Genomic DNA, 56,864 nt, shown 5'->3' with positions numbered 1-56,864 from the left:
AACCGCTTGCCGACGGTGAGGTACTTGGGGCAGTCCACGACATCGCCGGGTGCGACCGCGTCCTTGAGCAGCAGCGCGCTGGTGGTGACGATCTTCCAGGTGGAGCCCGGCGCGTAGGTGCCCGAGACGGCGCGATTGAACCCGGAGGAAGGGGAGTTGGCCACGGCCAGGACCTCCCCGTCGTCGATCCGCAGGGCGACGAGCGCGGCGTCCTTGCCGTCGGTCTCGGCGGCCAGGGCCTTCTCCGCGGCGGCCTGCCAGGTGGCGTCGAGGGTGGTGGCCACGGGCCGGTCGGCGGGACGGTCGGACTTCTTGCCGAACGAGGCTTCCGTGGCCTTGACCTTGCCTGTGGCCCGGTCGACGAGCCGCACCGCGCCACGCGGTCCGCCCCCCGCGCCCCTGGCCATCTGGGGGAGGAGCGGGCCGAGGGAGGGGTATTTCTCGCTCGACAACGCGTTCCCGTCGCGGTCGTTGATCTCGGGCCCGGCGGTGTCCTCCCGCTCAAGACGGAACTTCTCCGTGGCGCTCAGCTTCGGGTGCACGAGGGACAGCGCCCACTCCACCTTCCAGGTGCCGTCGTCCTGCTTGCGCAGGGGCACGGCGGAGGAATAGGTCCAGGTGCCCAGCTCGGTGACGGGCATCTTGGCGGTGAACGCCACGGTCACGGCGCCGTCCTCACCGGCGGTGACCGCCCCCGGAGTCAGCTTCGGCCCGCTGATGTCGAGCCCGGCGGTGAAGCTGTTCAGGACGCGCTCCGCCTGCTCGGGCCGTGAGGTCAGCGCAGCCGCCCGCGACATGTGGCCCGCCTCCCAGTCGGCGAGGAAAGCGCGTGCCTGCTTCGTCGCCTCGGGGTCGGGTATCGCGGGCCCCGGGTCGAAGGGGCCGAGCTCCGCGGCGTACCCGATGCCCGCGGCGAGCGCGAGCGCAAGGCCCGCCGCGACCACGACGCGGGGCGCCTTCCTCGTGGGCCCGCGGCCGGGGCCGACGGGTCTCTGGCCGGGGCCGGTGAGCGGTGCGACATCCGTCATCGGGGGCTCCTTGTCATGGGTTCCCGCTGCGGACAGCGGAACGTCGGGGAGGGGCGGTGCGCACGCGGCGGTCCCGTGCGGTGCGCACCGCATGCTTCCTTCAAGGACGGCGAGGCGTTCTTTTCGCTACGACAGCGAGTCGACGGCCACGGAGGCCGCTTCCGCGATCAGCTTGTCGGAGGGCTCGGCGTCCTTCTTGCCACGGTTCGACAGGATCGCCATGACGATGGGGGCGCCGTCGGGCGGCCACACCACGGCGATGTCGTTGCGGGCGCCGTAGTAGCTGCCGGTTCCGGTCTTGTCGCCCACCACCCAGTTCTCGGGCACACCGGCCTTGATGGTGTTGTCCCCGGTGGTGTTGGTCCGCAGCCACTTGGTGAGCTGCGCGCGTTCCCCCTTGCGCAGAGCGTCCCCGAGGACGAACGCGCGCAGGTCCTTGGCCAGCGCCCGCGGTGTGCTCGTGTCCCGTTCCTCGCCCGGGACCCAGGTGCTCAGGTCGGGCTCGATGCGGTCCATCCGCGTGACGTCGTCGCCCATCTTCTTGAGTACGGCGTTCAGGCCCTTGGGGCCGCCGAGCCGGTCGAAGAGCAGGTTGGCGGCGGTGTTGTCGCTGTAGCGGACGGCGGCGTCGCACAGTTCGCCCAGCGTCATCCCGGTGTCGACGTGCTTCTCGGCCACCGGCGAGTTGGCGACGAGATCGTCCTTGGAGTACGTGATCTTCCGGTCGAGGCCGCTCAGGGAGTACTTGCGCAGCACGGCTCCGGCGGCCAGGGCCTTGAACGTGGAGTTGTAGGCGAAGCGCTCCCCGGCGTTGTAGGCCACCTCGCGCCCGGTGCCGGTGTCGAGGGCGTAGACACCCAGGCGCGCGTCGAACTTGCGCTCAAGTGCCTTGAATTCGCGGCCGGACGCCTTCGTCGCCCCCGCGGGCTTCGTGTTCGCCGCGGGCTTCGTGGTCACGGTGGACGGTGACGACGAAGCCGATGAGTCGCCGTCCGCGCAGGCCATGAGCGGGACGATGCAGAACGTGGCGAGCGCACCGAGAACGGCGCGACGGGCACGAGTCTGCCGCAGACGGGCACGGGTGAGCTGCATGGGCAAAACCTCCGGGGCGCCCTGGGGGCAGGGCGCATAGGGGACGGGGCGGCACGGCTCCGTCCCGGTGCGTGGTCGTGAGTGCCAGAGCCACCCTCGCCCTGGGGTGCGTATGCGGTCCAATACGCTCATGCGCGGTTCCATGCTGATCTGGCATAGGATCCGGGGCGTGGATCTGGTGGGAGCGTGTCGCGCGTTCGTGAGCGTGAGTGAGTACGGCAGCTTCACCGACGGAGCGGCTGCGGCGCGGATGTCCCAGTCGGTGGCCAGTCGTCGCGTCGCCGCGCTGGAGGAACGCTTCGGCGAGCCGCTGTTCGAGCGCACCTCCCGGCGCGCCGTCCTCACCCCCTTCGGGCGCGACATGCTGCCCACCGCCCGGCAGCTCGTGCAGGCGGCGGACGTGCTCCTCGACGAGGCGGAGGCCGTCAAGCGCAAGCCGTGGCGGCTGGCGGTGCCCGGCATCTGCTCCACGGTCGGTCTCGCCCGCCTCGTCGCCGAGGCGCGCGGTCACGGGGTCACGCTCGACCTGCGGGTGGCGGCGCCGACCCAGCGCACGGAGCTCCTCCGCGCCCAGCAGGTGCGCGCGGCGCTGCTCGCGGTGCCCGCGGACGAGGCGACGTGGTCCGTGCCGCTCGGGCTCGCCGGTGCGCAGGACCCCGGCGTGCGGCGCGTCTTCCTGGAGACGCTGCGGGTCGGCCGCGCCTCGCCCGGTCCGGCCCGGCGCGTCTGGATCCAGCCGGAGGACGACGTACCGCACATCCGCGATCCCCTGACGCGCTTGCGCGACGCGCTGGGCCTGCGGCCCGCACAGCTCGTCGCCGCGGCCGACCTGACCACTGCCGCGGCCGAAGTCCTGTGCTCCGGCGACCTGTTGCTGTGTTCCCTGGCGCAGGCCGAGGAACTCGCCCTGACCTGGCGGCCCATGGGCGAGGTCACCCTCGGCAGGGGGTACGCCCTGGCCGCCGCGGCGGACGGCAACCCACAGCACATCGAGGCACGCCTGGGCGCCGCCATCGCCCGTTGCCTGGGCGCGGGGGCACCGGCGGGGACCTCGATCGGGACCCAGGTCGGCACCCAGGCAGAGCTCATGGGAGGGGCGGCACGATGATCCGGAGTGTGGGCGGCCGCATGAATGCCGGCCCGCGGGATGGCGCGGAGGCCGCCACCGGGGATGGCGCGCGGATACTGGCACGGGGGACGGCGCAGCAACTGACATCGGCGGTGTCATGAACGCCGGCACGGATGGCGGCACGGACACCGGTACGGGGGACGGCATGGACGGATACACGCGAGGCGGCGCACGCACCGAGACCCTGCTGCGCGAACTGCGCACGCAGTTGCGCGACGGCGGTCTGCACGGATGTCTGCTCGTGCGGGACCTGCACACCGGCGACGAGTTGGGGATCGAGGCGGACACCCACCTGCCCTCCGCCTCCCTGGTCAAGGTCCCGCTCGCGCTCGCGACGCTCGAGCGGATCCGGCGGGGCGAACTCGACGGAGCGATGACGCTGGAGGTGCAGCCGGGCCGGGTCACCACGCCCGGCCCCACCGGGCTGAGCCGGTTCCGTCACCCCGCCCGGATCGCGATCGACGACCTGCTCTACCTGAGCACCTGCCTGAGCGACGGCATGGCCGCCGACGCACTGTTCGAGCTGACCCCGCCCGCCCAGGTCACCGGCATCCTCCACGAGTTCGACATCCGCGGCATCGCCGTCCGGCACGGCGTCGGCGAGCTGTCCGACACCCCCGTGGAACGCTTCGACGCCGACCAGGTCCATCTCGCCCACGCCCTCGCCATCGACGCGGGCACCAGCGGCCGTGGCCACCGGGTGCCGCAGCTCGACACCACCCGGGCCAACACGGGCAGCGCCCGCACCTATGTCGACCTGCTGCAAGCCCTGTGGACGCCGTCGAAGATCCACCCGGACGTGGCCCAGCGGCTGCGCGACCTCATGGCCCACAACGTCCTGCGGCACCGGCTCACCCCGGACTTCCACTCCGACGCCAGCACCTGGTCCTCCAAGACCGGCAGCCTCCTCAACCTGCGTCACGAGATCGGAGTCGTGGAGCACTCCGACGGCCAGTCCTTCGCGGTCGCCGCCTTGACCGAGTCGCTCGTGCCGGCCGGTACGCAGCCCGGCGCCGACGCCCTCATGGCACACGTCGCGCGCAGCCTGCGCGACCACCTCCGGCAGCTTTAGCCGCAGGTGTCCCGCAGCCCCGGCCATGGCCCGACCACTGCCCCCGAGAACTCCCTCACCAGGCAGAACAGTTGACCTTTCGACCTGTAGGCTCGGAAGATCCTCGCAGGCTGGGTCGGGGGCACGGCGCCCACCGCACAGTGAAACCGGTCGGACACGTAGTGGAGCCATGGATGACTGCAGACGACGCCAACGTCCACATCGACACCAGCAAGCCGCATCCGGCGCGTGTCTACGACTGGCTGCTGGGTGGCAAGGACAACTACCTGGTCGATCAGGAGCTGGGCGAGAAGCTGCCGCCCGAGGCGCGCGCGAACGCGGCGCGGAACCGGGCGTTCATGCAGCGCGCCGCCGCCTGGCTGGCTGACAACGGTGTCAGGCAGTTCCTCGACATCGGCACGGGCATCCCCACCGCGCCGAACCTCCACCAGATCGTCCAGGCGATCGCTCCCAGCTCCCGCGTCGTGTACGCGGACAACGACCCCATCGTGCTGCGGCACGCCGAGGCGTTGCTGGTCAGCAGTCCGGAAGGCGCCACGGACTATGTCCAGGCGGATGTGCGCCAACCCGAGGCGATCATCGAGCACGCTCGCGAACTCCTGGACTTCAAGCAGCCCATCGCGCTCTCCCTCATCGCCCTGATGCACTTCATCACCGACGATGAGGGCCCCTACGCCCTCACGCGCACCCTGGTGGACGCGCTGCCTTCCGGGAGCTATCTGGTGCTGTCCCACGGCACCACCGACGAACATCCGGAGCTCGCGGATTCCGTCACCGATACCTACAAGAAGGGCCAGGTGCCGCTGAGGATGCGGCGCCGCGCGGAGGTGGAGCGCTTCTTCGAGGGACTGGAACTGGTCGAGCCCGGCCTCGTGACGGCGACGCACTGGTACAAGGAAACGCCCGCCCCGCAGGCCGAGTTGAGCGGCTTCTACGTCGCGGTGGCCCGCATTCCCTGAGGTGGGAAGCGGGCCTTGTCGGCGCGGGGTCAGGAGAACATGACCGACCGCATCTTCAGCCGCTCGCTCGCGCCGCCGGTGTGGGGGCGCAACGTGAACTCGTCGCCGGTGCAGTCGGCGTTCGTGAAGACGATCGCGTAGGCGTCGGTGCGGTTCCTGGGGGAGTGGGCGGGCGGCTGGTCGTACTCACGGGCCGCCTCGGCGAGCATGATGCACTCGCCGCTGTTCGGGTCGTGCAGGGTGGCCTGCTCCTCCTCGCCCGTGCTGTCGACGTACGTGTAGCTGAAGTCGCCCTCGGCCGCGCAGGCGGAGCCGGGCACGGTCAGAGTCAGCACGGCGGCACCGGCCGCGGCGGCCAGTGAGTGACGAAGACGCATGGATCTGCTTCCTTTGCTGGGAACGGCGAAAGGCAGGTGGACGCATCCCGCATTCCTGCCCTGACCAGCAGTGATACCTGAACGCACAGAGCTCCACGGCAAAACCGACCCACCCTCACCCGTTCGGTCCCGGCTGGGTTCCATGGCGGCGCTCCGGAACGGATTCAGCAAGCACGCAAACAGAACGCAAGAATTGCACTATTCTTGCGTGCATGACACGACGACTTGCTCAGGTGGCGCGGAAGGTCGGGGTCAGTGAGGCCACGGTCAGCCGGGTGCTCAACAACAAGCCGGGGGTCTCCGACGCGACCCGGCAGTCCGTGCTCTCGGCCCTGGACGTTCTGGGGTACGAGCGGCCCACCCAGCTGCGCGGCGAGCGGGCCCGGCTCGTGGGGCTCGTGCTGCCCGAGCTGCAGAATCCGATCTTCCCGGCGTTCGCGGAAGTGATCGGCGGGGCGCTCGCCCAGCAGGGGCTGACCCCCGTTCTGTGCACCCAGACCAAGGGTGGGGTCTCCGAGGCTGACTACGTCGAGTTGCTGCTGCAACAGCAGGTGTCCGGCGTCGTGTTCGCCGGTGGGCTGTACGCGCAGGCGGACGCCCCGCACGACCACTACAAGCGGCTCGCGGCGCGCAAGATCCCGGTGGTCCTCGTCAACGCGGCCATCGAGCGGCTCGGTTTTCCCGCGGTGTCCTGCGACGACGCGGTCGCGGTCGAGCAGGCCTGGCGGCATCTGTCCACCCTCGGCCACCGCCGCATCGGCCTGGTGCTCGGGCCCGCCGACCACATGCCCTCGCAGCGCAAGCTCGCCGCCGCCCGCGCACTCGCCGAACAGGCGGGCGGCGAGCTGCCCGACCAGCACGTCTCACGGGGGATGTTCTCGATCGAGGGCGGCCAGGCCGCCGCCGCACGTCTCCTGGACGCCGGGGTCACCGGCATCGTCTGCGCGAGCGACCCCCTCGCGCTCGGCGCGGTACGCGCCGCCCGCCGCCGGGGATGTAGCGTCCCGCAGGACGTCTCGGTGGTCGGCTACGACGACTCGGCGTTCATGACCTGCACCGATCCCCCGCTGACCACGGTGCGCCAGCCGATCGAGGCCATGGGGCGCGCCGCCGTCGAACTGCTCGCGCTGCAGATCGCGGGAAGCGCGGTGCCCACCGAGGAACTGCTCTTCGAGCCGGAGCTCGTGGTGCGCGGCTCGACGGGGCAGCCGCCGCAGGAATAGCCGCAGGAAGGGCCGGGCCGACCGCCGGACGAGCAGCGCCTCGCGCCGTCCCCTCGTACTGTCAATTTCTTTCAATCATCGCGCGAGATATTGCGTTGATCTGTCGACGGTGCTTGAGTGAGCGCCGCCACACAGTCCGCGCAGCTGTGGGCTTCCTGCTCCTGCCATGCCGTCCCTGCCCGCACGGGCAGGCGGCGCTGTCCAAAGGGGTCCACCGATGAGCAGCTACCGGATGCCACTTCGCCGTATCCGCCGCCGCACCACCCTCCGCACGGCCGGCGCCCACCGCCGCCGTACGGCCACGATCGCCGTCGCCTCCGCCCTCGCCCTCACCGCCCTGGCCGCCTGCGGCACGAGCAGCAGCAGCGACGGTGACTCCGACGGGGACAACAGCGCCAACGCGGCCAACGCCGCGGCCCCGCTGGACCCGAAGGCCAAGGTGACGCTCACCATCGACTGCATGCCGCCGGCCACCGAGAAGGCCGAGCTCAAGCAGTGGAAGGAGGACGTCAAGGCGTTCAACAAGAAGTACCCGAACGTCACGCTCAAGGGGAAGCAGACCGACCCCTGCCTGGAGCCTCCCCGCTTCACGGCGATGCTGAAGGCGAAGTCCCAACCGGACGTCTTCTACACCTACTTCACCGACCTGCAGCAGGTCCTGGACAACGACGGCGCCCAGGACATCAGCGCGTACGTCAACGACAAGTCCATACCGGCGCTGAAGGACATGGACCCGCACGTCCTGGACGTCCTGAAGAAGGACGGCAAGACCTACGGCCTGCCCTACAGCAACTACACGATGGGCCTGCTGATCAACCGCAAGCTCTTCAAGAAGGCCGGGCTCGACCCCAACTCGCCGCCGACCACCTGGGCGGAGGTCCGCACGGCCGCCAAGAAGATCGCAGCCCTCGGTGACGGCGTCTCGGGCTTCGGCGAGTACAGCGCCGGCAACAACGGCGGCTGGCACTTCACCGCCACCACGTACGGACTCGGCGGCGACATCGTGTCCGACGACGGCACCAAGGCCGCCTTCAACAACGACACCGGCAAACGAATCGTCGACAACCTCAAGGCGATGCGCTGGGACGACGACAGCATGGGCAAGACCCAGCTCCTGAAGTGGGGCGACCTGCAGAAGCAGATGGCCTCCGACAAGCTCGGCATGTTCCTTGCCGCGCCCGACGACATCACGTACATGGTGCAGAACCTCGGCGCGAAGTACGACGACTTCGGGATGGGCCCGATCCCCGGCCAGAAGGCCACCCTCTTCGGCGGCAACGACTACATGATCAAGAAGGGCAGTTCGCCCGACCAGATCAAGGCCGCGATCGCCTGGATCAACTTCAAGTTCCTCAGCGTCGGCAAGGGCCAGTTCGACTGGGCCCGCACCAAGGCGGACGGCCTGCCCGTCGGTCTTCCGCAGCCGAACTTCTGGACCGGTGACAGCAAGGCCAAGGACGACAAGGCCCGCACGGCCAGTTCGACCATGCCCGTCGAGAACTTCCAGGCGTTCACCGACAAGCCCGTCACGGGCAAGGCCGAGCCGCCGAAGGCCCAAGAGGTCTACAAGGTCCTTGACACGCTGATGTCGGCCGTCCTCACGAACAAGGACGCCGACGCGGACAAGCTCCTCAAGACCGCCGAGCAGCAGGTCAACCAGGTCCTGGCCAACCAGTGATGTCCGCTCCCACCCTCTCCAAGCGCAAGGCCCGGCCGCCCGCACCGACGGACAGCCGGGCCGCCCGCCCCGAACCCGGCGCGTTCCGCCAGGCGTTGAAGCGCAACCTGACCGCCCACGCCTTCCTGATCGGCGCTCTCCTGTGCTTCTCGCTCTTCTCCTGGTATCCGATGGTCAGGGAATTCATCCTGGCCTTCCAGAAGACCGAGAACGGCGAGACGGTCTGGGCCGGCTGGTCCAACCTCACCTACATCTTCAACGACCCGGCGTTCTGGCAGGCGTGGCGCAACACCCTCCTGTTCACCGGACTCGCGCTGGTCCTCGGCTTCGCCGTGCCCTTCGCCATCGCCCTGATCCTCAATGAATTCCGGCACGGACGCGGCTACTTGAGGCTGCTCGTCTACCTCCCGGTGATGCTGCCGCCGGTCGCCTCGGTGCTGCTCTTCAAGTACTTCTACGATCCCGGATACGGCCTGTTCAACCGCATCCTGGAAGCCGTGGGCCTGCCCGGACAGGCCTGGCTGCAGGACACCGACACCGCGATGCTCTCCGTGGTCGTCGCCGCGACCTGGATGAACATGGGCGGCGCCACGCTGATCTACCTGGCCGCGCTGCAGTCGATCCCGGGCGAGCTGTACGAGGCGGCCGAGCTGGACGGCGCGGGCGTCTTCCGCCGGATCTGGCACGTCACCATCCCGCAGACCCGGCTGATCCTCTCGCTGATGCTGCTCCTGCAGATCATCGCCACCATGCAGGTGTTCGTGGAGCCGTTCCTGCTCACCGGCGGCGCGGGCCCCGAGGGCGCGACCCTGACCGTCGTCCACCTCATCTACCAGTACGCGTTCACCTTCAACAACTACGGCAGCGCGGCGGCGCTCGGCCTGGTCCTGCTCGTACTGCTCGCCGGATTCTCGGCGGCGTACGCGCGACTGAGCCGCGCAGGCAGCGAAGACTAGCCGGGGGAGACGACCGACATGAGCACACGCACCCTGATCTCCCCGGCCCAACTGGCCAGGCCGCGCGGCAAGTTCCTGTACTGGACCGCCTTCACCGTGGTGACCGTCCTCTTCACCCTGGTCTTCATCGGCCCGCTGTACTGGATGGTCACCAGCGGACTCAAGTCCCCGCAGGAATTCGCCCAGACGCCGCCCACCCTGATCCCCGACGCCGTCCATCCGAAGAACTACGCGGACGCCTGGGGCGTGATGGACCTGGCCAAGCTCCTGTTCAACACCCTGTACTACGCGTTCGGCGCGCTCGCCTTCCAGCTGGTCTTCGACGTGGCCGCCGCCTACTCGCTGTCCAAGCTGCGGCCCGTGTTCGGCAAGGCGATCCTCGGCATGATGCTGCTCACCCTGATGATCCCGGCCACCGTCCTGGTCGTACCGCAGTACCTCACCGTCCTGGACGTGCCCGTCGTGGAGCGCAACCTCATCAACTCGCCCTGGGCGATATGGCTCCCGTCGGTCACCAACGCCTTCAACATCTTCCTGCTCAAGCGGTTCTTCGACTCGATCCCGCGCGAGCTCCTGGACGCCGCCGCCATCGACGGCGCCTCCTCCCTGCGCACCCTGCGCTCCGTGGTCCTGCCGCTGTCCCGGCCGATCCTCGGTGTCGTGTCGATCTTCGCGGTGGTGGCGGTCTGGAAGGACTTCCTCTGGCCGATGCTCACCCTGCCCGACCCCGGCAAGCAGACCGTCAACGTCGGCATCTACTCCCTGGCCGCCAGCGTCTCCGAGAACTGGCTCCTGGCCGCCCTCGCCATCGCCTCGCTGCCGACCCTGATCATCTTCCTGATCTTCCAGCGCAACATCATGAGCGGCCTGACCGCCGGCAGCCTCAAGGGCTGACCCCCGGGCCCACCCCCGCACCCCGCACGCCGCCACCGCAACGAGCCACGGCGGCGGGGTCCCACCTGCCCGAAAGGAACCTCACGTGGCAGTCACCTCCCCGACCGATGCCTCCTGGTGGCGCTCGGCCGCCATCTATCAGGTGTACGTACGCAGCTTCGCGGACGGTGACGGCGACGGCACCGGAGACCTCGCGGGCGTCCGGGCCAAGCTGCCCTATCTCGCCGAACTCGGCGTCGACGCCCTGTGGTTCAGCCCCTGGTACCTCTCGCCGATGGTCGACGGCGGTTACGACGTCGCCGACTACCGCGTCATCGACCCGGCCTTCGGCACGGTCGCCGAGGCCGAGAAGCTGATCGCCGAGGCCCGCGCGCTCGGCATCCGCACCATCGTCGACATCGTCCCCAACCACGTCTCCGACCAGCACGTCTGGTTCAAGGCGGCCCTGGCAGCAGGCCCCGGAGCCCCCGAACGCGAGCTCTTCCACTTCCGCCCCGGCCGCGGCGAGCACGGCGAACTGCCGCCCAACGACTGGCCGTCCCAGTTCTCCGCGACCGCGTCGACCTGGACCCGCGTCGAGGACGGCGAGTGGTACCTCCACCTCTTCGCCCCCGAACAGCCCGACCTCAACTGGGCCCATCCGGCGGTGCGCCAGGAGCACGAGGACGTCCTGCGGTTCTGGTTCGAGAGGGGCGTGGCAGGCGTACGGATCGACTCCGCGGCCCTGCCCGCCAAGGACCCCGCCCTGCCCGACTTCACCGAGGGAGTCGATCCGCACCCCTTCATCGACCGCGACGAACTGCACGACATCTACCGCTCCTGGCGAGCCGTCGCCGACGAGTACGCGGGCGTCTTCGTCGGAGAGGTCTGGCTCCCCGACGCCGAGCGCTTCGCCCGCTATCTGCGCCCCGACGAAATGCACACCGCCTTCAACTTCTCCTTCCTGTCCTGCCCCTGGGAGCCGGCACAGCTGCGGACGTCCATCGAGGCCACGCTCGCCGAGCACGCCCCGGTCGGCGCCCCCGCGACCTGGGTGCTCTGCAACCACGACGTGACCCGCACGGTGACCCGCTACGGCCGCGACGACACCGGATTCGACTTCGCCACCAAGGTGTTCGGCACCCCCACCGACCTGACGCTCGGCGCCCGCCGCGCCCGCGCCGCGGCCCTCCTGGCCTTCGCACTCCCCGGCGCGGTCTACATCTACCAGGGCGACGAACTCGGCCTGCCCGAGGCCGACATCCCCCGGGACCGCATCCAGGACCCCATGCACTTCCGCTCCGGCGGCACCGACCCCGGCCGCGACGGCTGCCGGGTACCCCTGCCCTGGACGGCCGCCGAACCGCACGCCGGCTTCGGGTCGATGACCGCCCCCTGGCTGCCCCAGCCCGATGGCTGGCCCTCGTACGCCGCCGACCTCCAGGCGGCGGACCCCCGCTCCATGCTCATGCTCTACCGCTCCGCCCTGCGCCTGCGCCGCATCGAACCCGGCTTCGGCGACGGCCCGTTGACGTGGCTGCCGGCCGCCGATGGCGTGCTGGCCTTCGTACGGGAGCCGGGCCTGGCCTGTGTCGTCAACCTCACCCCCGAGCCCTGCGAACTCCCCGCGCACACCCGCCTGCTGCTGGCCAGCGGCCCCCTGGACGAGTCGGGCCGCCTCCCGCAGGACACGGCGGTCTGGCTGCGCATCTGACGCGACCGCTCGCCCCCAAGTCCGAGCACTGACCTCCCCACCCACAAGGAAGGTGCACCACCCCATGATCAGACCTGACAGGAGCACTCCAAGAACGGTCCGCAAGTGGTACGCCGCCGTGGCCACCGCGGGCCTCGTCGGCACCCTCGTCACCGGCCTCCAGGCCACCGGCGCGCAGGCCGCCGAGTCCGCCGCGGGCGCCACCCTGCCCTTCACCTCCGTCGAGGCGGACAGCGCGACCACCAACGGCACCAAGATCGGCCCCGACTACACCCAGGGCACGGTCGCCTCCGAGGCGTCGGGCCGGCAGGCGGTACGCCTCGCGGCGGGCCAGAGCGTGGAGTTCACCCTCCCCAAGGCGGCCAACGCACTGAACGTCGCCTACAACGTCCCCGACGGCCAGTCGGGCACCATGGCCGTGTACGTCAACGGGCAGAAGACATCCAAGACGCTGGCCGTCACATCCAAGTACAGCTACGTCGACACCTCCTGGATCGCGGGCTCCAAGACCCACCACCTCTTCGACAACGCGCGGCTGCAACTCGGCCAGAACCTGCAGTCCGGTGACAAGGTGAAACTGGAGGCGACCTCCACCCAGGTCACCGTCGACGTGGCCGACTTCGAGCAGGTCGCGGCGGCCGCGTCGAAGCCTTCCGGCGCGCTCTCGGTCACCGACAAGGGTGCCGACCCCAGCGGTCAGGGTGACTCCACCCAGGCCTTCCGCGAGACCATCGCGGCGGCCAAGGGCGGCACGGTTTGGATCCCGCCGGGCGAGTACAAGCTGACCCAGTCGCTCAACAACGTGGACAACGTCACGATCCGCGGCGCGGGCAACTGGCATTCGGTGGTGCGCAGTTCACGTTTCATCGATCAGTCGAACGCGCCCACCGGCAAGGTGGGCCTGCACGACTTCGCGGTGCTCGGCGAGGTCACCGAGCGGGTCGACAGCAGCCCGGACAACTTCGTGAATGGATCACTCGGCCCGAACTCCACCGTCGCGGGCATGTGGCTGCAGCACCTCAAGGTCGGCTTCTGGCTGACGGGCAACAACGACAACCTCGTCGTGGAGAAGAACCGGATCCTCGACATGACCGCCGACGGGCTCAACCTCAACGGCACCGCGAAGGGCGTCAGCGTACGCAACAACTTCCTGCGCAACACCGGCGACGACGCCCTGGCGATGTGGGCCCTCAACACCACCAACAGCGACTCGACCTTCGCCGGGAACACCATCTCGCAGCCCAACCTCGCCAACGGCATCGCTATTTACGGCGGCCGCGACATCACCGTCAAGGACAACCTGATCCTCGACACCAACGCCCTGGGCAGCGGCATCGCCATCTCCAACCAGAAGTTCCTCGACCCGTTCTTTCCGCTGGCCGGCACCATCACCGTTTCCGGCAACACCCTCGTGCGCACCGGGGCCATGAACCCCAACTGGCAGCACCCGATGGGCGCGTTGCGTGTGGATGCCTACGACAGTGCCATCGAGGCCACGGTGAACATCACCGACACCACCCTCACCGACAGCCCCTGGAGCGCCTATGAGTTCGTGTCGGGCGGCGGCACCGGCAAGGCGGTGAAGAACGTCAGCGTCGACCGCTCGACCGTCGACAAGGTGGGTACGGTCGTCGTCCAGGCCGAGACACCCGGCGCGGTGAAGATGGCGAACGTCAAGGCCACCGGCGTGGGCGCGGCCGGCACGTACAACTGCCCCTACCCGACCGGATCCGGCACCTTCACCCTCACCGACGGCGGGGGTAACTCCGGCTGGGACAGTACCTGGGACGACTGTTCGACCTGGCCGAAGCCCGGCGCGGGCAACCCCGACCCGGACCCGGGCCGCAATCTCGCCAAGGGCCGCCCGGCCACGGCCACCGGCTCGGCCGACGTCTACACACCCGCCAAGGCCGTCGACGGTGATGCGTCGACGTACTGGGAGTCCACCAACAACGCCTTCCCTCAATCGATCACCGTGGACCTCGGCAAGGCCGAACCCGTGCGCAGGCTCGTCCTGAAGCTGCCGCCGCCCGCCGTCTGGGGAGCCAGGACCCAGACCCTGTCCGTCCAGGGCAGCACCGACGGCACCACCTTCAGCACGCTGGCCGAATCGAAGGGCTACCGCTTCGACCCGGCCGACGGGAACAAGGTGACCATCACCCTGCCCGCGTCCGCTCCCGATGTCCGTCACCTGCGGCTGCGCGTCACGGCCAACACGGGCTGGCCCGCTGCCCAGTTCAGTGAAGTGGAGGCCTACTTGTCCTGACCTCCCGCCTCCTGACTTCCTGCCTCTCCCGCGCCCCGCACCTCCCGCGTATACACGCCCCGCTCGCTCACGGCTGTGGCCTGAGCGAGCGGGGCGCGCGGTCTCTCGGCCAGGGGTGGCCAGAACCCAGTGGGTTGTTCGGATAAACCCCCCGCCAAGCAAGATCACCGCTTCGAGTGCTGCCGAGGGGCTTATCGGGCGAGCAGGGCGCAACGGCCGTTAAATGGTTCCTGGATCTGGACGAAATCCTCGTGATTCGCCTCTAGTTCCGCTATCTCCGGTTGGTGTGCCTATGCCGGTCAAGCCCCCTGCGAAGGAGAGCCCGCCCGATGACCGTTGAGACCGGCCCGGAAGCACAGCTGGAGCCATCCAGGCAGTCCAGCCTGAGCACCGCGGCTGCCCGCAACCTCGCCCACACGACCAAATCCGCCCCGCAGATGCAGGAGATCACCTCCCGCTGGCTGCTGAAGATGCTCCCCTGGGTGGAGACCAAGGGCGGCGCCTACCGGGTGAACCGCCGGCTCAGCTACACCGTCGGAGACGGGCGCATCGAGTTCGTCCAGGACGGCGGCGACATCCGCGTGATCCCCCGGGAACTCGGCGAACTGGCCCTGCTGCGCGGCTTCGACGACGTGGAGGTGCTGACCGCGATCGCCGGCCGGTGCGTCCAGCGCGACTTCCGCGCAGGAGAGGTGCTCGTCGAGCGTGGCACCCCCGCCGACGAGCTCCACCTGATCGCCCACGGCAGGGTCAACCAGAAATCCGTGGGCCAGTACGGAGACGAGGTCGGCGTCGCCGTACTCGCCGACGGCGACCGGTTCGGGGAGAACGCCCTGCTGGACACCGATGCCAGATGGGACTCCACCGCGACCGCCGAGACCGCCGGCACCCTGCTCACCCTGTCCCGCGCCGACTTCGCCGCCGTGCTGTCCACGGCGCCGAACCTCCGGTCCCACCTCGACGAGTTCAGCCGCATCCCTAGGCAACGCCAGAACAAGCACGGCGAGGCCGAGATCGCGATGTCGGCCGGCCACACGGGCGAGGTCGCACTGCCCGGCGCCTTCGTCGACTACGAACTCAAGCCGCGCGAGTACGAGCTCTCCGCCGCCCAGACGATTCTGCGGGTCCACACACGGGTCACCGACCTCTACAACGGGCCGATGAACCAGCTGGAGGAGCAGCTCAGGCTCACCATCGAGGCGCTGCGCGAGCGCCAGGAGCACGAGCTGATCAACAACCGGGAATTCGGCCTGCTCCACAACGCCGACTTCAAGCAGCGGATCCAGCCCCACTCGGGACCGCCGACCCCGGACGACCTCGACGAGCTGCTCTGCCGCCGCCGCGGCACCAAGCTCTTCCTCGCCCACCCCCGGACGATCGCCGCCATCGGGCGCGAGCTCAACGCTCGCGGGATCTACCCCGATCACGTCGACCTCGGCGGGCAGCAGGCACCGGCGTGGCGCGGCGTCCCGATCCTGCCCTGCAACAAGATCCCCATCACCAAGGAACAGACCAGCTCGATCCTCGCCATGCGCATCGGCGAGGACAACCAGGGCGTCGTCGGTCTGCATCAGACCGGCCTGCCGGACGAGTACGAGCCGGGCCTCTCGGTGCGCTTCATGGGCATCAACGAGCAGGCGATCACCTCGTACCTGGTCAGCACCTACTACTCCGCCGCCATCCTGGTGCCCAACGCGCTCGGTGTGCTGGAGAACGTGCAGATCGCCCGCAGGCCCGCCTAGAGGATCCGCCGTAAGGCCATGACAGCCCGGATCGCCCCCGGGCCGGGCCTCCATGCCCGGATCCGGGACAGCACACCCCTCTCACCAAGGAGCCGCGGATGCCCGAACCCGGGTCTTCCCCTCTGCAGCCGAGCCCCGCACTGGAACGCATCCTTCGCGGCCCCAGCGGTCTGGGCACGGCGGGCCTGCACCTGGGCCGACGCGTGGAGCTGCCGGAGCCGCGGGAACCGCAGGCGCCTCCGGCCGCCGAGGCACCCGCGGCTCCCGCGGAGGCCCTCCAGATCCCGGGCCTCTACTACCACCCCGTCCCGGAGCCCGACCCCGCGCGGGTGGAGGAGGTCAGCCGCAGGATCAAGGACTGGGCGGTGGACGAGGTCGAGCTGTTCCCCGACGAATGGGAGGGCCAGTTCGACGGCTTCTCCGTCGGGCGCTACATGGTCGCCTGCCACCCGGACGCCCCGACCATCGACCACCTGATGGTCGCCACCCGTCTCATGGTCGCCGAGAACGCGGTCGACGACTGCTACTGCGAGGACCACGGCGGCTCACCCGTCGGCCTCGGGGGACGCCTCCTCCTCGCGCACACCGCCCTCGACCCCCTGCACGTCACGAAGGAATACCAGCCGCAATGGGCGGAGTCGCTGCATGCGGACGCCCCGCGCCGCGCCTACCGCTCCGCGATGGAGTACTTCGTCCAGCAGGTCACCCCCTCCCAGGCCGACCGCTTCCGGCACGACATGGCGCGGCTGCACCTGGGGTATCTCGCGGAGGCAGCCTGGGCCCAGACGGACCACACCCCTGAGGTGTGGGAGTACCTGGCGATGCGGCAGTTCAACAACTTCCGGCCGTGCCCCGCCATCACCGACAGCATCGGCGGCTACGAACTGCCGACGGACCTGCATGCCCGGCCCGACATGCAGCGGGTGCTCGCGCTCGCCGGGAACGCCAGCACCATCGTCAACGACCTGTACTCGTACACCAAGGAACTCGCCAGTCCCGGGCGGCACTTGAACCTGCCCGTGGTGATCGCCGATCGCGAGAAGGTCTCCGACCGCGAGGGCTATCTGAAGGCGGTCGAGGTCCACAACGACCTCATGCGGGACTTCGAGGCCGAAGCGACGGCCCTGGCCACCGCCTGCCCCGTCCCCAGCGTGCTGCGCTTCCTCAAGGGCGTCGCCGTATGGGTCGACGGCAACCACTACTGGCACCAGACCAACACCTACCGCTACAGCCTGCCCGATTTCTGGTAAGGACGGAATCCACTGTGACCAGCACTGAAATCACCACCGTCAGCGGTGCCTCCGCGTTCGTCCCCGCCCCGGCGACGCCCTACCAGGGCGACATCGCGCGCTACTGGAACAACGAGGCGAGGCCCGTGAACCTGCGCCTCGGCGACGTCGACGGGCTCTATCACCACCATTACGGCATCGGGGACGTCGACCACGCCGCCCTGGGGGATGTCGACGACAGCGAGCACGAGAAGAAGCTGATCACCGAGCTCCACCGCCTGGAGTCGGCGCAGGCCGAAGTGCTCCTGGACAACCTCGGCTCCATCGGGCGCGACGACACGCTCGTGGACGCGGGCTGCGGCCGGGGCGGCTCGATGGTGATGGCCCACCAGCGGTTCGGCTGCACGGTCGAGGGCCTCACCCTGTCGGCCAAGCAGGCCGAATTCGCCAACCAGCGAGCGCAGGAACTCCGCATCCAGGACCAGGTGCGCGCCCGGGTGTGCAACATGCTCGACATGCCCTTCGAGACCGGACAGGCCGCCGGCTCGTGGAACAACGAGTCGAGCATGTACGTCGACCTGCACGACCTCTTCGGAGAGCACTCGCGGATCCTGGAGGTCGGCGGCCGCTATGTGACCATCACCGGCTGCTGGAACCCGCGGTACGGCCAGCCGTCGAAGTGGGTCTCGCAGATCAACGCGCACTTCGAGTGCAACATCCACTCCCGCCGCGAATATCTGCGGGCCATGGCCGACAACCGTCTCGTGCCGCAGGCCGTCATCGACCTGACGCCCGCGACCCTGCCGTACTGGGAGCTGCGGGCCACGTCCTCGCTGGTCACCGGCATCGAGGAGGCCTTCATCAACTCGTACAAGGACGGCTCGTTCCAGTACGTCCTGATCGCGGCCGACCGCGTCTGACCGCGTCTGACCTCGTCCGACGGGAGGGCCGGGCCCGCCATCCGGCGGCCCGGCCCCTTCGGCGCGCCAAGTGCATTGCTGAGGCGCCCTGTTGCGTGCCGCTCCCGCTCCCCTACAGTGCGTGACGCCCGTCCCGTCCATGTCGACGTCCAGCCGCCGATCAGGAGCAACCCCGTGGCCACCCACGCCGTACCCGAGTTGGACCCTGCCCTCGTCGGGCAGTGGCAGGCCGGGGGAGGGGACATCATCGATCTCCTCACCCAGGCGCGCGAACAGCTCGGCGGCGTCGCCGCCTTCCGGCTCGGCCCGCGTCCGACCGTCCTGGTCACCGATCCCGTGGCCGTGCAGCACGTGCTCGCGCTCCATCCCGGCCGGTACGTGAAGCGTTCGCACCGCGCCAGGCTGCTGATCGGCGACGGGGTCCTGGCCGCGACGGGCGAGGCCTGGCAGCGTCAACGGCGGCTGCTGCAGTCCCAGTTCACCGGCCGGGGCATGCGCCGTTACGAGCAGCGGATCACCTTCGCCGCCCGGACGTCGGCGGCACGCTGGGCCGAGTACGCCCGCACCGGGCAGGTCTTCGACGTCGGCGAGGAGATGCGCCGCTTCGCCCTGGACACCATCTGGCGTTCCCTGACGGGGCATCCGCTCGACCCGGCGACGGAGCGTGAACTGGCCGCCGTGCCCGCCGTGGTGGCCGCCCTGCCCAGCCTGCCCGCCGACAGCACCGCACCCCAGGGGACGGTCGCCGCCGACCTGGCCGTCATCGACGCGCTGGCCGGCCACGCCATCGCCGCCGCGCGGGACAAGGAGGCCGGGCCCGACGGCCCCGGCCTGCTGCACGTCCTGCTCGACGCGGCCGAGACACGCCCCGAGTACACCGACGGGCTGATCCGGGACGAGCTCGTCACCCTGCTCGTCGCCGGGCACGAGACCACGGCCACGACCCTGACCTGGCTCTATCTGCTGCTGGACCGCAACCCGGAGGCGCGGGAACAGGCCCTCGCCGCGGGCGCCGACGGATCGCCCGAGCGACGGCTCGCCATTCAGGCGCTGGTCCATGAGGCGCTGCGGTTCTACCCGTCCGCCTGGATCCTGCCGCGCAGCGCGGCGGAGGACGACATCCTCGCCGGGTACGAGATCGAGGCGGGCACCGACGTACTGGTCTGCCCCTACCTCACCCACCGGGACCCCCAGCTCTGGGACGACCCGGGCCGTTTCGACCTGACGCGCTTCACGGTTTCAGGGCGACGCCCCGTCCACCCGGGGAGCTACTTCCCGTTCGGCATCGGACCCCGGGCCTGCCTGGGCCTGCAGTTCGCCCTCCGGGAGTCGACGGTCCTCCTCGAACACCTGCTGCCTGCCCACACCCCGCGCTTCCGCTCCATCCCGGAGGGGGCCGCCTACAGCATCACCGTCCGGCCCGACGGCCCGACGCCCGCGGTACTGGGCGATCAGGCGGCCGATGCGGCCCGCCGGTAGTAGTCGAACTGGGTCACCCCGTGGTAGCCGTAGCTCTCGGGATGCAGCTCGTGCAGCGCGACCCCGCACCGGGCGAGCGGCCCGAGGACGTCCGTCAGCAGCTGATCGGCCGCGGCGATGAAGGCCGCCTTCTCCGCGGCACTGTTGGTGCCCAGAGTGATGCTGACCTCGACATGCGCGTCGATCCCGCCGGTCAGTGACCTCCCGTCGACGAAGTACCGGTCGGCCGGCACCAGGTCGATGTGGACGATGGTGCGCGCGCGGGACTTGCCAAGGGCCGAGACCGCGAGGCCGGTGAGGCCCTCGGCCAGGGCGCGCTGCGTGGCGGTGGGAAGGTCGGCATCGGTCACGGTGACGCGGATGTGCGGCATGGCTCTCCTCGGTACAGGCTGCTACGCGCTCGGTGGGTGCCGACCGGGGTCGGTGGCACACGGCAAGCCTCGCCGACCTGCGACGATGGATCCAACGCACCCACGTCATAGCTCTATGAGGCCGCCGCATGACCGTGAATCTTCCCCAGCTGAGGGCGTTCCTCGCCGTGGTCGAGGCGGGCGGCTTCAGTGCTGCCGCCGACGAGCTGGCCATGAGCCAGTCCGCGGTGTCGCACGCCGTCGCCTCCCTCGAACGCGAGCTGACGGCTCCGCTGCTGATCCGCGCCACGCCGGTACGGACCACGGCGCTGGGGGAGCGGATCCTGCCGCACGCCCGCACCGCCCTGTCGGCGGCCCGGTCCGTGGAAGAGATCGCGGCCGAAGCCGCCGGGGCGCTGACCGGCACCGTACGGCTGGCCTGCACGCCGACGGTCTGCCGGGGGCTGCTCCCGGACCTGCTCCGGCACTGGGCCGAGTACCAACCGCGGCTGACGGTAAGGGCGTTCGAGGGTGACAGCACGGACATGTCCGCCTGGCTGGCGGACGGCGTCGCCGACGCGGCCATCCTGATCGACCCGCCGCCCGGGCCCGGCATCCACCTGGCCGAGGACCGCTACCGTGCCGTGCTGCCCAAGGATCACCCCCTGGCGGACGAACCACACGTGGACATCGGGGAGTTGTCGGACGACCAGTTCCTGATCTCGCCCGACAACTGCGAGGCCCGCATCCGTACGATCCACACGCGGGCCGGGCTGCCCTTCACTCCCGCACGCCGCGTGCGCGACCTGGCGACGCTGGTCAGCATGGTGCAGGCGGGCATCGGCGTGACCGTCCTGTCCGAGGTCTCCCGCTCCCAGCTCCCACCCGATCTGGTCCTGCTGCCGCTGAAGCCCGAGGTGTCCCGCCGCCTCGTGCTGACAGGACCTCAGGCCCGCCGCTGGCACCCGGCGGTGCGCACGTTGGCGGAGTCGGCCGCCGCTCACCTGGCGCGGTCACAGTAGGGTCGTCAGTCGCAGGGCGGCATAAAAAAGCCCCGGTCCCTCACGAGGGACCGGGGCTTCGCTTTGAGCGCTGGGCAGGCCTTGCACCTACATTTCCCCGCAGGAAGCGGGGCGTCTTTCCTTGGACGACCAACGCATGGCCCGCTGCCAGGAGTTCCTGGCCACAAGCGCATGATCGACTCTAGCGCATGGGGCGGGCCCACCGCACATCCGCGCCCGCGCCCGGTCGCCCGCGGTCGGGTCGGTCACCGCACTCCGTGCGGCCGGAACTGGATGCTGATGCGTCCACCGGCGGCCCGGGTCGACTTGGGGATGGCGTGTTCCCAGGTGCGCTGACAGGAGCCGCCCATCACGATCAAATCGCCGTGGCCGAGCGGGCGCCGGACGACGTCGCCACCGTGGCGCCGACGCAGCAGCAGGTCGCGCGGTGCTCCCACCGAGAGGATGGCGACCATCGTGTCCTCGCGGGCGCCACGGCCGATGCGGTCGCCGTGCCAGGCCACGCTGTCGCGCCCGTCGCGGTAGTGGCACAGGCCGGCCGTCGTGAAGGCCTCGCCGAGCTCGGAGGCGTAGTGCGTCGAGAGGGCGTGCCGGGCCTCGTCGAGCACGGCGTGGGGGAGGGGCTCGCCGGCGCGGTAGAAGGCGAGCAGGCGCGGGACGTCCACGACCCGTTCGTACATCTGCCTGCGTTCGGCCTTCCACGGGACGTCCGTGGCCAGCCGCTCGAACAGGACGTCGGCGCCGCTGAGCCAGCCCGGCAGGAGGTCGATCCAGGCACCGTCACCGAGAACGGTCCGGCGGATTCCCTCCAGCGGGCCCAGGCGCACGTCATCGCTCTGGTCGAAGAGTGATCCCTGCAGCTGGTGCGTTGCCATGAGGCCAGCGTACCGAAAGATTCGAACGTACGAGCTAATGCCTAGCGGGATCGCTCCCCGGTGAGCAGGCGGTAGATGATCAGGACGATCACGGAGCCGATGATGGCGGCGATCCAGGTCGACAGGTGGAAGAACCCGTTGATCGAGTGGACGCCGAAGATCACCTTGCCGAGCCAGCCGCCGAGCAGCCCGCCCACGATGCCGATCAGCATCGTCACCAGGCAGCCTCCCGGGTCCTTGCCGGGGGTGAGGGCCTTGGCGATGGCTCCCGCGATGAGACCGATCAGGATCCAGGCGATGATGCCCACGAGAATGTTCCTTTCCCTTGTCTGTGTGTGCCTGTCGGCGTGTGATCTGCCGTCCGACACTCGGACCCATGTCCGTCAGCGGACTTCGTACACGGGACCAAGGTCCCCCACCACGGGCCAAAGGTCATTCCTCCGCTGTCCGACCGGGTGACGGCCGCCCGGGGACCGTTGAGAACCATCGGAAGTCATGGATGTGAAGAGAGCGTTGCAGGCTCTCCATATCCTCGGGGCCGTGGGCATGTCAGACGGGGGCAGGCGAGAAGGGAAGCCGCGAGGAGGACGCTGCCGATGCTAGTTGTCGCACTCATGCTCCTGCCGGCCATGGGACTCCTGATCATCGCCATGGACCGCATCGAGGACCGGATGAACGGGGAAGCGCGGCCGAGAACCGATCGACGCGTACGCCACCTTCGTCTCATCCACGGGGAAGGCCACACGGGACGTCATCGAGCGTCCGCCGCCGCGCAGCACAGCGACGCGGCCTGACCACGGCCTGACGCAAGGCGAGAGGGTGCCGGGCCCGCCTCCACGGAGGCGGGCCCGGCACCCTCTCGCTTGGGGCCCGGAAGGGACCTAGCGCGCCGTCTTCTCGGCGAGCTTCTGGAATTCGCCCAGGTCGTAGTTGGCCAGGGTGGAGTCGAGATTGGTGAGGGCACCGAGGTGTTCGATGAATCCCTTGGGGTCGTACTCGATCTGGAGCGTCACCCGGCTCGTCGTGTCGCTGAGGCGGTGAAAGGTCACCACGCCGGCGTGCTCCACCCCCTCGATCGTGTGCCAGGCGATCCGGTTCTCGGGCACCACTTCGGTGAGCTCGGCGACGAAATTCTTCTCCGCGCCGGGCAGCTCCAGCTGCCACGCGAAGCGTCGCTCGTCCATCGGCTCGACCAGCCGCACATGGCTGAGGAAGGAGGGCCAGCGGGCCACGTCGCTCCACAGCTGCCAGGCGACGGAAACCGGTGCCTGCACATCGACGGACTCGAGCAGGGACGCGGACATACGCACCTCTTTCTGGACGGGGAGTGGCCACGGATTCTCCGGGCCGGTGAGGCATGGATCTCCGGTACCCCTGATGGGACGGGCCATGCGAAATCGCCACTCCGCTGCGCGGGTGTCAGGTGTCAGGCCTTCTGGCCGCCTGCGGCGAGCTTCTTGAGGTCCACGGTCTCGCCGGGTGCGGGTGTCTCGGGGCTGACCGACTTGCCGTAGTCGCTGAAGGTGGCGGTGTTGGGTTCCTTGCCGCCGGTCGACGTCGAGCGCAGGATGTAGGGCTTGCCCTCGGTGGCCACGTACAGCGTGAGGGTCTCGCCGCCGGAGGTCTTCTTGGTCAGCCGGATCGTCTCGTTGCCGTCGACGGTCGCCGTCGAGCCCTTCTTCATTCCCTTGCGTTCCGACGTGTCCTTGTCCATGGAAGCCATCAGCGCGTTCTTGTCGCACAGGCTCTTCGTCGTCGTGTCGTCGGCCGGGGCCTTCACCCATTTGTCGGCGATCTTCGGGACGATCTTGTCGCTGCCGGCCTGACCCTTGAGGGCCTTCTGCCAGTACTTCTCGTCGCCTCGCAGGTAGAACGTCCCCTTCGCGTTCCGCACGTCCGCCGACGCGCCCTCTGCCTGGATGCTGCCGTCACAGTTCTTGCTGTTGTCCACCGACAGGTCGACGGTCGTGGAGGAACCCGCCGACTGCTGCACGGTGCCCTTCATATGCATCGAGTCGGCCTGCTTCGTGGCCTTGACCGCGTCAGCCGCGATCTGGTCGGCGCTCTTGCCCGCGAACGGCTTGCTGTCCCCGGAGCCCCCGCCCGAGTCGTCCCCACCGCACCCCGACAGGGCCACCAACGCCGTCCCGGTGATCACGGCCGCCATCGTTCTGCTGCCCTTCACCACGTCTGCTCCTTCCTGAGGACGCGCCTGCGCCCTTCGCTCGCCCGCGGCCGTCGAAGCCGCGGAACACCCGGTTACCCCGCTGTTCCGGTAGATCACCGGAAGGGTGATGTCCACTTTCTGCGGGGAGGCGACGGCCGCGCGCCCGGGGCCGCCGGCGCTTATGGTGACCGAGCGGCATACGGAGACATCCATGACGTCAGCCAAGAAGTCAGACATCGACCTGGAACAGCGCCTGTTCCTGACCGGCATGGGCAGTTTCGACTGGGACCTGGAGAGCGGTGAGCTCGGTCTCGACGCCAGTGCCCTCGCGGTGCTCGACCTGCGTCCCGACGAGTTCCACGGCCGGGTCACCTCGTTGCGGAAACGCGTGCCCCCCGAGGAGGCCGTGCGCATCAGCTTCGCCGTTACGGAGGCGGACACGACGGGTGCCGACGTCTACGGCGTCTACTTCCGCGTCCGTCACGGCGACGGTTCGGTGCACCTCGCGCACGCCCGCGGACGCATCCTGCGCGACGACGCCGGCCGGGCCGCGCGCGCCGTCGGAATCGTGCGGACCGCCGCGAACGACGGGTCGGAGCTCGCGGCCACCGACCCCCGGGAGGAGCGCCGGCAGGGCGTCGCCCTGATGGTGCAGGGCACCACGCAGGCCCTCTCCCGGGCCGTGACGGTCGACGACGTGGTGGCGGTGCTCTCCGGCGCGAGCGGCCTTGACCGGTTCGCCGCCGACGGCCTGGTCCTCGGCCTGGTCGACGGGGAGAACCTGAAGCTGATCGCCCTGGTGGGCCAGACGATGCAGGCCCTGGACGAACTCAAGCTGCACAAGGTCGACGAGTCATTGCCGCTGGCCGAGGCCGTCATGACCAGGCAGCCCCGCTTCGTGGGCTCGTTGCCCGACCTCGGGCTGCGCTTCACCCGCCTCGGGCCCTACATCAAGCACATGGAGCTCGACTCGGCGGCGTTCCTGCCGCTGGTCGCGCAGGACCGCGCCATCGGCGGACTCGCGCTCTTCTACCGCGGCCGGAAGGACTTCACCGACGCGGACCGCAACCTCTGCATCGGCCTGTCCGGCATCGTCGCCCAGTCGCTGCAGCGGGCCATGCTGTTCGACGAGGAACGCGACCTCGCCAAGAGCCTGCAGGCCACGATGCTGCCGCGCGGCATCCCCGACGTCGCGGACTCCGAGGTCGCCGTCCGCTACCACGCGGCCTGGGGCGGGCGGGACGTCGGAGGCGACTTCTACGACGTCATCACCCTGCCCCGCGGGCGCATCGGCGTGGTCGTGGGAGACGTACAGGGACACGACACCCACGCCGCGGCCATCATGGGGCAGCTGCGCATCGCCCTGCGGGCCTTCGCCGGTGAGGGACACCCGCCCGCGACGGTGCTCTCGCGAGCCTCCCGCTTCCTCGCCGAGCTGGACACCGAGCGCTTCGCCACCTGCACCTACGCCCAGTTCGACCCGGCCACCGGCATCGTGCGCGCCGTACGGGCCGGACATCTGCCGCCTCTCGTGCGGCATGTGGACGGCCGCGTGGGCGTGCCCCGGGTCCATGGCGGGCTGCCGCTGGGGCTGGCCACCGAGTTCGGCATGGAGGACTACCCCGAGGTGCGGCTCGACCTCGTGCCGGGCGAGACCATGGTGCTGTGCACGGACGGGCTCGTGGAGGACGCGGGCCTCGATCTCGACACCGGGATGCAGAACCTCGCCGAAGTGCTGGCCGCCGGCCCCGAGAGCGCGGAGGACCTGGCAGACCATCTCTCACGCGCGCTGTGGGAGAGATGGGGCAGCAGCGACGACGTGGCACTCCTGGTCCTGCGCCGCCTGCCCGACCCCGGGACGCTCCAGGAGCCGCGCATCCACCGGTACGTCCACCAGGCCGACCCCGAAGGACTCGCCGACGCGCGCGCGGCCCTGCGCGAACACCTCGCGGCATGGGGTCTTGGCGCGGTCGCCGACGACGTCGAGGTGGCGGCGGGCGAACTCCTCGTCAACGCCCTGGTCCATACCGACGGCGGCGCGATCCTCACCCTCGAGGTGCTGACCGGGCCGCCTCGGCGTGTCCGGCTCTGGGTGAAGGACCGCTCGAGCACCCGCCCCCGCAAGAGGTCCCCGGTGGAGACCGCCACCTCGGGCCGTGGCCTCCTGCTGGTGGAGGCCGTCGCCTCGCGCTGGGGAATCGAGCCGCGAGGCGAGGGCAAGGCGGTCTGGTGCGACTTCGGCGTGCCGGGGGAGTGATCGGCTCCTGGCGGCCGTGCGGCGCCCGTCGCACCCGGGCCGATGTCCATGACCCGCACGAACGCGTCGGCCGCTGCCCCCACGGGCAGCGGCCGACGCGCTGGATCGGTCAGGCCTGGATAGACCCCGTCAGACCCCGTCAGGCCTTGTTCTGCATGCTGCTGCGAGCGGGGTTGGCCTGTTCCGCGGCCTTGGGGTCCTTCTCGTCCGCCTTGGAGCGCACGCCCTGCTGGATGCGCTCACCGATCGACTTGTCGATGTTCGACCAGTACTCGAAGGCCCTGACGAGGACGGGCTCGGACACTCCGTTGAGCAGGTGCCCCACGACGTTGTCCACGAGGCGGTCGCGCGCGGCGTCGTCGAGGACCTCGCGCACCATCGTGCCCGGCTGACCCCAGTCGTCGTCCTCCGCGTGGTCGACGTAGGCGGCGCGGGTGATATCACCGTCCGCGTACCAGCTCGGCGGAGCGTAGCGGCTGGTGTCCGCCGCCGGGCCGCCCTTGGAGTTCGGCGCGTAGACCGGGTCCTCCGTCTTGCGGTACGCCATCGCCCCGTCCTTGGAGTACGTGCGCACGGGCGAGATCGGGGCGTTGACCGGGAGCTGCTGGTAGTTGCCGCCGATGCGGTGGCGGTGTGCGTCGGCGTAGGAGAACAGTCGCGCGAGGAGCATGCGGTCGGGGCTCGGGCCGATGCCGGGGACCAGGTTGTTCGGCTGGAAGGCCGCCTGCTCGATCTCCGCGTGGTTGTCCGTGGGGTTGCGGTCCAGGGTCATCTTGCCGACCTCGACCAGCGGGTAGTCGCCGTGCGGCCAGACCTTGGTGAGGTCGAACGGGTTGAAGCGGTAGGTGGCCGCGTCCTCGTAGGGCATGAGCTGCACGTACAGGGTCCAGCTCGGGTACTCGCCGTCCCGGATGTGCTCGAAGAGATCACGGGTGTGGTAGTCCGTGTCGGCCGCGGCCATCTGGTCGGCCTCGTGCTGCGTGAAGTGCTCGACGCCCTGGTCGGTCTTGAAGTGGTACTTCACCCAGAACCGCTCGCCCTGCGCGTTGATCCACATGTAGGTGTGCGAGGTGTAGCCGTTCATGTGGCGCCAGGTGCGCGGGATGCCGCGGTCGCCCATCAGCCACGTGACCTGGTGGGCGGACTCGGGCGAGAGGGTCCAGAAGTCCCACTGCATGTCGTGGTCGCGGAGGTTGTTGTCCGCCCTGCGTTTCTGGGACCGGATGAAGTGCTGGAACTTCATCGGGTCCTTCACGAAGAAGACCGGGGTGTTGTTCCCGACCATGTCGTAGTTGCCCTCGGTGGTGTAGAACTTCACCGCGAATCCGCGCGGGTCACGCCAGGTGTCCGGGCTCCCGCGCTCACCGGCGACGGTGGAGAAGCGGGCCACCAGGTCGGTGCGGGTGCCCGGCTGGAAGAGGGCGGCCTTCGTGTAGGAGCTGACGTCCCCGGTGACTTCGAAGTGGCCGAAGGCGCCGCTGCCCTTGGCGTGCGGCTGCCGCTCAGGAATCCGCTCCCGGTTGAACTGCGCCATCTGTTCGATCAGATAGGAGTCCTGGAGAAGGATGGGGCCACCGGCGCCGACGGTGAGCGAATGCTCATCGCTTTCGACCGGAACGCCGGCGTCCGTGGTGGTCGCCTTACCTGTGACGTCGCTCATGAGGTACGAGTGCCTTTCGGTGGGTGACGTTCTCTGCGCCGCGACGGCCGGGGCCCGCGGCTGCGAAGGGCTGTGTGTCGAGGGTCTGTCCGTGGTGTGGCGGATTCGGCGGCGTGCTGGCGTCGAGTCCATCTTGCGGCTTTTCTGCCGGTGTGGCCATTTGTTCGTGTTGCGCTCGTTGTGCACCTGCTTCCGCCCGGCGCGGGCCGACGGGGGGTGGATCTTTCGCCGGACAGTCACCGAGTGCCCGACTTGGCGCCGCCAATACGTGGCGAACGCTTCCGGTTCCGGCCGGGGCGCGGGAAGTGGCGCACTACCGCCGGGGGGCGGCGTCCTCGCAGCGGGCCGTGGCGGGCGCTCGCTCAGTGGCCGCCGGGGCTGGTGAGGTTCTCGCGGATCTTGGCGATGGCGAATCCCCAGCCCTGCTGGATGGTCGGCTTGCCCGGCACGGCGATCTCCTCGGGGTTGGTGAGGACGTCCAGGAGGACCGGCCCGGGCGTGGCGAAGGCCCGGCCGACACCCTCGGCGAGGTCCTCGGCACGGCTCACCCGGATGCCGGTGATGCCGAGCGCCTCGGCGACCGCGGCGAAGTCCGGGTTGTCGAGTTCGGTGCCGAACTCCGGAAGACCCGCCTGCTCCTGCTCCAGCTTCACCATGCCGAGCCGCTGGTTGTCGAAGACGACGAGCTTCACCGGAAGCTGCCGGCTGCGGATGGTCATGAGGTCGCCGAGGAGCATCCCCAGCCCGCCGTCGCCGCAGAAGGCGACGACCTGCCGGTCGGGGTCCAGGAGCTGTGCGCCGATCGCCTGCGGCATCGCGTTGGCCATCGAGCCGAGGTTGTACGAACCGAGCAGGCGGCGGGAGCCGCGCATCTCGACGAAGCGCGAGAGCCATACGGTGGCCATGCCGGTGTCCGAGGTGAACACGGCGTCGTCGGCCGCCAGGGCGTCCACCGCCGCGGCCAGCGCTTCAGGACGTACGAGGTGGTCACGGTTGTCGAAGGCGGAACGCACCTTGCCGATCAGCCCGTGGTCGTGCCCGGGTGCGGCGAGCCGCTGCTGTCCTTCCTGCCACTTGACGAACTCCTTCCGCGCGTCCTCCAGGTGGTCGCGCTCCGAACGTCGCTCAAGACGCTCCAGGAGACCGCGCACGGTGGGGCCGACGTCGGCGGCCAGGGCCACGTCGACCGGGACACGCCTGCCGATGTGCTCGGCGACCCGGTCGACCTGCACGACCTTCTTGCCCTGCGGATACCAGTCCCGGTACGGAAAGTCCGTGCCGAGCAGCAGCAGCGTGTCGGCGTGGTCCATCGCGTGCGCGGCGGCCGGGTTACCGATGAGCCCCGTCTGGCCGACCTGGTAGGGGTTGTCGCCCTCGAAGCCCTCCTTGGCCTTGAGCGTGAGCACCATGGGCGCGGCCAGCCGGTCCGCGAGGGCGAGGACGTCCTCGCGGGCCCCTCGAGCTCCGCGGCCGACCAGCATGGTGACCTTGCCGCCGTCGGAGATGGCGGTGGCCGCCTCGTCGAGGATCGGGTCGTCGGGCCGGTTGGCGGACCCCGTGACGGAGAGCCGGGCCGGGCGGTCCGCCGGCAGCTCCTGGTCGCCGATGTCGCCGGGAACCGTCAGCACGGCCACACCGCGGCGCCCGATCGCGTTGCGTACGGCGATCTCCAGCAGGCCGGGCATCTGCTCGGGGGAGGTGACGGTGGCGCGGAAGACGGCGACGTCACGGAAGAGGAGGTCGTTGTCGACCTCCTGGAAGTAGTCGGTGCCGACCTCCGCGAGCGGCACCTGGCCGGCGATGGCGAGGACCGGGGTGCCGCTCTTGGCGGCGTCGTACAGCCCGTTGAGCAGATGTACGGAGCCCGGTCCCACGGTGCCCATGCAGACCCCGAGGGTGTCGGTGAGCTGTGACTGGGCGCCGGCGGCGAAGGAGGCGGCCTCCTCGTGTCGGCAGCCCACCCATTCGACGGACTTGCTGCTGCGGATGGCGTCGGTGAAGGGGTTCAGGGCGTCCCCCACCACGCCGAAGACGTGGCGCACTCCGAGTTCTTCCAGGGCGTCGATCGTCACGCGGGCAACGGTGCGGGTCATCAGGTGTTCCTTTCAGAGTTCGAGACGTTCGAGACGGTGGGTAAGGGCGGCGGTCAGGGGGGCGGTGACGGCAGGGATGTGGTCGTCAGACGGCGAAGGTGTCCGGATCCGCCGCCCGCCAGTCGGCGGCCCAGCTCTCGGGCGGCGCGGCGAGCAGTTCGCCGGGGGACAGCCACTCGTACAGCTCGGCGTAGGACCGGAACTCGCCGTGGTCCTCGCGCCGCCGCAGCAGATGCGGGCCCAGTTCCGCGGTGTCGCGGACGCCCATGGCGGCCATGATCTGCAGGGCGCTGTGGACGGTGGCCTGTTGGTAGCGCGTGACGCGTGCGGCCTTGTCGACGACGTCGAGGGCGCGGGCCCGGTGCGGGTCCTGGGTGGTGACGCCGGTCGGGCAGCGGTTGGTGTGACAGCGCTGGGCCTGGATGCAGCCGACGGCGAACATCATGGCGCGGGCCGCGTTGGTGTAATCGGCGCCCAGGAGAAGGCGCTTGACGATGTCGGTGCCCGTCGCGACCTTGCCGCTGGCGCCGATGCGGATCCTCTCCCGCAGGCCCGCGCCGGTCAGGGCGCTGTGCACGGTGAAGAGGCCTTCGCTGAGCGGCATCCCGAGGTGGTCGGCGAATTCCAGCGGTGCCGCTCCCGTGCCGCCCTCCGCACCGTCCACGACGATGAAGTCCGGGGTGATCCCTTCGTCCGCCATGGCCTTGCACACGGCGAGGAACTGGGTCCGCGATCCGGGGCACAGCTTGAAGCCCACCGGCTTGCCGTTCGTCAGCTCCCGCATCCGGGCGAGGAACCGGACGAGTTCACGCGGGGTGGAGAAGACGCGGTGGTACGGCGGCGAGACGACGGTCTCACCTTCGGGCACGCCACGCACGGAGGCGATCTCGGCGTTGACCTTGCTGCCGGGCAGGACGCCCCCGATCCCCGGTTTCGCGCCCTGCGACAGCTTCAGCGAGACACAGCGCACGGAAGGGTGGGCGGCCTTCTCGGCGAACTGCCGCGCGTCGAACTCCCCGTCACGGGTGCGGCAGCCGAAGTAGCCGGTGCCGATCTCCCAGACGAGGTCGCCGCCGGGCCGCAGATGATGGGTGGACAGGCCGCCCTCGCCGGTGTCGTGGGCGAAGCCGCCGCGTGCCGCGCCCGTGTTCAGAGCCACGACGGCGTTGGAGGAGAGCGAGCCGAAGCTCATCGCGGACACGTTCAGGAGGGCCATGTCGTACGGCTCGGTGCAGTCGGGGCCGCCTATCCGGACGCGGGGCGGCTCGTCGGGCACGGCCACCGGCGCCATGGACGGCACGAGGAACTCGTAGCCGCGGGCGTCCATGTCGCGCTCGCTGCCGAACGGTTCCTCGGCGGCGACCCCCTTGGCCCGCTCGTAGACGATGCTGCGGGTGTCGCGGTCGTAGGGCCTGCCGTCGTAGTTGCGCTCCACGAAGTACTGCTGCAGTTCCGGGCGGAGCGTTTCCATGAGGAACCGCAGATGGCCGAGCACGGGGTAGTTCCGCAGCACCGAGTGCCGCCTCTGCACCAGGTCGTAGACACCGGTCAGCGCCACGACCAGGAGAGGAGCGGCGGCGAACCACCACCATGGGGATACCAGGAGGGCGAGGAGCACACCGCCCACTGTGCATGCGATCAGCAGGCCCACCGTTGCGAAACGCGTCATGCACGTCGTGTGACCTGATTTCAGCTGGTCACACGTTTCTGTGATCAACGCGTCGTTGAGTGCGCGCGGGCTGGTTGCGCGCGGGTGCCTGTTGCCTGCAGTTACTTGAGGAACGCCGCGGTGGTCGCCACGAACCGCTCGGCGTCGTCGAGCCAGGGATAGTGTCCTGCCGCCGGCTGCACCACGAACGTCGTGTCGCGAAACAGCTCCGCGAACTCCGCCACGGCTCGCGGCGGGCTGTTCATGTCGAACTCTCCGGTGAGCAGCAGCACCGGCATCTCACAGCTCGCGAGCCCCGCACGCGTGGCCTCCGCGTCGAAGGCACCCTCGGCGGCGAAGCCGGCGACAGCCTCCTTGTTCTCCGGCTGACTGGTGGCGTGGTGCTGCCGTGCGGCGGAGTCCCACCGGCCGTAGAAGAAGGGGCTGATGGCATCCCAGTCCGTGCCGGTGCCTTCGGTGATCGCCTCCAGGGCGGCGAACGCGGATGGGAACCATGGCTCGCCCTTCCGTGACAGCGCGAGCTCACGTCGCATCTCACCAGGGATGGTGAGGCCGACGGCCCGGGTGCCGGGGCCGATCAGCGCGAGCCTGCTGACCCTGGTGGGGTGGCGGGCCGCGTATTGCGTCGCGATGTTCGCTCCGCCGGAATGGCCGAGCAGGTTCATCCGGCGGAGCCCGAGGTGCTCGCGCAGGGCCTCGACGTCGTCGACGAGCCGGTCGCACCGGTAGGAGGAGGGGTCCTCGGGAAGCGCGGACCGGCCGGTGCCGCGGGTGTCCAGGACGATCAGCTGCCGGTGCGCGGACAGGCCACCGAGGTCGCCGAGATAGCGCGAGTCGGCGGGGCCGCCGGGGACGCAGACAACGGGGCCGCGGTCGTCATGCGCTTCGTCGTGGGCCTCTCCGTATACGCGGTAGGCGAGCCGGGTTCCGTCGGACGCGACGTACGCGGACGAGGACTCGGGCGAGGAGGACCGGGGCGAGGAGGACTCAGATGCGGAGTAGGTGGGCATGACGGGGATACTGGCACTCATAACCGTGTTATACAACCCGGTTATGCCGTCGAGCGTGCCGAGCTGTATAACCGACCCATGGCGGGTAACGAGGACACTCACGAGGGCTCAGGGGCGCTGACCGAGGGGCAGGCCGAGCGGATGCTGGCCGGAATGAACGAGGTCATCCGTGCGGGCGAGGAGATGCGGAAGCTGCGGGCGGAGATGATCAAGCTGTTCGTCGACCTCGGCTGGACGCAGGACAGGATCGCCGAGCTCGCGGACATGAGTCAGCCCGCCGTGTCCAAGCAGGTGGCGAAGTACAGGACGAGCGGTGAGCACAAGGCGGGCGGCGACCGGCTGCCGTCGATGGAGCTCCACCTCGACCAGCGAGACCAGCCGTGGCTCGAAGGGCGGCTGTGGGGCGTTGCCGAGGTGGTCTCCGAGACCCTGGACGACAGCGCGCACTGCACCAACTACGTGAATGCGCTGGGCCGGGGCAAGAAGCGCTTCACGCCGCAGAACGTGGACGAGCTGCGGCGCCTCCTCGAAGCGGACCTGAGGGAGCATCAGGCTCAACTGCCGGGCGGCTGCCGGGGCGCGTACGACGAGATCAGCCGCCGCCTCGACGTCCCCGCGAAGGCGAAGGCGACCGCCACCGCTGCTACCGGCTCGGCCTCCGTGCGGCGGGCAATCGCCCATGAGATCCAGCGGGATCGGCTCGGAAACAGCGGGCTCAGTACGTGAATTGACCCTCTTTTCCAGCACTGAATTGCACTCGGGTGAGGGTCTTTCGGAACCATAAAGTGGTGTTCACAACGAGGCGAGAGACCGCCGCGGAACCGAAGGGGACACCACCATGAACAGCAACAACGCGGACTTCGCCGCCCACCTCACCCGCGCGTCGGAGGCCGAGACCAGCGCCGACCCGAGCAGCGTCATGACCCTGCTGGCCGACACGGACGGGCCGGGCGGCGGCTTCACCACCTACCGTTCCACCTTCACCGAGGGAGCCGTCGGCGCTCCCGCGCACTTCCACACCAAGGCCACGGAGCTCTTCTTCGTGATCAGCGGCTCCCTCCAGGTCCTGGTGGGCGACGAGATCACCGTGCTGACCGCCGGTGACTTCCTCGCCGTGCCGCCGCACACCCCGCACGCCTTCGCCGCCGCCCCGGGCTGCGAGGCGGACGTCCTGTTCACCTTTACTCCCGGCATGGCCCGCTTCGACTACCTGCGTCTGCTCGGCAGCGTGATGCGCGGTGAGACCGACCCGAAGAAGATCGCGGAATCCTCGGAGCGTTACGACAACCACTACGTGGACAGCCCCGTCTGGCGCGAGGCACTCGCGGCGTCGTGAACGCGCGCGCCGACCCCGCGGAAAAGCGCTTCGTCCGGTGATGGGGTAGCGGGCCTGGAAAAGCGGAGGCGCGGGTAGCGGGCGGCGCGGGAGACTGGGGGTGTGTTGATCATGGATGCCGTACTGGAGACCTATGAGGCCAGGGACTTTGCTCTCTGGCCTGTCTCCGAACCCGTTGAGGACCCTCTTCTGAGTCTGTCCGGTGGGCTGTCGTCGCGTCAGGTCGGTACGGCCATGGCGGTCTTGACCAGCTACAACAAAGGGCGCCGTACCCGTGGGGAGCGCATCGCCGGAGACGGCGTGGAACAGGTACGCCGTCTGCTGACGGCCGAGTGTGTCGTGGCGCCAGGCGGTCTGCGGGTCCGGGACACCGCCACCGGGGTCACGGCGTCGCCCGGTTGCTGTTTCGGGCTGGAGAACTGGCGGGACTGGCTCGGCCTGGTGGAGGGTGGCGTGCCCTGGCTCGGCCATGATCCCGAGCCGCGTGCCGAGCACGTGGGGGCGATAGTCCGGCTGTGGCCCGACGCGGCCCGTCAGGAAGGGCTCCCCATCGACATCCCTCGGGCGGAGCTGCGCGAACTCCTGGGCTCCGTCCGGGACGACCTCGCAGGGTTCCTGAAGTCCGTGGAACGGTGGGCTTCCGGCGGCTTCGCGCCCGTCACGGCTGCCCTGGTCGCGAGGCTCGACGAGAGCCTGGACGTGTCCGCGCCGCTGGACTGGTCGCCCCGGCACTCCAGCGGTCGTCCGTGAGGACCTGTGGGGCAGAGTAGCGCCCATGTCTACCTACGAGACGATGTCGTTCCACCTGGAGACCGAGCGGCTGATACTGCGGCCCTGGGCCGAGTCGGACGCCGCCGAGTTCAGCGCGCTCCTCTCCGAACGCGGCAAGGGGACACCCCCGGTCGAGCGCATCCGGACGTCCATCGCGGAGCTGCTCGCCGCGACGGCGACGACGGGGATCGCCCTGCTGCCCATCCAGCGGCGCGACGAAGGCGACTTCATCGGTTATTGCGGGCTGATCATCGGCCGCTCCACCCTGGAGGAGCCCGAGATCGCCTTTGAGCTGTTCCAGCGAACGCATGGGTGTGGCTACGCCACCGAGGCGGCCGGCGCGGTGCTCGATGCCGCCACGGCGACCGGGCGGAAACGGATCTGGGCGACCGTCGGCACCTGGAACACACCGTCGCTCCGTGTCCTTGAGAAGCTCGGCTTCGAGCAGGATCGCGTGTCCACGGAAGACAGCGGCGAAGTGGCTTGGCTCACCCGCTTGTTGGCGTGACATGGAGTCGGGTCGTGCACCGATGAGTTTCCTGCCCCGCAGATCACCGAGTTCATCAAGCGGGTGAGGGGGTGAGGGGGTGAGGGGGCGAGGGGGGGCGGGCAAAGGGCTGGCAGGGGTGAGCTTGTCGTTCGAGTGACTTGGTGTCGAAAGCGGGTGCGAGTACCGCGGGTAACGTCTGCGTCCTTCTCCGTTCCCGAATGGAAGTCGCTCGAACTTCTTGTTTCCCGCGAGTCGGCTGTGCCAAGGTGAGCTTCCTCGCGCTGAGGCGATGAACAGGCTCACCTTTCTCGTCCGAGATTCGTGCCGCCGACCCAAAAGGTCTTCAGGCTGGCGCATTCGGACGGTTCCGCGGTTTGTCGATCCATTTTCCTGTCTCGGTGAGCCTTAGGTATGCACCAATCAGACGCCCCATTTCGGCGGGTGTGATTTCCGTGCGCCGTCTTGTGGCTTGGAAGGAAAAGGTTCTGTGCAATCCCCGCACCCCCCGCATCCCCCACGCCCCACTCACCCTCCTCGTCCGGGTGTGAACCCCGATGAATCCGACACGAGTCTCGCCGCTCGACTGCGTGGTCGGTCGGAGGGGGAGTCGGATCGCCCCGTCGCGCTCCTGCTCGCGCGGCACTGGCAGGCGACGTACGACTACTCGACCATCTGCCTTGCCGCTCGGTCTGGTTCGGCCTCCATTGTCGCCACGGCGTCCTTCCATCAGGTGCTCGGGCATCTGGCGAGTGGTGAGCCGGGCGGGGCCCTGCGTCCGTACCTCCTGGTGACCGTCCGGGAGACGGTCAGGGAGTGGACCGTCGACGACCGCATATCCGCCCTCATGCCGGAACTCCGCAAACCGACCGGTGGTCGCGGTATGCGGGCGGCGACCTCCATGACACCCGAAAAGCGACGCCTCGCCGCGCGCTCCTTCTGGGCTCTTCCCGGAGTTGCTCAGTGCCTGTTGTGGCACACGGTAGTTGAAGCCGAGCACATATCCATACCCGCCGGTTTGTCGGGCTTGAGCGCCGACCGTGCGACTGTCGCGCTCGAGCAGGCGCGTGAACAATTCCGGGCAGGTATCGTCCGCGGTCACCGCGAACTCGCACCGACCAAGGAATGCCCCCTTTACAACCGAATCCTCGACGTCACGATTCGCCGCGGCGGCGCCTTGCTGCCCGATGCGCGGCAGCATCTGGAGGGGTGCCGCCACTGCCGTGATGTCGCCGATCAACTCGGCTGCTTCGAGCGGGAGTTGGGCACTCTTCTCGCCGAAGCGGTACTCGGCTGGGGTGCCCGTCGCTATCTGGAGTCGCGGCCGGGGCGCGGGGGCGCCCCGAAGCACACGGCAGGGAGCACGGGCCTCGGTGGCAGGCACTCGGGCGGCGGCGGACGGCATCGTCCGGCGTCACACATCGCCCCGCGGGGAGGGCCGTTCGCTTCGGCACGCACACACTCCGGGGCGCTGCGCACCGGAGCGGCCCTGGGAGCCGCCGCCCTCCTCGCGACCGTACTCGTCATCACTCTCTCGTCGGGCGACGACAACAGCGGCGAGACCGAGCCCCCGACCGGGATGACGGGGATGACCGGGAGCCGTGACACCCCTCCGGGTGCTGGCGGCGAGACGCCGTCCGCCGGAGCTTCCGCGACTGCCCCCACACTCACGCCCACACCCACCTCCGCGGAATACCCCGGCAGTTCCGGTCAGGGCAGACTCCGCAATGCGGCGGCGGATCTGTGCCTGGACGTCCGGGGCAAGGTGGAGCCCGGCGCCGAGGCGAAACTGGCGAAGTGCTCGACCGCGGGGAGCCAGCAGTGGTCCTACGACAAGAACGGACTGCTCAGCAGTGTCACTCGTCCCGAACTCTGCCTCGACTCCCACCGGAACGACGGGGTGATCGTCGTCGGCACGTGCGTGGCGCCTTCGGCCGCGCGAGCCGACGAGGTGCGTTACGACCTGACTGTGCTGGGGGAGTTGCTGCCCCGGTGGCACGAACGGCTGGCGGTCGCGCCCGCCTCCGTGCGCAAGGGCGCGGATGTCGTGGTCAAGGTCCGTGACGGGTCGCCGAAGCAGCGCTGGATGCTCGATGACTCGGCGGCCTCTACGGCGCCCAAGGCCGGTCCGACGGCCGGTCCGGGGGTCGGTCCCCATTCCCGCTCGATCAAAGGGAAGAGCGAGCCCTCCCTGAAGCCTTCCTCGAAGCCCTCCCTGAAGGGCGGACCTGACGCGCCGCGCAGGGATGGCCACGCCTGCACCGGCTCGACGACGTGTGAGCCGCTCTCGCCCCACGAGCAGAGGCAGAAGCAGAAGCCGGGGACGGGGGCGGGAGCAGGGTCGGGGTCGGTGGAGAGCCGGAAGACACCGGACTCGCCCCGGCGGGGAGAAGCCGCGGAGCGGTATGCCGAAGCCGGTTGCTGTGAAGTGCCATCGGATGGGGTGTCGACCCCGCCCACTGAAGGCAGTTGGTGACCGCAGGCGCGCGTGGGGGTGCCGCGTGGGCAAGACCGCGGGGTATTTAGGGTCGGGGCCATGACGAAGACCACACCGCCGCGGCCCCTGGACGTCGAGGCGCTCTTCCCGGAGCTCGCCGCGTATCGGGGCACCACCACCCGGCTGCACCCAAGGCCGGGCAGCCCCGATATGGCGGCCAGTTCCGTGGGCGGACCGATGCTGTGGCCGGCGGACGAGCCGTGGCCGGTGTGCACCGAGACTCACCCTCGTAGGAGTGGCCGACGTCCTGCGGACATCCACCGAGGGCGGCAGATCCTGGACCGCGCATGGGCCCGCTCACCGTTCCGGGGCCCCACGGAGGAGGACCGGCAACTCCTGGACGAGCTGAGCCGCAGGCACCGGATACCCGGCCTCTCCGACACGGATCCGCTGCCGCTGGTCGCCCTTGCCCAGCTGTACCGGCGGGACATCCCCGACCTGCCGGCGGGCCCGGATGACTGTGACCTGCTCCAGGTGTTCTGCTGCCCGTTCGACGCGCACGGGCCCACCCGGTACGGCATGCTGCTCCACCTGCGCTGGCGCAGGTCGGCGGAGGTCGGCGACGTGCTGGCCTCACCGCCTCAGCCGCAAGTCGTCGGCTCCGACGGCTATGTGCCCGAGCCTTGCGTGCTGCAGCCGGAGCAGGTGGTCACGTACCCCTTCGCCGGGCTCCTGCCCGAGGACCTGTGCGACAGGATCTACGCCCGGGAGGACGCTCTTGAGGAGGCACTCGAGGAGGAGGCACTCGATGAGGAGGCCGAGCAGGAGGGAACGGAGTACGACAGCGAGGGCGGTGGCGGAGACGACGACGAGCTGATCCGCTACCAGTACGACCTGTCCATCCCACCCGGATGGCGCGTCGGCGGCTTCGCGTCCTGGCACACCACCGATCCTTCCCCCATGGACTGCCTGACGTGCACCGCCCCCATGCGGTTGCTGCTGACCATCGACAGCTCGGAGTGGGACGGCGGCAGCGGAAGCTGGAAGCCGACGGAGGAACGAGACCTGGCCCCGCACCCGTTCGCCACGCCCACCAAGGTCATCGTGGGCCGCGCGGGCGAGGCCAACATCTTCGCCTGCCCCGCCGATCCCGGCCACCCGCACCGCTGGAGCATCCAGTAGGCCGTTGCTGACGTCGCCGACGACCCACCGGTCCGCCTCGCGGGCGAAGCCGATCGCGCCGGCGCTCAGGACTGACTCACCGCCGACGCAGGTCACAGGCTCGCTTTCTCGCGTGCCAGCGAAGCACACCATCCCTGCCGACCGCGAAGGTCAGACGCCCGTGCCGTACAAGGTGGTGCCCACTTCCCGGGCGAGACGCGCCGTCCACCGGACGGTGTCGTCGCGATCTGCCGTACCCGCGACGCCCATGACCGCGACGAGCACACCGCCGGCGCGGACGTGAGCGGCGTACTCGGTGCGGACGCTGCCCTCGTACTCGATCTCGTGGATCTCCAAGTACGCCTCGTCGCCGAGCCCTCGCAGGGGCTCCACGGAGTAGGTCTCGTCCGCCGTGCCCGCCTCCATGTCGGAGGAGAAGGAGCGGCAGTGTCGTCTGATGTCCTGTTCGAGGCGCATGTAGTCGCGGGCCGAGGCCACGGGCAGCGACACGAGATGCTGTACGGCCACCGCCTCGCCCTCGTTGCCGACGACGCGCAGCGTGTGGGCCGCCGTCTCCGTGCCGCGGTAGGTGGCCGGGCCCAGCCAGGCCGGGTTCGCGTCCCCGGGCAGGCAGTACTGCCAATGCTCCCTCCGCTGCTCGCGGTTGCTTGCGAAGGCCATCGTGTATTCGTCGCCGCGCTCCAGATGCCGGCCGAAAGTGGAGTCCGGCAGGAGTGCCTTCTTCAACTCCGCTGCGGTGAAAACCCGTTGGGCGTTCGCGACGGAGTCGCGGCCGGGGGCGGTCGCCGGGCCCGTGGGCGACAGGATCTCGGGGGCGGGGCTCTCCCGCGTACGCGAGGGGGAGGACGAGGACGGCGGGGGCGCGGACGGGGACGCCTTGCCCTGCCCCGCCTGGGTCGTGTCATGGCCGCAGCCCGCGAGAGCCGCCGTGAACACCACCGAGGCCGCCGCAAGCACCGGCACCACGCGTCGTCCGTCCACCGATTCCCTTCCCCCTCATGCGTCAAGCCTCAAGCCTCACGTCTCGAACCAGCCGATCATCGGCCGCGTCAACCTAGCCCAGTTGTTCGGATTTGGCTGGCGGCGTCCATGGAACCGATGACAGACTGCGCCGATGATCGACGTTCTTCCTGGTGGTCTGACGGCACGGCACCTTGTCGAGGGGGATCACCCGCGTGTGCTCGCGGTGCTGGACACGTGGTGGGGCGGTCTGAAAGGGCCAGCAGGGGCGTTGGAACGTTCACTGCTCCTGCCGAGGCTGTACTTCCAGCACTTCACCACCACCAGCTTCGTGGCCGAAGGTGACGAAGGGAAGGTCGCCGCCTTCCTGGTCGGGTTCCTCTCGCAGACCGAGCCCGACGCCGCGTACGTGCACTTCGTCGGTGTCGACCCGCAACTGCACGGGCAGGGCGTCGGGCGAGCCCTGTACCGGGCCTTCTTCGCACTCGCCCGCTCGCACGGACGCCGCTACGTGCACTGCATCACCAGCCCGCAGAACACCGCGTCGCAGGCCTTCCACGCCCGGCTCGGCTTCACGGTCTCGACGCTGAAGCCGGACTACGACGGCCCCGGGCTCGACCGGGTGGCCTTCACCATCGACCTCGACGCGCACCCGGTCCACCTCGCTTCTGAGTGACGCGACCGGCCGGCAACCGGGCCGCAAGGCCGCCCTACCGTCGACAGCCGCGGCAACCTCCGGGGCGCGGCCACTTCGTGATCTCCAGGCCTCCCCGTTGATCGCCCGCGCTACCGTGGGTCGTCTGATGCCGTGTGTGCCGGTGCGAGGGGCGGGAGTTGCCTGTGAGTGCTGAGTCGTCGGGTTCATCGGGTGCGTCGGGTCAGTTGGGTGCGTCGGGTTCATCTGGATCGGGAGAGCCCTCCGGTCGGCGATTCGCCGGTCGTTGCGTCGTCGTCAGCGGGGGAGCGCAGGGGATCGGCGCGGCGACTGCCCGGCGGCTGGCGGCCGAAGGGGCAGGGGTGGTGATCGCCGATGTGGATGTCGAGGAGGGCGAGCGCACCGCACGTTCCATCCGTGAAGAAGGTGGGCATGCGTGCTTCGAGCCCTGTGATGTGGCGGAGGAAGAGTCCTGGGTGCGGGCGGTGGCGGCCGCCCGCACCCGCTTCGGTCCGGTCTCCGGTCTGCTCAGCAATGCCTATATGGTGCGCGGCGGCGCGGCCGACGTGATCGAACCGGCCGACTGGAACCGGCAGTTGGCGGTGATGCTCACCGGCGCGTTCCTCGGCGTACGGGCTTGCCTGAACGACCTGCGTGCCACCCGGGGCGCGGTCGTCTTCGTCTCCTCGGTGCACGCCCTCATGGGTCTGCCAGGACGTCCCGCCTACGCGGCGGCCAAGGCGGGCCTGACCGGCCTGGCCCGTCAGCTCGCGGTGGAGTACGCGCCCGACGTGCGGGTCAACGCCCTTCTGCCGGGGCCCGTCCTGACCCGGGCGTGGGACACGATCGGCGCGCGTGACCGGGAGCGCACCATCGAGCAGACACCGGCGGGCCGACTGGGCCGCCCCGACGAGATCGCGGCGAGCGCGGCGTTCCTGCTGAGCGACGAGGCGTCGTTCGTCACCGGGGCCGGCCTCGTGGTGGACGGCGGATGGAGCGTGTACAAGACGTCCGCCTGAGCTGACCGACCTTCTCGTCCCCTCTTCGGCTGCACCCGGCCCGCTCCGTCATCCGCCGTGCCCCTCAAGGAGGTTGACCCCGATGAAGATCACCCGTATCGAGACGTTCGCAGTGCCGCCCCGCTGGCTGCTGTGCCGCGTGGAGACCGACGAGGGAGTGGTCGGATGGGGCGAGCCGGTGGTCGAGGGGCGCGCGGCCACCGTGCGTACGGCCGTCGGCGAGCTGGCCGAACTCCTCATCGGCAAGGACCCGTCGGGCATCGAGGACCACTGGCAGGTGATGACGAAAGGGTCCTTCTACCGGGGCGGCCCGGTCCTTTCCAGCGCGGTGGCCGGGCTCGACCAGGCGCTGTGGGACATCGCGGGCAAGCGCCTCGGCGTGCCGGTGCACGTGCTCCTCGGCGGCCCGGTCCGTGACCGGGTACGCGCCTACAGCTGGGTGGGCGGTGACAGTCCCGCCCACATCACGGAGCACGTGACGGCCCAGGTCGAGGCGGGCTTCACCGCGGTGAAGATGAACGCGAGCGGCCGCATGAACCGGCTGGCCACCGTCGCCGACGTCGACGACATCGTCACCCGTGCCGCGGCGGCCCGCGAAGTCCTGGGCCCCGGAAGGGACTTCGCACTGGACTTCCACGGCCGTTTCCACGCCGCGAACGCCCGCGGGCTGCTGCCCCACCTGGCCCCGCTCGCGCCCATGTTCGTGGAGGAACCGCTCCTGCCGGAGTACGGTCATCTGCTGCCCGACCTGGTCGCCTCGTCGCCGGTGCCGATCGCCACCGGTGAGCGCCTGTACTCGCGCCAGGACGTGCTGCCGGTCCTGCAGGGCGGCGTCGCGGTCCTGCAGCCCGACCTGTCCCACGCGGGCGGCATCTCCGAGGTCCGGCGCATCGCCTCGCTGGCCGAGACCTTCGACACGCTCATCGCCCCGCACTGCCCGCTGGGCCCGGTGTCGCTGGCGGCGAGCCTCCAGATCGCCGTCAGTGTCCCCAACTTCCTCATCCAGGAACAGTCGATCGGTATCCACTACAACACCGGCGCCGACGTCCTGTCCTACCTCGCCGACACCGAAGTGTTCCGGTTCCATCAAGGTCATATCCTGCGCCCGACCGGGCCTGGGCTCGGCATCGAGATCGACGAGGCGGCGGTGCGTGCGGCCGACGACAGCGAGGCCGACTGGCACAACCCGGTGTGGCGGCACGAGGACGGCTCGTTCGCCGAGTGGTGAGGGCGGCGGGGGAGCGGGACGCAGGTAGCTTGGTAGGCGTGGACCCTGTTCTGCACGAGGGTGACCGCCTGCACGAAGGTGACCACCTCTACGAGGGTGACCGCCTGCGCGGGTGGGAGGTCGCGCGCCCGCGCCGCGCGGCGCCGCTCGACGGCGTGGAGATCGCCGGATTCCGCGACCGGGCGGCGGCCGGGCTGGACCTGCGGGTCTTCCCCCAACCGGTCCTGACGATCGTCATCGAACTCGGCGACGACGCTCTGGTCGTCGAGAACACCGGCGGCAGCAGGGCGCTGTGGAGTCTGGCCGCCGGAATGTCGCCGGGGGCGGTCCGCGTCCGCGCGGAGCGCGTGGACTGCGTGGAGGTACACATGTCCCCGGTGAGCGCCTACTCGCTCCTGGGCGTCTCACCCACCGACCTGCACGGCGGCGTGTTCAGCCTGGGAGAGCTGTGGGGGCGTCATGAGCCCCGCCTCCGCGAGCAGTTGACCACCGCCAAGGAGTGGGACGACCGCTTCGCGCTGCTGGCCGACTTCCTGGTGCGCCGCCATGCGTCGGCGCCGTCGATGGACCCGGAGGTCGTGGTGAGTTGGGAGCGCATCGTCTCCCGCCGGGGCCAGGTACGGGTCGGCGACCTGGCGGTGTTGTGCGGGTGGAGCCGCAAGAGGCTGTGGTCGAGGTTCACCGCCCAGGTGGGCCTCACGCCCAAGCGCGCCGCCATGCTCGTACGGTTCGACCGCGCCGTCCGAGGCCTTTCGACGGGGCGCGGCGCGGCCGAGGTCGCCGTGGTGTGTGGCTACGCGGACCAGTCCCACCTGCACCGGGACGTCGTGGCTTTCGCCGGCTGCACGCCGGGCGCACTGGGGCCGCGGGTGGACGCGGACCCCGCGTCCACGACGTGAGGTGCCGTCAGCCGCCGACGTTCACAGAGGCAGGGCGCGCTCGTTCACCACGTGCTTCATCACGAGCGTCGAGCTCAGGCGCTGCACGCCCGGCAAGGTGGCCAGCTTGTCGTCGTAGAGCCGCTGGAAGGCGGGCAGATCCTTGCTGACGATGCGCACGAGATAGTCGGGGTCCCCGAAGAGGCGCTCGGCCTGCAGGATCTCGGGGATCTCGGCGAGCGCGTGCTCGAAGGCGGAGACGGTGTCGCGGTCCTCCTGGCGCATCGTGACGAAGACCAGCGCCTCGAAGCTCAGACCAACGGCACGCGCGTCCAGGATCGCGTGGTAGCCGCGGATGGCCCCGCTGCGTTCGAGTTCCCGCAGCCGACGGTGGCACGGGGAGAGGCTCAGCCGCACGCGGGCCGCCAGTTCCGTGACCGTCAGACGGCCGTCCGTCTGGAGCTCCGCAAGAATCTTCCGGTCCACATTGTCCATGGGGAAGATTCTGCCACCCACGCCGCCTCAGCTGGGAATACTTGGAAACACCTTTGGTCTCTTCGGAACTAATCTCCTACTCAGAACCTGTTTGAGAGGGAGAAGTACGTCGTGGCAGTCAGCTCCATCACCGCCTTCTGGGCGGTCTCAGTCCTGCTCATCCTCGTGCCGGGGGCGGACTGGGCCTATGCGATCAACGCCGGGCTCCGCGATCGGTCGGTGGTCCCGGCCGTCAGTGGTCTGCTGCTCGGTTACGTCGCGCTGACCGCCGTGGTCGCCGCCGGGGTGGCGGCGGTGGTGGCGCGGACGCCGTCCGTCCTCACCGCTCTGACCGTCCTCGGCGCCCTCTATCTCGTGTGGCTCGGCGCCACGACGCTGGCCCGGCCCGCCGTCGCCGGGACCGCCTCGCAGGAGGAGGACAGCGGAGCGGTGGGGGCCCGCGTTCTCAAGGGGGTGGGCATCAGCGGCCTCAACCCCAAGGCACTGCTGCTCTTCCTGGCCCTGCTGCCGCAGTTCACCGCCCCGCACGGCAGCTGGCCGCTGGCGGCCCAGATCGGCACGCTCGGCCTGGTCCACACGCTCAGCTGCGCGGCGATCTACCTCTGCGTGGGCGTACTGGCCCGCACCATCCTGCGGGCCCGCCCCACCGCCGCGCGCGCCGTCACCCGGGTCTCGGGCGCCGCCATGATCGTGATCGGCGTACTCCTCCTCGCGGAACGCCTCGCGGCCTGAGGCGCGCACGGTACGCGGTCGCGATCCGATGCGCGTGGGTCAGGCGGCGTCCTGCCCGTCCTGCCACTCGTGCGCGAGCAGGGACCAGATCTCCATGTCATGGCGGACGCCCTGGTACAGCGACTGCTCGCGCAGGGTGCCGTCCAGATGCATGCCCATGCGCTGGGCGACGGCTCGGCTGCGGGTGTTCCCGGCGCTGTTCCACCACTCGACGCGGTGCATGCCGCGCTCGCCGAACGCGTACGTGATCAAGTGCCGGACCGAGGCGCTGATCAGACCGTGGCCCTCACCGGCCGGCTCGGCCCATACGCCGATCTCGCAGTTGCCCCTCTTGGCGTCGAACTGCACGAACATCACGCCGCCGATCAGGATGCCGTCCCGCCAGATCCCGTAGATCCGTCCGGAGTCGGCGGCCTGCTTGTCCGCGTAGTTCTGGAGGGTGGCACGGGCGGACTCCAGGTCCGTGGAGCGCGAGGCCCAGGGGATCCATGGGTCGGTGTGGGCGCGGGCCCGGTCGATGTGGGCCAGGAACTCGGCGTCCTGCCAGGGCTCCAGCATGCGGAGCTCAGCATTCTCGGTCAGCGGTATGGCGTACATGGCGGGTCCTATGCGGTGGTCCGGCTGGGCGCGGGCAGGTGGACGGCCGGGTGTCCGGACAGCGCGCACCAGGTACGTAACGAACGTTGGGTATGTACTCTAACGGCTATGACACCGCCGGCCCGAACAGATCATGACGCCCGCAGGACCGAGGTCTCCCAGGCGGTGTGGCGGGTGCTCGCCGCCCATGGCTTCGGCGGCCTCACCCTGCGTGCGGTCGCCGCGGAGATGGGGGCCACCACCGGCCTGCTCACGCATTACTTCCCCAGCAAGCGCGCGCTCCTGAAACACGCCCTGGAGGTACTCGACCGACGCTCGGCCGACCGGCCGCGGCCGGCGGCGGAGCGGGCCGGGGAGGCCCCCGGTCTGGTGATGCTGCGGGCGACGCTGCTCGACATCCTGCCGCTGGACGCCGAGAGCGCCGCGAGCAACCGCATCTGGGTGGCGTCCTGGGACGTGGCGCTCGCCGACCCCGAGCTGGCCCAGGAGCACGCCGAGCGCTACCGCCGTGCGCGCGAGCGGATGTCCGGGCACGCCGCGCGAGCCCAGGAGCTGGGCGAACTGCCCCCCGGCCCCCGGCCCGAGGACGTCGCTGCCGCTGCCCAGAGCTTTGTGCTCGGCCTGGTCGTCCAGGCGCTGTTCGCGCCTCAGGAGTTTCCTGCGGAGCGGCAGATCGCGATGGTCGACACGTACTTGGCGGGGCTGGCCGTCGGGCGGCCCGATGAGCCGCGGGTACGAGGGTGAAGAGCAGTACTTCATCACCGCGCAACCAGCGGAATCCACCCGTGTGGTGCTCGCGGCGGCGCGGACAGGAACACGACGATGTCGGTGTCGTGGCCCGGCAGGGGCTCCGGCTGGTGCCAGCCCATCCGGGGGAGAACGCGAGCGTCTCGTGGGCCTCGTCCCATGTCAGCAGCCAGGCCCGGCCGTCGGGAGCGGCGGTGGTGAGGGCGGACAGCAACTGCCGTCCCAGGCGGTGCCGCGAGCACGCGCGCGTACGCCCAGCTCATCGATCTCGAAAGCGCCCACCAACAACCCCTCGACACGGTCGGGACCGCGGCGGCGAGTCACCTTGCCGTAGGCGCGGTCGGCGGGGAACGGGGCCTGCGTGATTCACCCGGTGACGAAGCCGTCCACCTCGCCGCTTACCGAGAGGCGTCGGTGAGACGGTCGGCGAGGGTGAGGATGTCCGAGCCCAAGAGCCATGGCCGGTGAATGCAGCGGTTGCGGCAGGATGGCGTCCCATGACGTGTGGGGGAGATGAGCTCGCGGAGCTGTTGCGCCGGGCCGGGCTGGAAGTCGTGGGGGACGGTCGCGGCGAGAACGTGCTGCCGACGCAATCCGCGTGGCGGTGGACCGGTTCGCCAGAAGCCCGGACTGTCGTTGCCGTACGCGCGGGCCGGCCCGGCCTGAGTGCCGAGGTCGACGCGCGGTGGCATCGGCTCGCCGTCGAGCTGGGGATCATGGGCGCGGACGGTGAGTTCCTGATCGATGTCGCCGGGAAGTGGACGTGCTGCTCGCCCCAGCGCTGGACCCGGGTACGGCTCACACCGGACTGGAGCCTTGCCGCGCTCCTGGGTGATGGGGCGGAGCGACCGGAGTTGGCCACCGGGTTCGTCACGCTCTCCCCGAGCGGGGGTGCCCTGCTCGCGGTGACCACGGAGGGGGCGGAGGTCCGGCTCGTCACGGTGAGCGGCGTGCGTGAGCGGCAGGAGGCAGCCGCCCATGCGCAGGCCCGGGAAACCCCGCGGGAGCGGGCGGCGGCCTGGGCCTCACTGTTCCGGGGGGAGAAGCACTCCGCCGGGGTGCGTGAGGCGTGGGCGCACGGCCTTGCTCTCAACCAGGCCACACCGGACGACCTGCGGGGTGATCTGCTGGGACTGTCGCATCACCTGCTGTGGCGTCCGCTGCCGACCGTGGTGGTGGAGGCGGCCATTGTCCACCCGGACTGGAAAGTAAGGCAGTTGCTCGCCGAAGCCCAGCCGGGTCTCACGGCCGACCAGTGGACCCGGCTGATCCTCGGCGAGGAGAACTCCCGGCGGCGGTGGATCCTCGCCATGATCGCCGCGGACCGGCGGGACGTGCTCGACGAGGCCGTGCAGCAGCGGCTCGCTGCCGATCCGTCCGCGCAGGTCCGCGAAGAGGCCGCACGGCTCACCGGCCTGCCCGCACGGATCCTGACCGCCCTGGCCACCGACCCCGAGCCGGCCGTACGCGCCGAGGCCTGCCGCGCGGCCTGGCCCCACCTCGACGAGCCGGCCCGGCGCCGGCTCCTGACCGACCCCGACAGCAAGGTCCGTGCCACGGCACTGCTGCGCCACCACCAGGATCACCCGCTGTCCCGGTCGGTCTTCGATGCCGAGGGGCTCACGGATGGCGCGCTGGGCAGCTGCCTGCTGGAGCGCGACCTCGCCGAGCACCTGGCCCACCACGGGGATGAGGCCCAGCGCGGCTCCCTCGCGGGCAATCCGTGCCTGGACCCGGACCTCGTCGCCCTCCTCGCCCGGGATCTCGACGAGCGCGTCCGTGACGTGGTGGCCAGGCGACCCGACTTCACCGAAGAACAGCGGGCGGCCATCCCCCTCACCTTCGATCCGGGTACGCACCACCACTCGCTCGACTGGGTCGAGGCCCTCCATCACGACCCCGCGGCCATGCGCCGCCTGGCTACCTCCGCCCACCCGCTGGTGCGCAGAAGCGTGGCCCGGGCCCGCCGCCTTCCACCGGACGTCGTCGAGCTCCTGGCCCGGGACGAGGACCGCGTCGTACAGCTCTTCCTCGCCGAATCCTGCGACGACGCGCCCGCCGCCATGCTCCTGCGGGTGTGGCAATGGTGGACCGGCAGCCTGACCGCCCCCGACCGCCCGCGCGGCCACCCGAACTTCCCCCGCACCGGCCTGCTGCGCTACGCCGACGACCCGAATCCCCGCATGCGCCGGCTGGCTCCGGACGACCCTGAGTCGACACCTGAGCTGGTGGAACGGCTGAGCCGGGACCCCAGTGAGGAGGTGCGCCATCGCGCGGCCACCGACCCCCGGCTCACGGTCGCGTCCGCGATACGGCTGCTCGACGACCCGCGGGATTCCGTGCGCCACGCCGCCGCCAGGCACCCGCGGCTGCCCGCGCTCGTGCTGGTCCGGCTGCTCGGCGACAGGAACACCGCGCAGGATGCGGCCCGGCATCCGGCCCTGCCGGTCGCCGTGATCCGGCAGATGATCGAACACCTCCGGGGCTGAGCGGGCCTCATCAGCCCTTTGGTGTGCGCGACCGGTGGGCCGCGACGCCGGTGAGGCCCGGTGCGATCTCCGGACGAAGGACGAGTGCGTCGTCGTAGTCGCCGCCGTGCTCGTGGCGGTAGGGGAGCGGCTCGGTGACCGGCAGCGCGCGGAGCCGCTCGCGGAGTTCTGCCGCGCGGTCGCCGTAGCCCGCTTCGTCGAGGCGGTCGGCTCCGTAGACCACGTACGGCGGGAGCGCGTCCATTCCCGTGTACCAGAAGGTGCCGTGCAGCACGGGGAACAGCACCTCGTCGAGCTGTCCGTGGACGCCGCGCGGCCCGAAGCCCGACTCCCGTGCGCCGACCGAGGTGATGACCATGGCGCGCTTGCCTGCGAGTCCGCCGTCCCCGTAGCGCAGGGTCCGCCCCGAGTCGTCCTGGAGTCCGAAGGCGAAGCCCTGCACGAGCACCCGGTCGAACCACCCCTTGAGGATCGCGGGCGGACCGAACCACCACAGGGGGAACTGGAACACCAGCGTGTCGGCCCAGGCGATCTTCTCCTGCTCGGCGGTGATGTCGTCCGTCAGCTTGGCCGCGCTGTAGGCGTGCTCCTGCTCGGCTCCGACCAGCAGCCGGTCGATCGATTCGCGGTGGAAGTCGCCGGAGTCCACCACGGGTTTCCAGTCCATCGCGTAGAGATCGGACTCGCGGACCTCGTGCCCGAGAGCGCGCAGCTCCTGGATCCCGTCGTCACGCAGGGAGCCGTTGAGGGACTGCGGTTCGGGGTGTGCGAATACCCAAAGAATCTTCATGCCATCGATCCTGCGCCGCGGCCCGATGAGGGACGAGTGGCCAGATGGTCAGGCAGTGCAAGGATCTGGCCACCCGGCGGCTCATCACTCCCCAGGCGAGGGCGCAGGGGTCAGGACGGTCTCGCAGTCCTGCCAGGCCACGGGGGTGAGGAAGGGGCGGAGCCTGGTGCACAGCTTCAGCAGGTCGGCGCCCCGTCGGGCGCGGAAGTCGCTGTCGATGCGTGCGATGTCGAGTTCATTGGCCGCGGTGAGTTCGGCGAAGTCTTCCCACCGGCGACGGGTGGGGACGAAGGTGCGGTCGGTGAACCGGTCCCGGAAGTGGGGGGCCTCGGCGGTCAGCGTGGAGTACGTGGCTCGTCGGTCGCAGCTCGCGTAGAAGTGCACGAGGGACTCGGCTTCGGGGCCGATGATGCCGGTGGCTTCCGTGCGCCGGTCGAGCGGCAGCAGCGCCGTGGCGAAGCCGTCGGTGCCGTACAGCGCGTGGCACAGTCCGGCCAGTCGCAGCGTCGGCCGCGCGTTCCAGTGGGCGAGTTGTCGGCGTACGCGGTCGAGGTGGGCCAGGAGGGTGCCGCCGGGGTGGTCGAGGGTCTCGGCGCCGAGGTCGTGCAGGAGTTGCCGTGCGGCATGGGTGCGGCGGTCGATGGGGGCGTCGGGCATGGGCGCGGATTCCCTCCGGTCGGTGGGGGCGACTTCCCGTCCACTCCCCGACGCCGGTCCGTGGAACAGCGTTGGGGGCGCGGTGGGTTGCCGCCTCTGGACGCGCAGAGAGCGTCCCGTCCGCCCGATACCCAAGTCAATCCTCGGGTTTCCTTGCAGGCACCCAAGCGTCGGCTTCGGCCACCGAGCAGCCCCAGCCGCAGCCCCGCTGGCTCAGCACCCGCCTCGTGCGCCACCCGGCCGCGTACTCTCCCGCACCACCAGTTCGTATCCCGCTGTGAGGCGTGTGTGCGGGGCCATCGCGCCCGCGTCGATCCGGCGGAGCAGCGCGTCCACGGCCAGTTCCGCGATGCCTCGCTTGTCGGGGGCGATGGTGGTCAGGCTCGGGACGCCGTAGCGGGACTCCTCCACGTCGTCGAAGCCGACCACGGCCAGGTCGTGCGGGACCCGCAGTCCGTGTTCGTGCGCCACGCGCAGCGCACCCGAGGCCAGCAGGTCGTTGAAGCAGAAGACGGCGTCCGGCGGGTCGTCCAGCGTCAGCAGCGCCCGCATCGCGTCGGCGCCTGCCGCGCGCGTGAACGACCTTGTGGCCGGGGCGAGTTGAGGATCGTGCGGGACGCCCGCCGCGTGCAAGGCCGTCAGATAACCGTGCATGCGCTGGACCGTCGTCGCATGAGCGGGGCCCGATGGCTGCCCGATGACGGCGACGCGGCGTCGGCCGAGGGACAACAGGTGGCCGGTGGCCTCGCGCGCCGCCGCCGAGTTGTCGATCAGGACATGGTCGGCGGGGATCTCGTACGACTGCTCGCCCAGGAGCACCAGCGGTACGCGGCGTTCGCGGGCGGCGAGGACCTGCTCGTCGAGGCGCAGGGGGCTGAGCAGGACGCCGTCGATGAGCGGGTCGCTGAGGCCGCAGGCGATACGGAGCTCCTCTTCGGCGTTGCCCCCGGTGTCCTCGATGAGCACCGTGCAGCCGCGTTTCTTCGCGGCCGCGATGACCTGCGCGGCCAGTTCGGCGAAGTACGGCGCGACGAGCTCGGGCACGGCCAGCGCGATGATGCCGCTGCGGCCGGTGCGCAAGTGGCGTGCGGAGGCGTTGGGTTGGTAGTCGAGGTCGGCGATGGCGCGCAGGACGCGCTCGCGTGTCCGGTCGGCGACCCTGGTCTCGCCGCGGACGACGTTCGACACCGTCTTGATCGATACCCCGGCGCGCTCCGCGACGTCCTTCAGGCGGGTGCCTGCCACGGTGTTTCTCCCTCCCCCGACAGCAGCAGCGTACGGCATGGTCCAACGTTGTAACTCGGGGGAGTCGTTGGGTCTTCGTCCACGACTGAACGAGTACATGAACAGGTAATGCGTGCCTAGGTGTTGACGCCGTATTGCCAGCTGAGTACAACGTTGTAAACGCAGCGGATAGCCAGGAAGCGTGGTTGCCGCTGATGTGCATTACAACGTTGCACTCCGTGTCAGCCTGTCCGCCGTGGAAGGACGCATGCCCATGCGGGACCGCATACCGACCCCGTCGCCGCCCGCCCCGTCCCGCCGCCGTGTACTGCGCGGAGGGCTCGCGCTCGGTGCGGCAGGCACCGCCGCGCTCACCGTCGGTGGCTGCGGCAGCACCCTCGCGCAGGGGTTCACCGGCGGCGCTCCCTCGCCGTCGCGGCTGAACTTCTGGAACCCGTTCACCGGCGGCGACGGCGAGCGCATGCTGGCGATGCAGGACGCCTACCGGGCCGCGCACCGCTCGACCGAACTGAAATCGGCGACGTTCCTGTGGGGCAACCCGTACTACACGAAGCTGACTCTCTCCACGCTCGGCGACCGGCCGCCGCAGGTCGCGGTGGTCCACCTGTCGAAGTTGCCCACGCTCGCCGAAGCGGGCCTGCTCACCGAACTGCACACCGAGGATCTGGCCCGGCACGGGCTGACCGAGGACAAGTTCGACCCACGGCCCTGGCGCAAATCCCAGTTCGGCGGGGCGCCGCACGCCGTGCCGCTCGACACCCATCCCTTTGTGCTCTTCTTCCGCACGGACATCGCCGAGAAGGCCGGACTGCTCGACGAACAGGGCCAGTTGGCCGACGTGGACGGGCCCGACGCCTTCATCGACGCGCTGCGCGCCGCGAAGGAGGTGACCGGCGCCTGGGGCGGTTCGGTCGCCTCGGTGAAGGAGGCCTCGATGCAGTTCCGGCTGTTCTGGTCGTTCTACCGGCAGGTCGGCGGCGGGGATCTCGTCGCCGACCAGGGCAAGCGGGTGGTGATCGACACCGCTGCCGCGGCCGAAGCACTCGCGTACATCCGCCGCCTCAGCCAGGAGAAGGTGATTCCCGCGAACACCGACGGGAAGGGCGCCATCACGCTGCTGACCACGGGCAAGGCCGGATTCCTGATGGACGGCGTCTGGCAGGCGCTCGCGGTCCAGTCGGCGAAGGTGAAGTTCGACATGCGGCCCCTGCCGCGCGTCTTCAAGGACGCGCCCTACGCCTGTGCCGCCGACTCGCACGCCCTGGTGCTGCCCAAGGCCCCCACCGAGACGGCCCAGCGCCTCGATCTCTCCCTGGGGTTCATCGCGTCGATGCTGCACTCCAGCAAGTTGTGGGCGGAGGGCGGCCATGTGCCCGCCTGGCTGCCGACGCAGCGTTCACGCGCGTACAAGGAACTCGTTCCGCAGTCGCACTACGCCACGGCCGCCGACGGCGCGGTCTACGACCCGGCCGCCTGGTACGGCGGCGCGGGAAGCACCATGCAGAACGTGGTGGGCGACGCCGTGACCTCCGTCTTCACCGGTGACACCAGCCCCACGGCGGGCGCCGCGCGATTGCGCCGCGATCTGCGCGAACTGGCGTCGCGCCCCGCCCCCGTATGACCGGGCCCGCCCCCTGCCGACGCCCGACTCAGCACGCACCACCCGCCCTTGGATCCCGTACGCCTTGACCGAAAGGCCGAACCGTGGCCACGACGACCGCTCCCTCCTCGACGTCCAGCAGACGCGACCGCTGGGCAGGCCCGGGGATGCTGCTGCCCTTCGCCCTCTTCTATCTGGTGTTCCTGGTGGGGCCGCTCATCTACACCGTGGTCGCCGGATTCTTCGAGACGAGCCTCCTCAAGAGCGGTCTCGGTGACTTCGCGGGCCTTTCCAACTACTCGGCGGTGCTCGGCGACGCGGAGTTCTGGCGGACCCTGCGCAACACGCTGTGGTTCACGGTCCTGACCACCGTGCCGCTGGTGCTGCTCAGCCTGGCCCTCGCGCTGCTCGCCGACCGGTTCGTGCGCGGCCGCTGGTTCATCCGCTTCGCGTTCTTCGCGCCGTTCGTGCTGCCGTCCGCGGTCGTCTCGCTGCTCTTCATGTTCATCTACGCCGACCAACTGGGCCTGGCCCAGGAGGTGGTGAAGTGGTTCGGCGTCGACACCCCGCCGTCCTGGCTCGGTGACCCGGACTGGGCGATGATCTCCATCGCCGCGGCCACGGTGTGGTGGACGATCGGCTTCAATTTCGTGCTCTATCTGGCCGGTCTGCAGGACGTGCCGCGCGAGGTGCACGAGGCCGCGGCCATCGACGGGGCCGGGCCCTGGCAGCGCATCCGGCACGTGGTCGTGCCGATGCTGGGCCGTACGACGACGCTGGTGACGGTGTTGCAGGTCATCGCCTCGCTGAAGGTCTTCGACCAGATCTACATGATGACCAGCGGCGGACCCGACGGCAGCACCCGCCCCTCCCTTCAGCTCATCTACGACACCGGCTTCGTCGAGGGCCGCGTGGGCTACGCCTCGACCGTGTCGCTGCTGCTGTTCCTGGTGATCCTGTTCGTCTCCCTCGTCTGGTTCGCCCTCGTACGCCGTGCCGAGAAGGAGAACTGACCATGACCGCGATCGCCACGCGCCCCGACACCGGACAGCGCGGCACCACCGCGCCACCGGCCCGCCGCCGCGACTCCGAGCGCCTCTTCAACCGGGTGGCGCTCGGCACGCTCATCGCCCTCGCGCTGCTGTGGCTCGTGCCGCTCGCCTGGGCGCTGGCCACCTCCGTGCGGCCGGCCCAGGAGGTCGTCACCAACCCGACCGGCTGGTTCACCGCGCATCCCACCCTGGACGCGTACGGGGAGATCTTCGACGCGGGCAAGCTGCCCTACTGGTACGCCAACAGCTTCATCACCTCGATCCTCACCACGGTCCTCACGGTGATCATGGCGTCCCTGGCCGCCTTCGCCCTCTCGCAGACCCGTTTCCGGCTGCGCCGCGCCGCGTTCGTGATGCTGCTCGCCGGGATCATGATCCCGGGGCAGGTCCTGATGATCCCGCAGTTCCTCGCGCTCCAGTCGGCGGGACTCCTGAACACCTACTGGGGCGTCGTGCTGCCCCAAGTGCCCAATGTGGTGGCGGTGTTCGTCTTCAAGCAGTTCTTCGACGGGATCCCGCGGGAGCTGATCGACGCGGCGCGCGCGGACGGCGCGGGCTGGCTGCGCACCTACTGGCAGATCGTCATGCCGATCTCCCGCCCGGCCGTCTCGGCCGTCACGATCTTCGTGTTCGTCGGCGTCTGGAACAACTTCCTCTGGCCCCTGCTCGTGGTGACCGACCCCGAGATGATGACGCTGCCCGTCGGACTCACCTCCGTCCAGGACGTGTTCGGCGTGCCCTACGCCCAGCTCATGGCGTCCGCCGTGCTCGGCGCGATCCCGCTGCTCGCCGTGTTCGCGCTGTTCCAGCGCCGCATCGTCGAGGGCATCGCCGGCACCGGCCTCAAGTAGCCCACCCCTGCCCGAGTCAGCAAGCCGCACCACAGAGAGGCACCAGAACATGCCGCACACCGCACGGTTCGTCATCGACCCGGAGTTCAGCGTCGGAGACGTCGACCCGCGCCTGTACGGAACCTTCGTCGAGCACATGGGACGCTGCGTCTACACCGGCATCCACGACCCCGAGCACCCCACCGCCGACGCCGACGGATTCCGCGGCGACGTCGCCGATCTCGTACGCGAACTGGGCACCGGCCTCGTGCGCTACCCGGGCGGCAACTTCGTCTCCGGCTACCACTGGGAGGACGGCGTCGGCCCGGTCGCCGACCGTCCGCGCCGCCTCGACCTGGCCTGGCGCTCCATCGAGACCAACCGCGTCGGCACCAACGAATTCCTCGGCTGGGCACGACAGTTGGGCCTCGACCCGATGATGGCCGTGAACCTCGGGACGCGCGGCATCGACGCCGCCCGCGCCCTGGTCGAGTACTGCAACCACCCGAGCGGCACCGCCTGGTCGGACCTGCGCATCAAGCACGGCGTGACCGCACCGCACGACGTCAAGTTGTGGTGCCTGGGCAACGAGATGGACGGCCCCTGGCAGACGGGCCACAAGTCGGCCACCGAGTACGGGCGGCTCGCGGCCGAGGCCGGAAAGGCGATGCGCCAGGTCGACCCGTCCATCGAGCTCGTCGCGTGCGGCAGCTCCAACTCGCGGATGCCGACCTTCGGCACCTGGGAGCGCGAGGTCCTCGAGCAGACCTACGACGAGGTCGACTACCTCTCCTTGCACGCCTACTACGAGGAGTTCGACGGCGACCGCGCCAGCTTCCTCGCCTCGGGCGCGCACATGGACCAGTACATCCGCGATGTGGTGTCGACCGCCGACCACGTGCGGGCGGTGCGCGGCGCCAAGAAGCACATCAAGCTCTCCTTCGACGAGTGGAACGTCTGGTACGCCGCCCGCTTCGTCGGCGAGCGCAACCTGGAGACCGCCGAGACGCCCCGGCTCATCGAGGACACGTACAGCGTGACGGATGCCGCGGTCGTCGGCTCGCTGCTCATCACGCTGCTGCGCAACGCCGACCGCGTGGCCATCGCCTGCCTCGCCCAGCTGGTCAACGTCATCGCGCCCATCCGTACCGAGCCCGGCGGTGCCAGCTGGCGCCAGACCATCTTCCATCCCTTCGCCCAGGCGGCCCGGTTCGCCACCGGACGCGTGCTGCGCACCGACGCCACCGGGCCCCGCATCGACACACCTCAGTACGGCGACGTGTCCGCCCTCGACACTGTGGTGACGCACGACGAGGAGACCGGCGCGCTCACCGTCCTCGCCGTCAACCGCGACCAGGAGCAGCCCCTGCTGCTCGAAGCCGCCCTGCGCGGGGAAGCCGCCGGATACCGGGTCGTGGAGCACCTGGTCCTGGCCGACCAGGACCCCGACGCGGTCAACACCGAGGCGGAGCCGGACCGGGTGGTGCCGCGCCGCGCGTCCGGTACGCACATCACCGCCGAGGGCACGCTGACGGCCGAAATCCCGCCGGTTTCCTGGAACGTCATTCGGCTCGCGCCCCAACGCGACTGACAGCAGGCCCAGTTCGCTCCCCCAACCTCCCCGTGCATCATCCACCGCAGAGTCAGGAGAGGCCCATGTCCGCGCACGGCCCCGCACGACCACGTCTCCTCCGCCCCACTGTCCTGTTCCCCTTGCTGCTCGCCTTCCTGGCGGCGCTGTTCGTCACGCAGTCAGGGTCGTCGGCCGACGCCGCGACCGGCACCTTGCTGCGCGATGGCACCGGCCTGTACCCGCGCGCCGTCAGACTCGCCCACA

At 70.0% G+C, this 56,864-nt stretch carries 51 protein-coding genes and 1 pseudogene (2 of these 52 cut by a window edge); 34 read left to right on the top strand and 18 right to left on the bottom strand.

Annotated features, from left to right (window positions below; all coding sequences use genetic code 11):
• Together AB0E78_RS11675 and bla are read right to left on the bottom strand one after the other, a co-directional pair.
• A protein-coding gene (locus tag AB0E78_RS11675) for a penicillin-binding transpeptidase domain-containing protein (RefSeq protein WP_361830773.1) crosses the window boundary here: on the bottom strand, window positions 1-1,028 show its 5' portion. The gene continues 625 nt to the left of window position 1, outside the view; 1,028 of the gene's 1,653 nt are visible here — the first part of the coding sequence; the start codon lies at window positions 1,026-1,028; its stop codon lies beyond the left edge, outside the window.
• Window positions 1,029-1,154: 126 nt separating this feature from the next.
• On the bottom strand, window positions 1,155-2,099 hold the full coding sequence (gene bla / locus AB0E78_RS11670; RefSeq protein ID WP_361831732.1) for a class A beta-lactamase: 945 nt from the start codon (window positions 2,097-2,099) through the stop codon (window positions 1,155-1,157).
• Window positions 2,100-2,289: 190 nt separating this feature from the next.
• On the opposite strand from bla, the gene AB0E78_RS11665 reads away from it, so the two are divergent.
• From AB0E78_RS11665 to AB0E78_RS11655, 3 genes are all read left to right on the top strand, one after another.
• Entirely contained in the window at window positions 2,290-3,228 is a 939-nt protein-coding gene (locus AB0E78_RS11665) for a LysR family transcriptional regulator (RefSeq protein ID WP_361830770.1), read from the top strand.
• A gap of 166 nt (window positions 3,229-3,394) precedes the next feature.
• Window positions 3,395-4,321 carry a serine hydrolase gene (locus AB0E78_RS11660; RefSeq protein WP_361831730.1) on the top strand — a complete coding sequence of 309 codons (927 nt, stop codon included), beginning with the start codon at window positions 3,395-3,397 and terminating at the stop codon, window positions 4,319-4,321.
• A gap of 173 nt (window positions 4,322-4,494) precedes the next feature.
• The gene (locus AB0E78_RS11655) at window positions 4,495-5,280 is read left to right on the top strand and encodes an SAM-dependent methyltransferase (RefSeq protein WP_361830768.1); all 786 of its coding nucleotides are present in this window, start codon (window positions 4,495-4,497) and stop codon (window positions 5,278-5,280) included.
• Between the two features lie 29 nt (window positions 5,281-5,309).
• Here AB0E78_RS11655 and AB0E78_RS11650 read toward each other — a convergent pair whose 3' ends face one another.
• Entirely contained in the window at window positions 5,310-5,657 is a 348-nt protein-coding gene (locus AB0E78_RS11650; protein ID WP_361830765.1) for a hypothetical protein, read from the bottom strand.
• Window positions 5,658-5,869: 212 nt separating this feature from the next.
• Here AB0E78_RS11650 and AB0E78_RS11645 point away from each other — a divergent pair, with 212 nt between their 5' ends.
• The 10 genes and pseudogenes from AB0E78_RS11645 (at window position 5,870) to AB0E78_RS11600 (ending at window position 19,737) form a co-directional block, all read left to right on the top strand.
• Window positions 5,870-6,880: a LacI family DNA-binding transcriptional regulator gene (locus AB0E78_RS11645; protein WP_361830762.1), complete on the top strand. Its 1,011-nt coding sequence runs from the start codon at window positions 5,870-5,872 to the stop codon at window positions 6,878-6,880.
• Between the two features lie 232 nt (window positions 6,881-7,112).
• On the top strand, window positions 7,113-8,558 hold the full coding sequence (locus AB0E78_RS11640; protein ID WP_361831728.1) for an extracellular solute-binding protein: 1,446 nt from the start codon (window positions 7,113-7,115) through the stop codon (window positions 8,556-8,558).
• On the top strand, window positions 8,558-9,514 hold the full coding sequence (locus AB0E78_RS11635) for a sugar ABC transporter permease (protein ID WP_361830759.1): 957 nt from the start codon (window positions 8,558-8,560) through the stop codon (window positions 9,512-9,514). Before AB0E78_RS11640 ends, AB0E78_RS11635 begins: the two co-directional genes overlap by 1 nt.
• 18 nt (window positions 9,515-9,532) lie before the next feature.
• The gene (locus AB0E78_RS11630) at window positions 9,533-10,408 is read left to right on the top strand and encodes a carbohydrate ABC transporter permease (RefSeq protein WP_361830756.1); all 876 of its coding nucleotides are present in this window, start codon (window positions 9,533-9,535) and stop codon (window positions 10,406-10,408) included.
• Between the two features lie 85 nt (window positions 10,409-10,493).
• Window positions 10,494-12,101: a glycoside hydrolase family 13 protein gene (locus tag AB0E78_RS11625; protein ID WP_361830753.1), complete on the top strand. Its 1,608-nt coding sequence runs from the start codon at window positions 10,494-10,496 to the stop codon at window positions 12,099-12,101.
• A 64-nt stretch (window positions 12,102-12,165) separates the two neighbouring features.
• Complete coding sequence (locus AB0E78_RS11620; protein ID WP_361830750.1) at window positions 12,166-14,367, top strand: discoidin domain-containing protein; 2,202 nt, start codon at window positions 12,166-12,168, stop codon at window positions 14,365-14,367.
• Between the two features lie 329 nt (window positions 14,368-14,696).
• Window positions 14,697-16,109, top strand: coding sequence for a family 2B encapsulin nanocompartment shell protein (locus tag AB0E78_RS11615; protein ID WP_361830747.1), 1,413 nt, complete (start codon window positions 14,697-14,699; stop codon window positions 16,107-16,109).
• 137 nt (window positions 16,110-16,246) lie between these two features.
• Window positions 16,247-17,359, top strand: a pseudogene (locus AB0E78_RS11610) (family 2 encapsulin nanocompartment cargo protein terpene cyclase); the annotation flags it as partial.
• A 14-nt stretch (window positions 17,360-17,373) separates the two neighbouring features.
• On the top strand, window positions 17,374-18,258 hold the full coding sequence (locus AB0E78_RS11605; RefSeq protein ID WP_361830744.1) for a geranyl diphosphate 2-C-methyltransferase: 885 nt from the start codon (window positions 17,374-17,376) through the stop codon (window positions 18,256-18,258).
• A gap of 174 nt (window positions 18,259-18,432) precedes the next feature.
• Complete coding sequence (locus tag AB0E78_RS11600; RefSeq protein WP_361830741.1) at window positions 18,433-19,737, top strand: cytochrome P450; 1,305 nt, start codon at window positions 18,433-18,435, stop codon at window positions 19,735-19,737.
• Here AB0E78_RS11600 and AB0E78_RS11595 read toward each other — a convergent pair.
• The gene (locus AB0E78_RS11595; protein ID WP_361830738.1) at window positions 19,710-20,108 is read right to left on the bottom strand and encodes a tautomerase family protein; all 399 of its coding nucleotides are present in this window, start codon (window positions 20,106-20,108) and stop codon (window positions 19,710-19,712) included. The two genes, AB0E78_RS11600 and AB0E78_RS11595, sit on opposite strands and share 28 nt — an antisense overlap.
• A gap of 128 nt (window positions 20,109-20,236) precedes the next feature.
• Here AB0E78_RS11595 and AB0E78_RS11590 point away from each other — a divergent pair, with 128 nt between their 5' ends.
• Entirely contained in the window at window positions 20,237-21,109 is an 873-nt protein-coding gene (locus AB0E78_RS11590) for a LysR family transcriptional regulator (protein WP_361830737.1), read from the top strand.
• A gap of 245 nt (window positions 21,110-21,354) precedes the next feature.
• On the opposite strand, the gene AB0E78_RS11585 is transcribed toward AB0E78_RS11590, so the two are convergent.
• Together AB0E78_RS11585 and AB0E78_RS11580 are read right to left on the bottom strand one after the other, a co-directional pair.
• Entirely contained in the window at window positions 21,355-21,984 is a 630-nt protein-coding gene (locus AB0E78_RS11585; RefSeq protein WP_361830734.1) for an alpha-ketoglutarate-dependent dioxygenase AlkB, read from the bottom strand.
• A gap of 41 nt (window positions 21,985-22,025) precedes the next feature.
• Window positions 22,026-22,292, bottom strand: coding sequence for a GlsB/YeaQ/YmgE family stress response membrane protein (locus tag AB0E78_RS11580; RefSeq protein ID WP_361830731.1), 267 nt, complete (start codon window positions 22,290-22,292; stop codon window positions 22,026-22,028).
• 288 nt (window positions 22,293-22,580) lie between these two features.
• On the opposite strand from AB0E78_RS11580, the gene AB0E78_RS11575 reads away from it, so the two are divergent.
• On the top strand, window positions 22,581-22,778 hold the full coding sequence (locus tag AB0E78_RS11575) for a hypothetical protein (protein ID WP_361830728.1): 198 nt from the start codon (window positions 22,581-22,583) through the stop codon (window positions 22,776-22,778).
• A gap of 87 nt (window positions 22,779-22,865) precedes the next feature.
• Here AB0E78_RS11575 and AB0E78_RS11570 read toward each other — a convergent pair whose 3' ends face one another.
• Window positions 22,866-23,288 (bottom strand): SRPBCC family protein, encoded by a 423-nt coding sequence (locus AB0E78_RS11570; protein WP_361830726.1) that lies wholly within the window; start codon window positions 23,286-23,288, stop codon window positions 22,866-22,868.
• 122 nt (window positions 23,289-23,410) lie between these two features.
• Entirely contained in the window at window positions 23,411-24,169 is a 759-nt protein-coding gene (locus AB0E78_RS11565; RefSeq protein ID WP_361830723.1) for a hypothetical protein, read from the bottom strand.
• 193 nt (window positions 24,170-24,362) lie between these two features.
• On the opposite strand from AB0E78_RS11565, the gene AB0E78_RS11560 reads away from it, so the two are divergent.
• Window positions 24,363-26,408: a SpoIIE family protein phosphatase gene (locus AB0E78_RS11560; RefSeq protein ID WP_361830720.1), complete on the top strand. Its 2,046-nt coding sequence runs from the start codon at window positions 24,363-24,365 to the stop codon at window positions 26,406-26,408.
• 139 nt (window positions 26,409-26,547) lie between these two features.
• On the opposite strand, the gene AB0E78_RS11555 is transcribed toward AB0E78_RS11560, so the two are convergent.
• The 4 genes from AB0E78_RS11555 to AB0E78_RS11540 form a co-directional block, all read right to left on the bottom strand.
• Window positions 26,548-28,068 carry a catalase gene (locus AB0E78_RS11555; RefSeq protein ID WP_361830717.1) on the bottom strand — a complete coding sequence of 507 codons (1,521 nt, stop codon included), beginning with the start codon at window positions 28,066-28,068 and terminating at the stop codon, window positions 26,548-26,550.
• Window positions 28,069-28,430: 362 nt separating this feature from the next.
• Window positions 28,431-30,161: a thiamine pyrophosphate-dependent enzyme gene (locus AB0E78_RS11550; protein ID WP_361830715.1), complete on the bottom strand. Its 1,731-nt coding sequence runs from the start codon at window positions 30,159-30,161 to the stop codon at window positions 28,431-28,433.
• Window positions 30,162-30,246: 85 nt separating this feature from the next.
• Window positions 30,247-31,830 (bottom strand): FMN-binding glutamate synthase family protein, encoded by a 1,584-nt coding sequence (locus AB0E78_RS11545; RefSeq protein ID WP_361830713.1) that lies wholly within the window; start codon window positions 31,828-31,830, stop codon window positions 30,247-30,249.
• A gap of 101 nt (window positions 31,831-31,931) precedes the next feature.
• Window positions 31,932-32,861, bottom strand: coding sequence for an alpha/beta hydrolase (locus tag AB0E78_RS11540; RefSeq protein WP_361830711.1), 930 nt, complete (start codon window positions 32,859-32,861; stop codon window positions 31,932-31,934).
• Between the two features lie 57 nt (window positions 32,862-32,918).
• Between AB0E78_RS11540 and AB0E78_RS11535 the strand changes: the two genes are divergently transcribed.
• The 6 genes from AB0E78_RS11535 (at window position 32,919) to AB0E78_RS11510 (ending at window position 39,053) form a co-directional block, all read left to right on the top strand.
• Window positions 32,919-33,566 (top strand): helix-turn-helix domain-containing protein, encoded by a 648-nt coding sequence (locus AB0E78_RS11535; RefSeq protein ID WP_361830710.1) that lies wholly within the window; start codon window positions 32,919-32,921, stop codon window positions 33,564-33,566.
• A 112-nt stretch (window positions 33,567-33,678) separates the two neighbouring features.
• Complete coding sequence (locus AB0E78_RS11530) at window positions 33,679-34,176, top strand: cupin domain-containing protein (RefSeq protein ID WP_361830708.1); 498 nt, start codon at window positions 33,679-33,681, stop codon at window positions 34,174-34,176.
• A 234-nt stretch (window positions 34,177-34,410) separates the two neighbouring features.
• A complete protein-coding gene (locus AB0E78_RS11525; RefSeq protein ID WP_361830707.1) occupies window positions 34,411-34,926 on the top strand; it encodes a hypothetical protein in 516 nt (171 codons plus the stop codon).
• A gap of 25 nt (window positions 34,927-34,951) precedes the next feature.
• Window positions 34,952-35,455 (top strand): GNAT family N-acetyltransferase, encoded by a 504-nt coding sequence (locus tag AB0E78_RS11520; protein ID WP_361830706.1) that lies wholly within the window; start codon window positions 34,952-34,954, stop codon window positions 35,453-35,455.
• A 526-nt stretch (window positions 35,456-35,981) separates the two neighbouring features.
• Complete coding sequence (locus tag AB0E78_RS11515; RefSeq protein WP_361830704.1) at window positions 35,982-37,910, top strand: RICIN domain-containing protein; 1,929 nt, start codon at window positions 35,982-35,984, stop codon at window positions 37,908-37,910.
• 60 nt (window positions 37,911-37,970) lie between these two features.
• On the top strand, window positions 37,971-39,053 hold the full coding sequence (locus AB0E78_RS11510) for a hypothetical protein (protein ID WP_361830702.1): 1,083 nt from the start codon (window positions 37,971-37,973) through the stop codon (window positions 39,051-39,053).
• 150 nt (window positions 39,054-39,203) lie between these two features.
• Here AB0E78_RS11510 and AB0E78_RS11505 read toward each other — a convergent pair whose 3' ends face one another.
• On the bottom strand, window positions 39,204-40,034 hold the full coding sequence (locus AB0E78_RS11505) for a hypothetical protein (RefSeq protein ID WP_361830701.1): 831 nt from the start codon (window positions 40,032-40,034) through the stop codon (window positions 39,204-39,206).
• Between the two features lie 133 nt (window positions 40,035-40,167).
• Here AB0E78_RS11505 and AB0E78_RS11500 point away from each other — a divergent pair, with 133 nt between their 5' ends.
• From AB0E78_RS11500 to AB0E78_RS11485, 4 genes are all read left to right on the top strand, one after another.
• Complete coding sequence (locus AB0E78_RS11500) at window positions 40,168-40,689, top strand: GNAT family N-acetyltransferase (protein ID WP_361830699.1); 522 nt, start codon at window positions 40,168-40,170, stop codon at window positions 40,687-40,689.
• A gap of 206 nt (window positions 40,690-40,895) precedes the next feature.
• Entirely contained in the window at window positions 40,896-41,687 is a 792-nt protein-coding gene (locus AB0E78_RS11495) for an SDR family NAD(P)-dependent oxidoreductase (protein WP_361831726.1), read from the top strand.
• A gap of 82 nt (window positions 41,688-41,769) precedes the next feature.
• Window positions 41,770-42,915, top strand: a complete 1,146-nt coding sequence (dgoD, locus tag AB0E78_RS11490; RefSeq protein ID WP_361830698.1) for a galactonate dehydratase — start codon at window positions 41,770-41,772, stop codon at window positions 42,913-42,915.
• Window positions 42,916-42,953: 38 nt separating this feature from the next.
• Complete coding sequence (locus AB0E78_RS11485; RefSeq protein ID WP_361830696.1) at window positions 42,954-43,814, top strand: AraC family transcriptional regulator; 861 nt, start codon at window positions 42,954-42,956, stop codon at window positions 43,812-43,814.
• Between the two features lie 21 nt (window positions 43,815-43,835).
• Here AB0E78_RS11485 and AB0E78_RS11480 read toward each other — a convergent pair whose 3' ends face one another.
• Entirely contained in the window at window positions 43,836-44,288 is a 453-nt protein-coding gene (locus AB0E78_RS11480; RefSeq protein WP_361830694.1) for an Lrp/AsnC family transcriptional regulator, read from the bottom strand.
• A gap of 111 nt (window positions 44,289-44,399) precedes the next feature.
• On the opposite strand from AB0E78_RS11480, the gene AB0E78_RS11475 reads away from it, so the two are divergent.
• Window positions 44,400-45,020 carry a LysE family translocator gene (locus tag AB0E78_RS11475; RefSeq protein WP_361830693.1) on the top strand — a complete coding sequence of 207 codons (621 nt, stop codon included), beginning with the start codon at window positions 44,400-44,402 and terminating at the stop codon, window positions 45,018-45,020.
• A 39-nt stretch (window positions 45,021-45,059) separates the two neighbouring features.
• Here AB0E78_RS11475 and AB0E78_RS11470 read toward each other — a convergent pair whose 3' ends face one another.
• Window positions 45,060-45,617 carry a GNAT family protein gene (locus AB0E78_RS11470; protein ID WP_361830691.1) on the bottom strand — a complete coding sequence of 186 codons (558 nt, stop codon included), beginning with the start codon at window positions 45,615-45,617 and terminating at the stop codon, window positions 45,060-45,062.
• Window positions 45,618-45,725: 108 nt separating this feature from the next.
• On the opposite strand from AB0E78_RS11470, the gene AB0E78_RS11465 reads away from it, so the two are divergent.
• The gene (locus AB0E78_RS11465) at window positions 45,726-46,361 is read left to right on the top strand and encodes a TetR/AcrR family transcriptional regulator (RefSeq protein WP_361830689.1); all 636 of its coding nucleotides are present in this window, start codon (window positions 45,726-45,728) and stop codon (window positions 46,359-46,361) included.
• 500 nt (window positions 46,362-46,861) lie between these two features.
• Window positions 46,862-48,853, top strand: a complete 1,992-nt coding sequence (locus AB0E78_RS11460) for a PE-PGRS family protein (protein ID WP_361830687.1) — start codon at window positions 46,862-46,864, stop codon at window positions 48,851-48,853.
• A gap of 10 nt (window positions 48,854-48,863) precedes the next feature.
• Here AB0E78_RS11460 and AB0E78_RS11455 read toward each other — a convergent pair whose 3' ends face one another.
• The 3 genes from AB0E78_RS11455 to AB0E78_RS11445 form a co-directional block, all read right to left on the bottom strand.
• On the bottom strand, window positions 48,864-49,643 hold the full coding sequence (locus AB0E78_RS11455) for an NAD(P)H-dependent oxidoreductase (RefSeq protein ID WP_361830685.1): 780 nt from the start codon (window positions 49,641-49,643) through the stop codon (window positions 48,864-48,866).
• Between the two features lie 84 nt (window positions 49,644-49,727).
• Complete coding sequence (locus AB0E78_RS11450; RefSeq protein ID WP_361830683.1) at window positions 49,728-50,300, bottom strand: DUF6817 domain-containing protein; 573 nt, start codon at window positions 50,298-50,300, stop codon at window positions 49,728-49,730.
• A gap of 213 nt (window positions 50,301-50,513) precedes the next feature.
• Window positions 50,514-51,545 (bottom strand): LacI family DNA-binding transcriptional regulator, encoded by a 1,032-nt coding sequence (locus tag AB0E78_RS11445; RefSeq protein ID WP_361830681.1) that lies wholly within the window; start codon window positions 51,543-51,545, stop codon window positions 50,514-50,516.
• A gap of 253 nt (window positions 51,546-51,798) precedes the next feature.
• Here AB0E78_RS11445 and AB0E78_RS11440 point away from each other — a divergent pair, with 253 nt between their 5' ends.
• The 5 genes from AB0E78_RS11440 to AB0E78_RS11420 all read left to right on the top strand — a co-directional run.
• Window positions 51,799-53,166 (top strand): extracellular solute-binding protein, encoded by a 1,368-nt coding sequence (locus AB0E78_RS11440; protein WP_361830679.1) that lies wholly within the window; start codon window positions 51,799-51,801, stop codon window positions 53,164-53,166.
• A gap of 83 nt (window positions 53,167-53,249) precedes the next feature.
• Window positions 53,250-54,158 carry a sugar ABC transporter permease gene (locus AB0E78_RS11435; RefSeq protein WP_361830677.1) on the top strand — a complete coding sequence of 303 codons (909 nt, stop codon included), beginning with the start codon at window positions 53,250-53,252 and terminating at the stop codon, window positions 54,156-54,158.
• A 2-nt stretch (window positions 54,159-54,160) separates the two neighbouring features.
• On the top strand, window positions 54,161-55,048 hold the full coding sequence (locus AB0E78_RS11430) for a carbohydrate ABC transporter permease (RefSeq protein WP_361830675.1): 888 nt from the start codon (window positions 54,161-54,163) through the stop codon (window positions 55,046-55,048).
• Between the two features lie 49 nt (window positions 55,049-55,097).
• Window positions 55,098-56,618 (top strand): alpha-N-arabinofuranosidase, encoded by a 1,521-nt coding sequence (locus AB0E78_RS11425; protein WP_361830673.1) that lies wholly within the window; start codon window positions 55,098-55,100, stop codon window positions 56,616-56,618.
• Between the two features lie 65 nt (window positions 56,619-56,683).
• Window positions 56,684-56,864, top strand: the start of a protein-coding gene (locus tag AB0E78_RS11420; protein ID WP_361830671.1) for a sialidase family protein. It continues 1,019 nt past the right edge of the window; the window shows 181 of its 1,200 coding nt (coding positions 1-181); the start codon lies at window positions 56,684-56,686; the stop codon falls past the right edge of the window.

Origin of the sequence: Streptomyces sp. NPDC032198 (genome assembly GCF_040636975.1) — a bacterium.
Classification (GTDB): domain Bacteria; phylum Actinomycetota; class Actinomycetes; order Streptomycetales; family Streptomycetaceae; genus Streptomyces.
Note: the sequence above shows the minus strand (reverse complement) of the source record. Positions and strands in the feature narration are given on the sequence as shown.

Bases quoted from the DNA above. Each gene is read 5' to 3' on its own strand.
- AB0E78_RS11555 (WP_361830717.1), bottom strand. From the start codon at position 28,068: ATGAGCGACGTCACAGGTAAGGCGACCACCACGGACGCCGGCGTTCCG.
- AB0E78_RS11585 (WP_361830734.1), bottom strand. From the start codon at position 21,984: ATGGCAACGCACCAGCTGCAGGGATCACTCTTCGACCAGAGCGATGAC.
- AB0E78_RS11465 (WP_361830689.1), top strand. From the start codon at position 45,726: ATGACACCGCCGGCCCGAACAGATCATGACGCCCGCAGGACCGAGGTC.
- AB0E78_RS11450 (WP_361830683.1), bottom strand. From the start codon at position 50,300: ATGCCCGACGCCCCCATCGACCGCCGCACCCATGCCGCACGGCAACTC.
- AB0E78_RS11640 (WP_361831728.1), top strand. From the start codon at position 7,113: ATGCCACTTCGCCGTATCCGCCGCCGCACCACCCTCCGCACGGCCGGC.
- AB0E78_RS11480 (WP_361830694.1), bottom strand. From the start codon at position 44,288: ATGGACAATGTGGACCGGAAGATTCTTGCGGAGCTCCAGACGGACGGC.
- AB0E78_RS11540 (WP_361830711.1), bottom strand. From the start codon at position 32,861: ATGAGTGCCAGTATCCCCGTCATGCCCACCTACTCCGCATCTGAGTCC.
- AB0E78_RS11510 (WP_361830702.1), top strand. From the start codon at position 37,971: ATGACGAAGACCACACCGCCGCGGCCCCTGGACGTCGAGGCGCTCTTC.
- AB0E78_RS11660 (WP_361831730.1), top strand. From the start codon at position 3,395: ATGGACGGATACACGCGAGGCGGCGCACGCACCGAGACCCTGCTGCGC.
- AB0E78_RS11590 (WP_361830737.1), top strand. From the start codon at position 20,237: ATGACCGTGAATCTTCCCCAGCTGAGGGCGTTCCTCGCCGTGGTCGAG.
- dgoD (WP_361830698.1), top strand. From the start codon at position 41,770: ATGAAGATCACCCGTATCGAGACGTTCGCAGTGCCGCCCCGCTGGCTG.
- AB0E78_RS11630 (WP_361830756.1), top strand. From the start codon at position 9,533: ATGAGCACACGCACCCTGATCTCCCCGGCCCAACTGGCCAGGCCGCGC.
- AB0E78_RS11570 (WP_361830726.1), bottom strand. From the start codon at position 23,288: ATGTCCGCGTCCCTGCTCGAGTCCGTCGATGTGCAGGCACCGGTTTCC.
- AB0E78_RS11615 (WP_361830747.1), top strand. From the start codon at position 14,697: ATGACCGTTGAGACCGGCCCGGAAGCACAGCTGGAGCCATCCAGGCAG.
- AB0E78_RS11620 (WP_361830750.1), top strand. From the start codon at position 12,166: ATGATCAGACCTGACAGGAGCACTCCAAGAACGGTCCGCAAGTGGTAC.
- AB0E78_RS11645 (WP_361830762.1), top strand. From the start codon at position 5,870: ATGACACGACGACTTGCTCAGGTGGCGCGGAAGGTCGGGGTCAGTGAG.
- AB0E78_RS11530 (WP_361830708.1), top strand. From the start codon at position 33,679: ATGAACAGCAACAACGCGGACTTCGCCGCCCACCTCACCCGCGCGTCG.
- AB0E78_RS11455 (WP_361830685.1), bottom strand. From the start codon at position 49,643: ATGAAGATTCTTTGGGTATTCGCACACCCCGAACCGCAGTCCCTCAAC.
- AB0E78_RS11500 (WP_361830699.1), top strand. From the start codon at position 40,168: ATGATCGACGTTCTTCCTGGTGGTCTGACGGCACGGCACCTTGTCGAG.
- AB0E78_RS11650 (WP_361830765.1), bottom strand. From the start codon at position 5,657: ATGCGTCTTCGTCACTCACTGGCCGCCGCGGCCGGTGCCGCCGTGCTG.
- AB0E78_RS11595 (WP_361830738.1), bottom strand. From the start codon at position 20,108: ATGCCGCACATCCGCGTCACCGTGACCGATGCCGACCTTCCCACCGCC.
- AB0E78_RS11440 (WP_361830679.1), top strand. From the start codon at position 51,799: ATGCGGGACCGCATACCGACCCCGTCGCCGCCCGCCCCGTCCCGCCGC.
- AB0E78_RS11460 (WP_361830687.1), top strand. From the start codon at position 46,862: ATGACGTGTGGGGGAGATGAGCTCGCGGAGCTGTTGCGCCGGGCCGGG.
- AB0E78_RS11430 (WP_361830675.1), top strand. From the start codon at position 54,161: ATGACCGCGATCGCCACGCGCCCCGACACCGGACAGCGCGGCACCACC.
- AB0E78_RS11635 (WP_361830759.1), top strand. From the start codon at position 8,558: ATGTCCGCTCCCACCCTCTCCAAGCGCAAGGCCCGGCCGCCCGCACCG.
- AB0E78_RS11535 (WP_361830710.1), top strand. From the start codon at position 32,919: ATGGCGGGTAACGAGGACACTCACGAGGGCTCAGGGGCGCTGACCGAG.
- AB0E78_RS11545 (WP_361830713.1), bottom strand. From the start codon at position 31,830: ATGACGCGTTTCGCAACGGTGGGCCTGCTGATCGCATGCACAGTGGGC.
- AB0E78_RS11425 (WP_361830673.1), top strand. From the start codon at position 55,098: ATGCCGCACACCGCACGGTTCGTCATCGACCCGGAGTTCAGCGTCGGA.
- AB0E78_RS11525 (WP_361830707.1), top strand. From the start codon at position 34,411: ATGGCGGTCTTGACCAGCTACAACAAAGGGCGCCGTACCCGTGGGGAG.
- AB0E78_RS11575 (WP_361830728.1), top strand. From the start codon at position 22,581: ATGCTAGTTGTCGCACTCATGCTCCTGCCGGCCATGGGACTCCTGATC.
- AB0E78_RS11655 (WP_361830768.1), top strand. From the start codon at position 4,495: ATGACTGCAGACGACGCCAACGTCCACATCGACACCAGCAAGCCGCAT.
- AB0E78_RS11470 (WP_361830691.1), bottom strand. From the start codon at position 45,617: ATGTACGCCATACCGCTGACCGAGAATGCTGAGCTCCGCATGCTGGAG.
- AB0E78_RS11520 (WP_361830706.1), top strand. From the start codon at position 34,952: ATGTCTACCTACGAGACGATGTCGTTCCACCTGGAGACCGAGCGGCTG.
- AB0E78_RS11550 (WP_361830715.1), bottom strand. From the start codon at position 30,161: ATGACCCGCACCGTTGCCCGCGTGACGATCGACGCCCTGGAAGAACTC.
- AB0E78_RS11560 (WP_361830720.1), top strand. From the start codon at position 24,363: ATGACGTCAGCCAAGAAGTCAGACATCGACCTGGAACAGCGCCTGTTC.